Source organism: Lacinutrix venerupis (assembly GCF_001971745.1).
Classification (GTDB): domain Bacteria; phylum Bacteroidota; class Bacteroidia; order Flavobacteriales; family Flavobacteriaceae; genus Lacinutrix; species Lacinutrix venerupis.
The window spans coordinates 2,832,059-2,889,729 of record NZ_CP019352.1 but is presented as its reverse complement, the minus strand read 5'-3'; the positions used below and the strand labels follow the sequence as shown (position 1 = coordinate 2,889,729).

Here is a 57,671-nt window from a genome sequence, read left to right as displayed (position 1 = left end):
CTAATCCAAAATTTAGAAATCTGGTCTAAAGCAATATTAAATATTATAATTAAAATAATAAATAGCGTTCTGTTTTTTTTCATATTAAGAAGCGCTTTCTATTGTTGCAGAAGTAGTCTCTGCTGCTCGGTTTATTTTTTTAACTAAACCTTGTAAAACTTTTCCTGGTCCTACTTCTGTAAATAGAGTAGCTCCATCTTTAATCATTTGCTCTACAGATTGTGTCCAACGTACAGGAGCAGTTAATTGCGAAATTAAATTTGCTTTAATCTCTGCTTCATTAATTACAGCATTAGCTGTTACGTTTTGGTATATTGGGCAATTAGGTTTGCTAAAGGTTGTATTCTCTATTGCAGCAGCTAACTCCTCTCTAGCAGGCTCCATCATTGGAGAATGAAAAGCTCCTCCAACAGGTAGTACCAATGCGCGTCTTGCTCCAGCTTCTTTCATATTTTCACAAGCTTTGTTTATGGCATCAATTTCTCCAGAAATTACTAACTGTCCTGGGCAATTGTAATTTGCTGCAACAACAATACCTTCTGTATCTGCGCAAATTTTTTCAACTAAAGCATCTTCTAACCCTAAAACTGCAGCCATAGTGCTTGGTTGTATTTCGCAGGCTTTTTGCATAGCTATAGCACGTTGCGAAACTAAACGTAAACCGTCTTCAAAAGTTAAAGCTCCGTTAGCAACAAGTGCAGAAAATTCTCCAAGAGAATGACCAGCAACCATATCTGGTTTAAAATTTTCACCTAAAGTTTTTGCTAAGATTACAGAATGTAAAAATATGGCTGGTTGTGTAACTTTAGTTTCTTTTAAAGCTTCAGCAGTACCTTCAAACATTATGTCTGTAATATTGAAACCTAAAATTTCGTTAGCATCTTCAAATAAATGTTGTGCTTCTGGTGAGTTTTCGTATAAGTCTAAGCCCATTCCTGAGAATTGAGCGCCTTGACCTGGAAATATATATGCTTTCATTAGTTTAATTTTGTAATGCAAAAATAGGAATAAAATCTTTAAAAAATTTGTAGTTATTATTTTCAATAAAGAGATTAGGGTTAAATATTTATAAGCCTACCACAGCCGCTTCAGCGCAACGTTCGCCATCCATTGCTGCACTAATAATGCCTCCAGCATATCCGCCACCTTCTCCACATGGAAATAAATTGGAAATTTCAGGATGTTCTAAAGTTTCATTTCTTGGAATATTTACTGGTGATGAGGTTCTAGATTCTACTCCAATAATATTAGCTTCTTCGGTGTAGTAACCTTTCATTTTTCTGCCAAAAGCTTCAAAACCCTTTCGTAATCTACCTCCAATTATTTTTGGTAATAAAGAGTGTAAAGGTGCACTATTTAAACCTGGTTGATAAGATGTATTGTTTAATGAGTTTGATAAATTACCTTCAACAAAATCGGTTAATCGTTGTGCTGGTGCAACTTGCGTTCTCCCGCCAGAAGTAAAAGCAATACGTTCTAAGTTTTTTTGATATTCTAAGCCTTTTAACGCTCCAAATTTTTCGTATTTTGGAATGTCCTTATCTACATTAATTTCTACCACAATACCGGAATTTGCAAATTGATTATTACGTCTTGATGGCGACATACCATTTACAACTACTTCTCCATTGGCAGTAGCAGCAGGCACAATAAAGCCGCCTGGACACATACAAAAAGAGTACACACCACGATCTTTAACTTGTTGTACTAAACTGTAAGACGCTGCTGGTAATAACTCATGGCGCTCGCCAGAACAATGGTATTGAATAGAGTCGATTATATGCTGTGGATGCTCTACACGAACTCCCATAGCAAAAGATTTAGCTTGCAAAGCAACTTTTTTATTATTTAATAAGTAGAAAATATCTCTGGCCGAATGTCCTGTTGCTAAAATAACACGTTCTGTAGGTATTTCATTTCCATTTTTTAGGAGTATAGATTCTATTTTATTGTTTTTAATATTAAAATCTGTTACACGAGTTTCAAAATGAACTTCTCCACCAAAATTAATTATAGTCTCTCTTATATTTTGTACTACTTTAGGTAGTTTGTTTGTGCCAATATGTGGATGTGCATCTACCAGAATTTGATCTGTAGCACCATGAAAAACTAAATTTTCAAATATTTTTCTTACATCACCTCGTTTTAAACTTCTAGTGTATAATTTGCCATCACTATAGGTTCCTGCACCGCCTTCTCCAAAGCAATAATTGGAATCTTCGTTTACAAAATGATCTTGATTTATGGCTTTTAAATCGCGCCTACGATCTTGTACATTTTTACCTCGTTCTAAAACAATTGGTTTAAAGCCTAACTCAATACAGCGTAATGCAGCATACATTCCAGCAGGACCAAATCCAATAATATGTACTGGTTTAGCCTTTGAGACATCTTTATAGTTAAATTGATATTTTGATGTTTCTGGTAAGGCTTCTTTAATGTAAACCGATAATTTATAATTTAAAATAATCTTTGGTTTTCTTGCGTCTATAGATTTACGTAATATTTTTATTCCTGTAATATCATTTTTAGGAATATTTAAATATTGAGCCGCTTTTAAAACTAAAATATCGCTACGTTCTTCATCTTTTAAAGTTAAGCGAAGCTGAATGTCTTTTACCATGTTGCGAAATTAGGGAAAATTGATGGAACTAAAAGTTATTTTTAATTGGACTGTAATTAAAGTATAATGCTAATAGTTAATATTTTAAATAAATTATTGCTCTGTAATATTATTTTTAATTTTAGGATTTATACTTGTTAAATGTTTTGCAAACTCCATCTTATTTTTTGGTGATATTATAATTTCTTCAAATTTCTCATATTTTATTTCAATCCTATCGAAAGAAGCAGCTGGAGATGAAATAATATTATTAGACTTTGTTATTTCCTTTATAGTATAAATATCAATAGGTTTATAAGAAAAAAAGCCACATTTAATTTTTAAGTTATTCTCGTCAATTATGTATTCGGTTTTTAAAAACATATGAGTTATAAATCCAAAAATTATAATTATAAATATAGTTGTTAATATAATTTCTGTATTTATTTCATTTTTAATTATAATAAGAATTAATGGAGTAAAAAACGTTAGAAATACAAGAGTTAATAATCCGTAAGAAACTTTAGATACATATTTTTTTACCATTATATCCTGTTTATTAAACTATTTTCTTTCAAAAGTTATAAATGAAAAAGCATAGTCATGATTTTCATCTTGGGCGTGTATTTCATTAGCAGTTTCTTTCCAATTATTCATGTTAATTTCTGGAAAAAAAGTATCTGCATCAAAAGTAGAATGTACACGTGTTAATTCGATTTTTGAAGCAAAAGGCATGGCTTGTTTATAAATTTCGCCTCCACCAATTATAAAAGGTTGATTGTCGCTTTTTGAAGCGTCTATTGCATCTTCAATAGAATTTACTAATAAAACTCCGGCAGGAACTTGATAGTCTTTTTGTCTAGAAATAACAACATGAGTTCTGTTTGGTAATGGCTTAGGAAAACTTTCGAAAGTTTTACGGCCCATTATAATGTAGTGGCCAGAAGTGAGTGCCTTAAATCTTTTAAGGTCATCACGTAAATGCCAAATAAGGTCGTTGTTTTTTCCTATTTCGTTGTTTTCTCCAGCAGCAACAATCATAGTTAAATTTTTATGCGGTTTTACTGCATCTGGATTTTTTGTTGTTACTTTTTCAGGTTGAATAATTGTGCTTTTAAGTGCTTCAATTTTATCTTGTTGTTTGGCTACTAATTTTTCTATTTGTGCTTTTTCCCATTCTTTACCCATAAATTTATTTGTAATAAATACGTTAAAAGCATGATATAAAAAGAAAAATAACCATGCAGAAATTGCAATTACAAACCAGTCTAAATTAAAGATTTTAAAATCCTTACCTATATTTAAAACAGTATTGGCAAGAATTAAAAATACTGCACCAATTAGAAAAATAACAAAGTGAGCATATAAACCTTTTTTTTGTTTTATACGGCGTTGTGCATTCTCTATTAAAGCTAATTGCTCTTGGTCTATTTGTGGTTTTGATTTCTTTTTTCCGAACATGTAATTTTAATTTATAATGTAAAGTTAAAGTAATATTGTGAATTTTTATTTTTTATTTAAAACGAAATCGTTTTAGTTTGATAGTCAGTAATTTATGTTTTTATTTTAACTATAGCATTATTAAAAATAAGGTGTTTTTATTTTGCTATTCTAAATAAATGATATCGAATTTTACTAAAGTAATAATTCTTTATTAAATCTATATTAAAGAGTTTGTTACTATGTTATTGTTGTATAATTTTGAACTTTAAAATATTAATATTATGGCTATTACAAAACAATTTTTAAAATCTAAACCAGTATGTAAAGTAACCTTTACTGTACCTGCAGAAGGTGCAAATGAAGTTAAGGTTGTAGGAAATTTTAACGAATGGAATACAGAAGCTACTGCATTAAAGAAACTAAAGAACGGAACTTTTAAAGGTACTGTTAATTTAGAAAAAGATAAATCTTACGAGTTTAGATACTTGGTAGATGGACAGTGGAAAAATGAAGATCAAGCCGATGCTTTTGCGTGGAATGATTACGCTGCAGACGAGAATAGTGTTATAAATTTATAATTAAAAGAATAAAAAAAGAGCTTCTATTTAGAAGCTCTTTTTTTAAGTTTTATACTGCAACTGCTCCTTTTATATGAGGATGCGGATTATAATCTTCTAATGTGAAATCTTCGAATTTAAAATCGAAGATGTTTTTAATCTCAGGATTAAGTTTCATTTTAGGTAATGGTCTACACTCTCTAGACAATTGTAATTCTAATTGTTCTACATGATTGTTGTAAATATGTGCATCTCCAAATGTATGAATAAATTCTCCAGCTTCGTAACCACAAACTTGTGCCATCATCATGGTAAATAACGCGTAAGAGGCAATGTTAAAAGGAACGCCAAGAAAAATATCTGCACTACGTTGGTATAATTGGCAAGATAATTTTCCATTTGCTACATAAAACTGAAAAAAGGCATGGCAAGGAGGTAATGCTGCCTTTCCATTGGCTACATTTTCATCGAAAGATTTTGAAGTATCTGGTAAAACAGAAGGATTCCAAGCAGAAACAAGCATTCTTCTACTATTTGGGTTGTTTTTAAGTGTTTCAATAACTTCTGTAATTTGGTCTACTTCATCGCTATTCCAGTTTCTCCATTGGTGCCCATATACAGGACCTAAATCTCCATTTTTATCTGCCCAAGAATTCCATATTTTTACACCATTTTGAGTTAGATAATTAATATTGGTATCTCCTTTTAAAAACCAAAGTAACTCGTAAATAATAGATTTTAAATGTAGTTTCTTAGTAGTCACCATTGGAAAACCTTCGCTTAAATCGAAACGTAATTGGTAACCAAAAACACTTTTTGTTCCAGTTCCTGTTCTATCTCCTTTTTCGTTACCGTTATCTAAAACGTGCTTTACTAATTCGTGATATTGTTTCATGTATATTTACCTTGAGAATAGGAGTTTAATTTAATTAAACATTATTTTTTATGGTTTAAAAGTATAAAAAAAGCTTCAACTGTAAATAGAGAAGCTTTTATATATATTAAAAGTTATTAACTATAAATTAGTGAAATTCAAAACCAATTTGAGTAATTAAACTGTTATTAAAACCAATAATTATTGGTGTTTTTTCAATTTCAGGATTAGAAACACATAAACTAGGAACTATACATTTTAATTCTACAATTTTAATAGTATCTATTATAGACTTTTTTGATTCTTTATTTATAGATAAATCATCAATTTTAAATGTACCATTATATTCTTTTTCTGGAAATGATTCGTCTCCATCCCAATTAAAATTTATTCCAAAAAAAACAAGCTTATTATTAATTGTGTGGAAAGCAATACCTAAATTTTCATAATGATAATTAATTTTTCCGGATCGAAAGTTTTTATAAATTGTAGGTTCTCCCAATAATTCTTTAATATCTTGAAAAGAAGATTCTTTACTTAATTTTGTATTGTTAACAATAACTTCTTTGTCTTTTGTAAACTCAATTTCAGTATTTTTTTGAGCAACTGCTAAATTTACAGAAGCGAAAGCTAATAAGATAAAAAGTATGTTTTTCATATATAATAACGTTTTCTAGCCTATTATCATGCCTGCAATAGTTGCAGAAATTAATGATGCAATTGTTCCGCCGATTAAGGCTTTAATACCAAATTTAGATAATTGTTTACGCTGCCCAGGAGCTAAAGAACCAATACCTCCAATTTGGATACCAATAGAAGCAAAATTAGCAAATCCACAAAGCATATAAGTTGCCATAATTATAGATTTTTCGTAAGTTAAATGTGTTGCGTTTGCTACATTTTTTAATTCTGCTAATTGTATATATCCTATAAATTCACTTGCAGCTAATTTTATACCTAATAGCTGTCCCATTAAAGCCATATCTTCTTTTGCAACACCTAGTAACCACATTAATGGTGCAAAAATATAACCTAATATAAACTCTAAAGATAAGCTGTTGTAAGGTGTGTTTGCAGCAATAATTTCGTTTAAAGAAGTAAAATGCCAATCTATATTTAATGCAGCTATTGTAAAGCCATCAAAACTAGCAACACCTCCCAAAATACCATTTACCATTGCAATAAACGCAACAAAAACTAAAAGCATAGCACCAACATTTACAGCAAGTCTTAAACCTTCTGTAGTTCCGTTTGCTATGGCTTCAAGAATATTAGAACCTATTTTTTCTTGAGAAACTTTTACATCTGTGTTAACCTCTTCGGTTTGAGGAAATAATATTTTTGAAATTACTATTGCTCCAGGTGCCGCCATTACAGATGCAGCTAGTAAGTGTTTTGCATAAAAAAGCTGTAAGATTTCATCTTCACCTCCTAAAAAACCAATGTAAGCTGCCAATACAGCTCCTGCTACTGTTGCCATTCCTCCAATCATAACAAGTAGAATTTCAGACTTATTCATTTTTTCTAAATAAGCTTTAATTAAAAGAGGTGCTTCGGTTTGACCTAAGAAAATATTTCCTGCTACACTTAAGCTTTCAGCTCCAGAAATTCCAAGCACTTTGGTTAGTAATAAACCCATTAGTTTTACTACTTTTTGAATTATTCCTAAGTAAAATAGTACTGATGTTAATGCAGAAAAGAATATTATAGTTGGCAACACTTGGAAAGCGAAAATAAAACCAAAAGAATTGACATCTAGCATGCCACCAAATAGGAACTCGCTTCCTGCTTGTGTATAGCTTAATATTTCTATAAAGCCTTTTCCTATAAACTCGAAAGTAGTTTTTACAAATCCAACTTTTAATACTCCAATTGCAATTACAAGCTGAAAAAGTAGACCTAATCCAACGGTTTTCCAGTTTATGCCTTTTCTGTTACTACTAAATAAAAAGGCAACAAAAATAAGAGAAACCATACCTAAAACTCCTCTCCAAAGGCTACTTATAGAAAAACCTTGACTAGGTATAATTGTGCCTTTGCTTGGACTTGGCGTAGTGGCTTCGGCAACATTATTGTCTAAAACAGTAGGAGCAGACTTATATTTATATGTTACGTTTTTGTCCTTAAATACTAATGTAGAATCTGTAAGTTGAGAGATTTTGTAACGTTTAATAGAGCTTAAAGAATCATTAAAATAGCATACCAATAAATTATTTTGGTACATGTAGTCTCCTTTAATGTTTTGGTTGTTATCTTTACTAAAGGTAAACTCTCCTTTGTTAAATTCTATATTATCAAAATTATTTGTGATAGATTGAGAGATCCATTTTTTCTCTAAGTCTTGAGCAAAAGAAGTTGTTATACCCAAAAAAATAGCTATGAAAGCTAATAGTGAATTTTTAATCATAAAATTATCGTTTAGAAATCTCGTCTCTAATTTTTGCAGCAGTTTCGTAATCTTCATTTGCTACAGCCTCGGCAAGTAAGTTATGTAATTCTTCTAAAGAATTTGAATTGTAATCGTCGTTATCTAAAAACTCCAATTCTTCATTAATAATATCTTCAATTAAGACACTGTCTTCAGTATCTTCATCATCCTCTTTTTTAGGGTCTACTTTTAAATAAATTCCTGCTTTATCTAGAATGTTTTTATAAGTAAAAATAGGAGCTTGAAAACGAAGAGCTAGTGCTATAGCATCACTAGTTCTAGCATCTATTATTTCTTCAATTTTATCACGTTCGCAAATTAAACTTGAGTAAAATACACCATCAACTAGTTTATGTATAATTACTTGTTTTACAACAACATCAAATCTGTCTGCAAAGTTTTTAAATAAATCGTGCGTTAGTGGACGAGGAGGTCTTATTTCTTTTTCAAGCGCAATCGCAATAGATTGTGCTTCAAATGCACCAATAACAATTGGTAGTTTTCGTTCACCATCTACCTCGTTTAATATTAAAGCATACGCGCCATTCTGGGTTTGGCTGTATGATATTCCTTTTATTTTTAGTCTTACTAAACTCATAAATATATAAATGAAAAAAAAGCGGTTAAATGTAAAATGGAGTAGTACCAATTAGCATTAACCGCTTTTTTACGAGCACAATTTAAAAAAAATTATGCGTTTGCCGCTTTAAAAGCTTTTAATTTTTCTATAAGAGCAGGAATAACCTCAAAAGCATCACCTACAACTCCATAATCTGCAGCTTTAAAGAATGGTGCTTCTGGGTCTGTGTTTACAACAACTTTTACTTTAGAAGCATTGATTCCTGCTAAGTGTTGTATTGCTCCAGAAATACCTATTGCTATATATAAATTTGAAGCTACAGGTTTACCTGTTTGCCCAACGTGTTCACTGTGTGGTCTCCATCCTAAATCTGAAACTGGTTTAGAACAAGCAGTTGCTGCTCCAAGAACTTCTGCTAATTCTTCTACCATTCCCCAATTTTCTGGTCCTTTTAATCCACGTCCTGCAGATACAACTATTTCTGCATCTGCAATTGTAACTTTATCTGTTGCTTTATCTACAGATTGTACTGTAACTCCAGACTCTTCAACAGTTGGAGAAAAATCTTCGGTTGTTGCACTAGCTTCATTTTCAACTAAACCAAAAGCGTTATTTGATACACCAACAACTTTAACATCTGTATTTATTGCTGTAATATTAAATGCTTTGTTTGTAAATGCTGTACGTTTTATTGTAAATGGCGCTGTACTTGACGGCGCTTCTACTACGTTCGATGCGTAACCTGCATTTAAACCTACTGCTAAAACAGGTGCTAAATACTTACTATCTGCTGTTTGGCTAACAACAACTACTTTTGCTCCTTCTTTTTCTACTGCTTGTTTAATTACTGAAGCATAAGATTTTGCATTAAATTTATCTAATCCTGAGTTTGATACATTTAATACTTTATCTACACCATATTTTCCTAGCTCACTAGTATCGTTTGCGTTTACCGCTACAGCTGTTACCGTTGTACCTAATTGATCTGCAACGGCTTTAGCATAAGATGCTACTTCTAAAGCTGTTTTTTTAAATTTTCCGTTTTCTGATTCTGTATATACTAAAACTGACATAATTTTTTTCTTTTTTGTAATCCTGAAGTTATTTCAGGAACTCGTTAATCTTTACTTTAATTTCAAAAGATTCCGAAATACTTCGGAATGATTTAATGCATTATTAAATCACTTTTGCTTCGTTATGAAGTAAGTTTACTAACTCGTCTAGGTTATCTGCATCTACTAAAGTTACAGCGCCTTTTGGTACTGGCTTTTCAAATTTAACCGATGTTGTTTCAGTTTCTGCATTAGCTGCTTCTACAACATTTAAAGGTTTTTTTCTTGCCATCATGATTCCTCTCATGTTAGGAATACGTAAATCACTTTCTTCTACTAATCCTTTTTGTCCTGCAATTACTAATGGTAAAGATGTAGTTACTGTTTCTTTACCTCCGTCAATTTCTCTTGTAGCGGTAGCATTTGTTCCTTCTACTTCTAAACTAATACAGTTAGTAACAAAATTTGCTCCTGTTAATTCAGATAACATTCCTGGTACCATACCACCATTATAATCTATAGACTCACGACCTGCAATTACTAAATCGTAACCACCATCTTGTACTACTTTAGCTAATTCTTTAGCCACTTGAAAGCCATCTTTAGCTTCTGCATTTACTCTAATTGCATTATCTGCACCAATTGCTAATGCTTTACGCAAAGTTGGTTCTGTTTCTGCACCTCCTACATTTACAACATCTACACTTGCACCTTGTTTTTCTTTAAACCACATAGCACGAGTTAAACCAAACTCATCGTTTGGGTTAATAACAAACTGTACACCATTGGTGTCGAATTTAGAATCTCCGTCTGTAAAATTAATTTTTGATGTTGTGTCTGGCACGTGACTAATACACACTAAAACCTTCATATTTTTATAATTAATTAAGATTATTTATTATTAGAGATGCAAATTACTAAATCGTTTTCGTAAAGAGCATCATTTTTTCAGGTTACGAAGATAAAAATTTTATTTCTAAAAAATACTATGCGTGCATAATAAATTTTAAATAAATTCTGCTTTAATAGTTTAGAGTTATTGTTATTTTTGTGTTTCAATTTTATAAAGCAATATGAAAACAATTCAATTTAGAGAAGCTATATGTGAAGCAATGAGCGAGGAAATGCGCAGAGATGAAAGTATTTACTTAATGGGAGAAGAGGTAGCAGAATATAATGGTGCTTATAAAGCATCCAAAGGTATGTTAGACGAATTTGGTGCTAAACGTGTTATAGATACTCCAATTGCAGAACTTGGTTTTGCAGGGATTGCTATTGGCTCTACAATGACGGGAAACAGACCTATTGTAGAATACATGACTTTTAATTTCTCTTTGGTAGGAATTGATCAAATTATAAATAACGCAGCCAAAATTAGACAAATGTCTGGTGGGCAATTTAAATGTCCTATTGTATTTCGTGGTCCAACTGCTTCTGCAGGTCAATTAGCGGCAACACACTCTCAAGCTTTCGAGAGCTGGTTTGCTAATACTCCAGGATTAAAAGTTGTAGTGCCATCTAACCCATATGATGCAAAAGGTTTGTTAAAAGCAGCTATTCGTGATGATGATCCAGTTATTTTTATGGAAAGCGAGCAAATGTATGGAGATAAAGGTGAAGTGCCAGAAGGAGAATACACGATTCCTTTAGGAGTTGCCGATATTAAAAGAGAAGGAACAGATGTAACTATTGTTTCTTTTGGAAAGATTATTAAAGAGGCTTATAAGGCAGCAGACGAATTAGCAAAAGATGGTATCTCTTGTGAAATTATAGATTTAAGAACTGTACGTCCTTTAGATAAAAAAGCTGTTTTAGAGTCTGTAAAGAAAACAAATCGTTTAGTTGTTTTAGAAGAAGCTTGGCCATTTGGAAATGTTTCTACAGAGTTAACATATATTGTACAATCTGAAGCGTTTGATTATTTAGATGCACCAGTTGTAAAAATTAATACAGCAGATACACCTGCACCATACTCACCTGTACTTTTAGCAGAATGGTTACCAGATTATACCGAAGTAATTAAGGCGGTAAAAAAGGTAATGTATAAATAATATTTAAAAAATAATTAAAAATTAAACTTCATTAGCATAATTGTTGATGAAGTTTCTTTTTTATATTTGGTTTCTATGAAAAAGTACTTATTGTTGATTTTATGCTTAGTAAGCATTTCTATATTCGCACAAACTAAAGTTAGTGGTTATGTTTACGATGATGCTAATTTACCTGTGCCATACGTAAATATTTATTTCGAAGGTACAAGTATTGGTACAACTTCAGACGAAAATGGGCGATACTATTTAGAAGACGATGAAACGCATGAAAATATAGTGTATTCTTTTATAGGTTTCCAAAAACAAACAGTAACACTACCACAAAAAGTAAATTATAAATTCGATGTAACTTTACAAGAAGATGCGGCTACTTTGCAAGAAGTTGTTTTAGTAACAGGAAAACAACCTAAAAAAAATAATCCAGCAATAGATATTTTACGTAAAATTTGGGCTAATAAAAGAAGTAATGGCTTAAAACAATACAAGCAGTATAAATACGATAAATATGAAAAAGTTGAGTTCGATTTAAATACCATTGATAGTTCGACAATAAATAGTAAACTTTTTAGAGGAATGGAATTTGTTTTCGAGCAAGTAGATACCTCTAAAGTAACAGGAAAAACATATTTACCAATGTTTATTAATGAATCTTCTGCAGAGGTTTATGGTGATAATGTTATAAATGAAAAGAGAGAAATTTTAAAAGGAAATAAAAATTCAGGTTTTAGCAACAATCAAGTTATTATAGATTTTGTAGACGATTTATATAGCGATTATGATGTTTACGATAATTATTTAAAGTTTTTTGATAAGAGTTTTACTAGTCCAATTTCTAGAACAGGAATTCAAACATATAATTATGTTTTAGCAGATAGTGCTTATATAGATAATAAATGGTGTTACAATATTATTTATTACCCAAGACGTAAAAACGAATTAACCTTTAAAGGAGATTTTTGGGTTGCCGATACCACTTTTGCTATTAAAGATATTAATATGCAAGCCTCTAAAAGTGCAAATATTAACTGGGTTAAGGAAATATATATAGAACAAGAATTTGATGTTTTAAATGATTCTACCTTCTTAATTAAACGAGACTATTTCATGTCGGATTTTGCTTTTAATAAAAAAGAAAAATCACAAGGGATTTATGGGAAACGTACAACATTATACGATAACTATAAATTTAATGAGAAAAAAGAACCTAAATTTTATAAAGAGAAAATTTATAGTTTTAACGAGGATATTTATAACCAAGACGATGCTTTTTGGGAAGAAAATAGAATGGAGTCTTTAAGTAAGGATGAAAAAGGAGTCTACGTGATGTTAGACTCACTAAAGAAAACTAAAAAATTTAAACGTCTTTATAACTTAGGAAGCATTCTAGCTTCAGGATATATAGAATTTGATGAGTTAAATTTAGATTATGGTCCCATTTTTTCAACTTTTGGATATAATGAAGTAGAAGGAGTAAGATTGCGTGGAGGAGGAAGAACTTATTTTGGACAAAACGATTTATGGCGTATAGAAGGTTTTTTAGCTTATGGTTTTAGAGACGATAAATTTAAATATGGTATTTCTGGAAAATGGCTATTAGATAAAAAAAGCCGTTTAATTATTTCTGGAGGAAATAGACGAGATGTAGAGCAAATAGGCGCAAGTTTAACAAGTTCTACAGATGTTTTAGGAAGAAGTTTAGCATCATCTTCTGTAGTTGGAACAGGTACTAACGATAAATTAACTAATGTTAATTTAACAACAATGGCTATAGAAGCCGAGCCGTCTAGAAATTTTGTAACACGAATAAGCGGAACATATAAAACATTAGAATCTGCATCCTCAACATTTAGTTTAGACTATTTTACTGATGCATCTCAAACAGAAACTAAATCTGAAATTAAGCAATATGAAACGGCCTTATCGTTATCGTATTTTCCAAAAAGGGAAATGACAGGTTTTGGTGTAGAACGCCGAATAAAAAATGATGACTTTGCAAGATTATTTGCTCAAGTAACTGTAGGAGATCCAAATATGTTTAATAGTGATTTCGATTATAAAAAACTTCAATTTTCTTATTACCAACCATGGTCTTTAGGAGGTTTAGGTAGATTAACAACTAGTATTGAAGTTGGAAAAACTTATGGAGATATTCCGTTAGGTTTAATGAGTGTTGTTCCTGGTAACCAAAGTTACTTCTCAATTTACAATACATTTTCAAACTTAGATTTTTACGAATTTGTTACCGATGAGTATGCAACACTTCATGTAGAGCATAATTTTAACGGACGTTTATTTTCTAGAATTCCATTTCTAAAAAAATATAACCTTAGAGCTATTGTAGGTTTTAGAGGTGTTATGGGTGACGTATCACAAGATAATAGAAATATTAATGCTTCTGGGCTAACTTATGTGGCGCCAAATAAGGAGGCTTATTATGAATATAGTGTAGGTGTAGGGAATATTTTTAAAGTGTTTAGAATAGATTTTAACTTTAGAGGTAACTACTTAGATCCTATTTTAAATCCTGATGCTAGAAAATTTGGTGTTACAGGTAGTTTCGGTTTTTATTTTTAATTTTAAAACTAAAACTTATATTTTATCGTTAATAAAAAAAACTATTATTAAATAATAATTTACATATATGAAAAAGACATTTTACATTTTACTTTTAATTTTTATTGTAGCTTGTTCTAGTGATGATGACAGTGCTGCTAGTGGAAACAATAATACAGATAATCCAACATCACACCTTCAAGGAACAGGAACTTCTTCTAACGACTTGCTTTCAAGTATAACTTTTAAAAGTATGGTTGTTGAGTTAGTTTATGTAGAAGGTTTTGAGCCAACTCAAGCCAGTGTAGATAACTTTGTTTCTTTTCTTGAAGATAGAACATTTAAACCAAATGGTATTACAGTAGAGAAAAGAGCAATTGCTTCACCTGGTCTATCTCCTTATACTAATGATGAGATAAGAGCAATAGAAGATGCAAATAGAACAAAATTTAATACTGGAGATGAAATTGCTGTTTGGGCATTTTTTGCAGACGGAGCATCTGCTAGTAATACTGGATCCGGAGTTGTTTTGGGAACAGCTTATAGAAACACATCGTTTGTTATTTACCAAGAAACTATTGAGGATTTAAGTAATAGTGCAGTAGAACCAAACCGTACAGTTTTAGAAACTACTGTAATTACACATGAATTTGGTCATATTTTAGGATTAACTAATTTAGGAGCATCATTACAATCTGCTCACGAAGATAGTGATCATCCAAAACATTGTAATGTTGATACTTGTTTAATGTATTGGGCAGCAGAAACTGGTTCTGGAATAGATAACTTAATAGGTTTAAGTCAAGCGCCTCAATTAGATGCACAGTGTATTGCAGATTTACAAGCTAATGGAGGAAAATAAAATACTAATTAGTAATTTATAAACTAGAAAAGGCTTCCATAACGGAAGCCTTTTCTGTTATTAAACTATTATATTTTTTTAAAATGAAGTAGATAGGTTAAGTGTTAATCCTGTATTTTCAGGCACAAATCTACATACGCCACCTACACAAAGTAATCCACCGCGTTGTCTTCCGTAATTTAAAGCTACTCTTGTGGCTCCTTTGGTAAAACTACCACCAATGTTGTAATAATGATTTTGATCTTCTTCTATATCATTTCCGTAATTATATATGTCTGTAACATAAAAGGCTAGTTTTCTGCTTGCCACATACTCTAATGTTCCGCCAGCCCAATTTTTCTTGTCATCTTTGGTCCATAAGTGTTGAGCTTCTATTCTTATAGATTTTCCGTTACCTAATTTGTGTGTAACATCTGCAATAGCAACCTGAGATTTAATATCACCATCTGTTCCTAAATTACCACCTAATGCAACTCCTTTGTCAACAATAGTGTTAACATATGTAAATATAGAAGACCAATTTTTTGAAAACCTTTTTCTAACTTCAAAATTAATATCTCTGTTAAGTCGTTTTCCAAATTTTAAAAACTCAGCCTCGTAAGTAGATTCAGCTTGATCAAACTCAGCTTCTAATAAAGCCCAATAAGAAAAATTCATTGTAAATTTCGTTCCGTATTTTCCACCTAATAAAGAACCTTTTTTAAAGTTGTAAAAAACATCTAAAGTATTTCCTATCTCTCCTGCTTGACCTCCAAAGTTTTGTAAAAATAATCCTGGTTGAGTATTATATATATAAATGTTTGCTAACGAATAATCTTGTTGTTTGGTTAAAGTTGGTAGGTAGTTAACATTTTGCATATTAAACTGAAATTCTGTTGAAGAAATATTCTTAGCCTCTCTTTCTGCAGTGAAAATCATGTTTTCCATACGTCTAAACGTATTACTTACACCTAGACCTTTTTTACTATATCCTGCAGTAAATAAAAGTGCATTACCATCAAAATACTTTCCTTCAATAATACCAGTTCCTGGTAATGCAGGAGGAATATAAGAGACGTCTTCACCTTTTAAAGCGTACTCTGTTTTAAAGTAAACGTTGCCAAAGTCGACATCTAGTCTTGCGGAATAAGAGTTTATCATTTCTGGAAAATCGGTTGTGTCAAATTCATTAGTTGGATCAAACTCATCAACAGGAGGTGTAAAATCTTCTTTTTTGCCAACATAGCTTAATCCTAAATTTAATCTGCTAAAACCTTTAATTTCAAATGCTTTGGCAAAATCAAAATTTGTGTAGAAACCAAAAATATCACTTTCAGAAACATCAAAAGCAACACGTTGTTGCCCATATAGTGCAGTTACGTCTAAATACTCTGTGGGATTGTATTTTATACGTCCACCTCTAAGCGCAGTATTTAAACCAAGTTGTCTTTCTTCAAAAGCACGAAGTAATAATCCGCTTCCAAATTGTTCGTAAAAATATCCTGCGGTAACATCTAAAGTTTTGTTTCTGTAATTTGCGTAATATGTGGCAATTTGTGTGTCGTTATATTCTGGGTAATAGTTAATAAGTGGTAAAGGTTCGTAGCTTTCTACCTGTAAACCTACAGTAAAATTATCTAAAAAGCTATAGTCTAAACGTAAGTAGCTATTAACTCTAACATGCTCATCTCTTAATTCAAAATCTGGATTCGGATCTTCAAAGTCACCTAATACAGCATCGTTTGTATACCATTGTGCGTTAGATTCTAAATTACCCGATAAGTTGTTTAAAAACTCCTTAAAAATTGTATTATTTTCTTCTGTATCTATTTCTTGCGAAAAATTTAACATAGGTAGTAATAGCACAAGAAAGATTGCGATTTTTTTCATAATAAAAATGGTTGGTAGTTGTAAGGTTTAAGAATGTTTTTTTATTTCATCGAATAATACATCTTCGGCACCAGGAGTGTACCCAGAATGTCTATAAACAATTTTTCCATTCTTTATAATTAGTGTTAAGGGCACGGTAGAAGCTCCTAATTCTCTTTTTAAATCGTTGTTGGTATCAAGTAAAATATCAAAATCCCAAGCTTTTCCATTAACCAACGGCTTTACGCGGCTCACTGTTCTAGAGTCGTCTACAGAAATAGCATATAGTTTAACGTTTGTTTCGTCTTGCCAATCTACATACACATCATTAATTGCATCAAGTTCATTCTTGCAAGGCACGCACCATGTGGCCCATAAGGAAACTACAATAAGGTCGTTTTTTTTACTAATCTCTTGTAAAGTTGTTGTGTCTCCATTTAAAGATTTAATTTCTGCAGAAGGCAAATTTTCTTGCGCATAAAGATTGAAGCTTAATGTTAATAGGAATATGTGGAAAAATTTTTTCATTAGTAAAATAGGAATTGTTTAGTTTAAAATAATGTTATTTTTTTGATAAAATTAGTGTTTTTTTGTTAAAAAATTTAACAAAAAAATTATAAATTGCGAATATTACTTTTAATAACATAATATATACCATAATGAAATCTAAATTTTTTTTTAAAGAACTGTTTGTATTATCTTTTTTGATTTTTGCATTTTCGTGTAGTTCTGATGATAGTACAGATGAAGGACAAGTGCCTGCTAATGTTGCTTATATTACAGTAAGTGGAAAAGACTCTACAGCGTATGTTGATGCGCCATTAACTTTTGGTGTAGTAAACCAACTTGGCGAAGATGTAACAGCAAGTTCCGAATTTAAATTAGATGGTGTAACAATTACTAATCCTTATGCTTTTAATGCAGTTGGTAGTTTTGTTGTTACTGCAATTAATGGTGGTTTAACAAATACTACAACAATAACAGTTCAGCCTTTGCCAACAGATATAACCTTAACTGTAAATAATGATGCGTTTTGGTACGATAATGGAGAGGCTAAATTTACCGCTGTAGATAATTTGGGTAATAATATTACAGATATGGTTACTTATTCTGCAGAGTCTGGTTCATTAAGTAATCCGGCTACTTTTACTGTTTCTGGAGAGTACAATGCTGTAGCAACTTATACAATGCCAGATAATTCTGCATTAAACTCTAATTCTGTTACTATAACAGCAGCAGAATCTACACATACGACTAAAGTTATGATAGAGGATTATACAGGTGCTTGGTGTGGATATTGTCCAAGGCTTGCTACAGCTTTAGAGGATGCAATTACCGAAAATGCTAATGTAATTCCTGTTGCGATACATAATGGTGATCCTATGGCGTTTACTTACGATGCACAATTAAGAAGTTCTTTTGGAGTAACTGGTTGGCCTTCGGCTAGAATTAATAGAGTAAATAACTGGGCTAGTGAAAGTTTTATTCAAGTAGATCCTTATTTAAATGTTAGACAAAATATGGGTTTAGCTATAAACTCGTCTATTGCGGCTAATGTAATAAATGCTCAAGTTAAAGTGCATTATGATTTAAAAATAGGTTATGCTAATAGAATTGTAGTTTATTTATTAGAAAATGGTTTAGTGTATAACCAAGTAAATTATTATAATGGAGATGCTTCAAGTCCATGGTATCAAGCAGGAAACCCAATTGTTGGTTTCGTGCACGATCATACAGCACGAGCAGTTTTAACAGATGTAATGGGAGATGCTATTCCTGCTACAGAAACAGAAACAGGAAACACATATGTTGTAAATTATACTACAACGGTTCCTTCTAATGTTCAAAATACAAATAACTTAGAGTTAGTTGCATTTGTAGTTGGTCCTGATAATAAAGTGTTAAATGTGCAAAAAGCACAGTTAGGAGAAAATAAAGATTTCGATTAAAGGTTTTAATATAATTCAAAAAAAACGCAAGCTCAAAAGGCTTGCGTTTTTTTATTTATATTTATTTAAAAAATAAATTATCTATTCTCCTAAAAAAGGATATCTATAATCTGTTGGTGTAACAAATGTTTCTTTAATCATTCTTGGCGATACCCAACGTTGTAAGTTTAAAATACTTCCTGCTTTATCGTTAGTACCAGAACTTCTTGCGCCTCCAAATGGTTGTTGTCCTACAACGGCACCTGTTGGTTTGTCGTTAATATAAAAGTTACCTGCACAATTTTGTAATGCTTTAGTAGCTTCAACAATAGCATATCTGTCTTGTGCTAAAATAGCTCCAGTTAATGCGTATTCAGAAGTTTCATCAACAAGCTTTAATGTTTTAGAGTAATCTTTATCTTCAAAAACATAAATTGTAATAACAGGACCAAATAACTCATCACACATTGTAGTGTATTTTGGGTCTTCAGTTACAATAACTGTAGGTTCAATAAAATAACCTTTACTCTTGTCGTAGTTTCCTCCAACAATAATTTCGGCTTTTTTATCTTTTTTAGCTTGATCAATATATTTTGCTAACTTATCAAAAGAAGCTTCGTGAATTACTGCTGTAATAAAATTCTCCATATCTGCAGGAGAACCCATTTTAAAAGATTTTACATCTTCTATAACTTGAGCTTTTACCTCGCTCCAGATACTTTTAGAAATATAAGCACGAGAGGCAGCACTACATTTTTGACCTTGAAATTCAAAAGCACCACGTGAAATAGCAGTAGCAACTTGAATTGGGTTTGCAGTTTTATGGGCAACAATAAAATCTTTACCACCAGTTTCTCCTACAATTTTAGGGTAGGTTTTGTAGTTGTGTATATTGTTTCCTATTTGTTTCCAAAGTTCTTTAAAAATATATGTAGAACCTGTAAAGTGTAAACCAGAAAAATCTGGACTAGATAAAACAGTATCTGTAATCATTTTTGGATCTCCAAATACAACATTAATAACGCCTGCAGGAACGCCAGCTTCTTCAAATACATCCATAATTACTTTTGCAGAATATACTTGAGAGTCACTAGGTTTCCATACAACAACATTTCCCATTAATGCCATACAAGATGGTAAGTTTCCAGCAATAGCTGTAAAGTTAAATGGAGAAACAGCGTATGTAAAACCTTCAAGTGGTCTGTATTCTAAACGGTTCCATGCACCACTTGTGCTTTCTGGTTGTTCGTGGTACATATCTGTCATGTACTGCACGTTAAAACGTAAAAAATCTATTAACTCGCAAGCAGCATCAATTTCTGCTTGGTGTATAGTTTTAGATTGTGCCATCATAGTTGCTGCATTAATTCTAGCTCTATAAGGTCCGGCAATTAATTCTGCAGCTTTTAAAAATATTCCAGCTCTGTGTTCCCAAGGTGTGTTTGCCCATGACTCTCTTGCTTCTAATGCAGTAGAGATAGCTTCTTCAACATGAGATTTTTTTGCTAAATGGTAGTGCCCAACAACATGTTGGTGATCGTGTGGTGGAGACATTGGTTTTGTATCTCCTGTTTTAACATCTTTTCCATTAATGTACATTGGTACGTCTAAAACGCTGCTGTACATTTCTTGATAAGCTTTAGAAATAGCTTCACGATGTTCGCATCCTGGCTCGTAAGCTCTTACAGGTTCGTTAACTGCAATTGGCACATTAAAAAATCCTTTTCCCATTTTATTTTGTGTTTTTAGTTGTCTAAATTTTAAAGCATCAAAGTTAAGCAATTTTAAACTATTTCTTTCTCAGGCAAATGTCAAAGAATTCTTATTTTTTTGTAAGTTGCTAATTCAATTTAGGACTATACTATTTATGTGTACAGTAAGTATTTTTTATAAAGGTGATAATAATTTTGTGTTAACTTCTAATAGAGACGAAGCACCAAGTAGAGTTGCTTTATCTCCAGATTTTTATTCCATTAATAATACAGAATTATTAATGCCAAAAGACGAACAGTCTGGCGGAAGCTGGATAGGAGCAAGTGAAAAAAACAGAGTAGTATGTTTGCTTAATGGAGGTTTTAAATTACATAAAAGAAAACCAACGTATAGGCAAAGTAGAGGCGTTGTGGTTACCGATTTGTTAACCACAGATAATATTGAAGCAACCATAGCTTCGTATAATTTTAAAGACATTGAGCCTTTTACAATCGTGATTGCCGACTGGAATACTAATTTAAAATTTTATGAACTGGTTTGGGATGAAACCCAAAAACATTTTCAGCAATTACCATTGGCAACAAAAATATGGTCTTCAACTACACTATATACTGAAGACAAAAAACAAGCCAGACGCGATTGGTTTAATGTGTTTAAAGCTGAAAATAAATTAACAGCATCAACACTTTTAGAATTTCATAAAACAGCAGGAAAAGATAATAACGACTTTGGTGTGGTAATGGATCGTGGCTTTGTTAAAACAACAAGTATTACGCAGATTGAAAAAACAGAAAACTTTGTTGAAATGCGTTTTAATAACTTAAATACTAAAGAGCATACCATTAAAAATCTTAATTTTTCTGAAACTATAAATGGATAACATTAAAGAGAATACTGGTATTATTTTAACTTTAGCTTATCCAGACACTATTGTATCTCATGCTGAAGAATGGTACTCGCCCTATTTAAAATATTTAGGAATAGGAAGTAAAACAAGTGTTCGTGCAGGTCATGCGGCTCTAGTTTTAATTGATAAGGAAACTGGAATTTTAGAATATCATGACTTTGGAAGGTACATTACATCTGAACCTAACGGAAGAGTTCGAGGAAGACTTACAGATAACGAATTGTATTTTCCTTTTAAAGCAGAAATTAAAAACGAAAAGATTGAAAATCTTGAAGCTATTTTACAATTTTTAGCTACAAAACCAAAAATTACACATGGTGATGGAAGATTAATTGCTTCGGTTTGTAGCCAAATAAATTATAAAAAAGCAAGGCTTCATATAACCAAAATGCAAAATCGTGGTTTTATTTATTATGCAGCTTTTAAAAAAGATGCCTGTAATTGTGCTCGTTTTGTAACCGATAGTTTAATAGCTTCAGTTACAAACCTAAAAATTAAAAAAGCATTACAGCAATCAAAATGGTTTACACCAAGTACAGTTGGTAATGTGTTATTAGCAAGCACTGGAGACTATGTTTTTGAAGTTTCAGATGTAGGAGAAATTTCAGAGTATAAAGGCTCTCAAAAAAGTGAAAATCTAAAGAATTTTTTAGATAGATTAAAAGATTATACACCAAATCACGAAGGAACTTTAAAGCCTAGGAAAGTAGAAGGTCTTCATGAAAACGCACAATGGTTATCTGGTATTGCTGCTGGTGCATGGTATGAAATACATAAAACTGATATAGAAAATGAATACAGATATCGTCGTATTTCTCCTTACGGAAATGTAGATTGTGATGCTATTTTTTTAGCTGAAGATGCTCAATTTAATTACAAAGAGTCTTATCAAATTGTACATTATTCAAATTGTCATTTTTTTCATGTAGAACAAAACGGAAAGAAATTTAGGTTTAATAGAAAATCAAATACTTAATTAATTGCAAAAGGAGCGCTTAATTTAAAAGTAGGTATAGCAACATCAAACTTTTTAGTTGTTGTAAAGTTTACCATTTCATAATGGCCTTGCATTGCACCAAAAGGAGAAGTAAGTAAGCAACCAGATGTATAAGTATGAGATTCTCCTGGTTTTAATACAGGTTTTTTGCCTATAACGCCTTCTCCAGAAACCGTTTCCACGTTATTAAGGGCATCAAAAATTATCCAATGCCTTACGTTAAGTTGCACAGAGTCTTTACTCTGGTTTTCAATAGTAACTTTATATCCAAAGGCATAATGTATTTTATAATTTTTATAAAATGTGCCTTCAAAGTTCGTTTCTACAGAAATTTTTATGCCTTTTGTAACTTGTTGAACCATTTTTTGTTTTAAATATGCTAAGCTAAAATACTAATATTAGCTTAATTATCACAATAATAGCGTTTAATAAAGGTATAATTTAACTTTATATTTTTCTTTTAGTTTGTAATGTTGACAGAGTTGCCTTCTCCAACACCAATTATTCTATCGTATCTAGATCCTAAATCTCTATAATAAACTAATACTTTATAATTGTTTTCTGTTTGGTAAAAATTACCACTAATAGCATTTTCATCAAAGCTACCGTCTTTATTTTTTATTATGTATTTATAATTGTAAAATCCTTGTTTTAAAAGTAGTTTGCCTTCGTAAGTGCTTCCTTCATCATTGTATGTTAATTGAGTGCTTTCGTCTATGGCGTAGTTATTAAAATTACCATAAACATGTACGCTTTGTCCTTGTTTTACTTTGTTTAATTCTAATGTAAAATGTACTTGCGTATAATCTGCGCCAATAGCTGGGTCGTCCGTATCTAAAGCTGTAATTAAAAAGTTTCCGTTAATATCTGGGTTGTATGTATAGGCACGATTTGCACGTAATACATCTTTGTATAAATAGCTATTATAAAGATCCTTAAGTTGTATAAATTGAATAGCATTGTTAGCGCCTCTTAAATCTTTATTTTCAAAATAGAGGTATTCATTACCCGCATAAAAACTAGTTTCCTTAGTGTAACGGTATTGCAATTCATTTCCTAACACATATTGCGGTTTTACATTTTTTATGGCAGTTTTTAAATTATTATTTTGAATAATTACTGTTTTTACAGTTTGTAAAGGATTGTTAAATCTTAGACTTGAAGAGCTAATAGCTATGTCCACAGCGTGTTTTTCTTTTATTTCACTAACATCACGTGATCTTTTTATAGCTACTCCTACCGATGCAATGTCTTCGTAAACCATAAATTTTCTTGTAAATTCTATTTCATCATCTTCATTGTAAATTGTAATAAGATAGTTTCCAGATTTAGTTATAGCTCTTGTTTGTTCATTTGGAATTGTTAAAGTAAAATGCGAATAAATTTGATAGGTGTTAAAAGCGTTATCCCAAGTCCTAATTCGTTGTTCGTTAAAACCATCTAAATATTCCGATTGTACTAAAACTGAAGGAGTCCAGTCGTAATTGTAATGCTTTATTTCGTAATAATAATCATCTTCATTCCCATTTAGTACATCAAACTCTAAAATTAAAGATTCTCCAAGTTTTAAAATTGGAAGTTGGCTTTCTGGAGTATCTCCTTTAAAAGTAATAGTTTTTATTTCTTCTGTAGGATTTATTTCTTCGACCTGACTAAAAACAGAGGTTGAAACTAATAAAATAAATAAAAAATGTTTAATGTTAAATGCCATTATTAAAGGTTTTCGAGTGGTAAATATAATCAAAATCTATGCCTTATTGGAAATCGTTATTTAGAATAATTATAAATAGATTATCTGTATGCTATAATGGGAAGAATTTTTATTATTAATTTGTACTTTTGCAGCGATTTTTTACCATCATAAAATCATATAGCTAAACTATTAACAAATAGATTTATACGCATGTCAAAAGACATTAAGATTAAAAAAGGTCTAGATATAAAACTTAAAGGTGCTGCAGAAAAGGCTACAGAAAATGCCATTATAAGCAATACTTGTACAGTAAGACCAGAAGACTTTCACGGTGTAATTCCTAAATTATTGTTTAAAGTTGGAGAAAAAGTAAAAGCTGGACAAGCTTTGTTTTACGATAAATCCAATGAAAACGTAAAATTTGCTTCGCCAGTTTCTGGAGAAGTAATTGAAATTGCTCGTGGAGAAAAACGTAAAATACTTTCAATAAAAATTCAAGCCGATAAAGAGCAATCTTTTGAAGATTTTGGAACTTTAAATATAGATTCAGCAAAAGCTGAAGATATTAAAGCAAAGTTATTAGCTTCAGGTTGTTGGGCTTTTGTAAAGCAACGTCCTTATGATATTGTTGCAAAACCAGACGTAGCGCCAAAAGCAATTTTTATATCAGGTTATGCAAGTGCGCCTTTAGCAGCAGATTTAGATTATACTTTAGCAGGAAAAGAAGCAGAATTGCAAGCAGCAGTTTCAGCTTTAGCTAAATTAACAGAAGGTCAGGTGCATATAGGAGTTGGTAAAAGTAATAACTCTCCATTAGCAGGATTATCTAATGCTACCATTCACAAAGTGTCTGGGCCACATCCAGCAGGAAATGTAGGGACACTTATTAATAAAATAGACCCAGTAAATAAGGGAGAAACAGTTTGGACTGTTGCTGCTCAAGATTTAGTAATTATAGGTGAGTTACTATTAACAGGAAAGTTTAATGCAGAGCGTACAATTGCTTTAGCAGGATCATCTGTTAAAAAGCCACGTTATTTTAAAACCAAAATAGGAAGCGAAATTGCAACTATGGTTTATGATAATGGAGTAGATAAAGATGGTAACGATCGTATTATTTCAGGAAATGTGTTAACTGGAAAACAAGTTAAACCAGATGGTGCTTTAGATTATTACAGCAATGTAATTTCTGTAATACCAGAAGGAGATGATTATGAGTTTTTTGGATGGAATAAACCAATTTTTAATAAAGTATCGACTTCTAGAGCGTTAACATTTTCATGGTTGACACCTAAAAAAGAGTTCGATTTAAATACAAATACTAATGGTGAGCATAGAGCCTTTGTTTTAACAGGTTCTTATGAAGAAGTATTTCCTTTAGATATATTTCCACTTCAAATATTAAAAGCTTGTATGTATCAAGATTTAGATGAAATGGAAGCTCTAGGAATGTACGAAGTTGCACCAGAAGATTTTGCTTTAACAGAATTTATTTGTGTGTCTAAACAGCCACACCAAGACATTATTAGAAAAGGTCTTGATTTAATGTATAAAGAGATAGGATAATGGGTTTAAAAAGTAATTTACATAACTTAAAAGAAAAGTATAAAGGCACTAAAATGGCTCCTGCGTTTAACGCAATCCATACTTTTTTATACTTACCAAATGAGACCACACATAACGGAACTCATATTAAAGCTGCAGACGATTTAAAACGTACCATGAACATTGTTATTATGGCAATGGTACCATGTTTAATCTTTGGAATATTTAATGCAGGTTACCAACATTATTCTGCAATAGATGCCTTAGCAGGTGTAACAAGAGAAGTTTCCTTATTTGGAAATTTTTTAACATGGGATAATTTTGTTGTTGGAGCATGGAAAGTGCTACCTCTAGTAATAGTATCTTATGTTGTAGGTTTAATAGTTGAATTTATTTTTGCTGTAATAAAAGGACATGAAGTAGAAGAAGGTTACTTAGTTACAGGAATGTTAGTGCCATTAATTGTACCTATTGATATTCCATTATGGATGTTAGCAGTAGCTGTTATTTTTGGTGTAGTAATAGGAAAAGAAGTTTTTGGAGGAACAGGAATGAATATTCTTAATCCTGCTTTAACAATTCGTGCATTTTTATTCTTTGCATACCCAACATGGATGTCTGGAGATAAAGTTTGGGTTCATGGAGCAGATCCTAGAGTACAAGATTTAGCACCAGGAGCAACACCAGATGCATTGTCTGGAGAAACAATTTTAGGAAGCCTAGCACAAAATAATTCTAGCATGTTAGACTCTGCTGGAGATGTATGGAATGCATTTTATGGTTTTATTCCAGGTTCTATAGGTGAAACTTCAACATTGTTAATTCTTTTAGGAGGATTATTCTTGATTTTTTCTAAAGTAGGAAGTTGGAGAATAATGTTGTCTTCTGTATTAGGAGCCATTGTAATGGGATTAATTTTTAACGGAGTTGTTTCAGCAGAATGGATTACAGAATCAAGTAAGTTTTATGGCTTAATGAGTACAGATTTCTGGATGCATTTACTTATTGGAGGTTTTGCATTTGGTACAGTATATATGGCAACAGATCCTGTAACAGCATCACAAACAAACAAAGGAAAATGGATTTATGGATTTTTAATAGGTATGATTTCTATTATGATTCGTGTATTTAATCCAGCATATCCAGAAGGAGTAATGTTAGCCATTTTATTAATGAATGTCTTTGCTCCAACAATCGATCATTATGTGGTACAAGGAAATGTAAAACGAAGAATGAAACGTTTAAAAGTTAAAACAGCATAATTATGGCAGTTAATACAGAAAAAAATTCATATACAATACTCTTTGCTATTGCAATGGTTGTGGTAGTTGGTTCATTATTAGCGTTTACCGCGTCTTCTTTAAAACCAGCAATTACAAAAAATAAAGAGATTGAAAAGCAACAAAATATTTTATATGCTTTTGGTGTAAATGAAAATGAAGGTACAGGAGATATTACTTTTGTATCTAAAGAAAAAGTTTCAGATGCATTTAAAGCTAATATAAAAGAGCAAATTGTTCTTGAAGCAAAAGACGGTAAAATTTTAAAAGAAATGACTCGTGAAGAGTTCATGAATTCTAAAGACCAAGGAGCTGGAATAGAACCATATTTAATAGATATTAAAAAAGAGCAAACTAAAGCAAAAAATGGTGAATCTAGATTTTTACCATTATTTAAAGGAACTCAAGACGGTAAAACTATTTATGTTGTGCCAATTAGAGGAAAAGGTCTTTGGGATGCTATTTGGGGTTATGTAGGCTTAGATGAAAGCATGACAGTTCAAGGAACGTTTTTTGATCACGCAGGAGAAACACCTGGTTTAGGAGCAAATATTAAGCAACGTTACTTTATGGACGATTTTTATGGCGAAAAACTTTTAACAGATGCAGGTGTCTTTAAAGGAATTAATGTTGCTAAAGGAAATAACGATCCAGTAAATAAGATAAAAGACGATTTTGAAGTTGATGCTTTAGCTGGAGCAACAATTACAGGAGATGGTGTATCTGCAATGATTAAAAAAGATTTAAAATTGTATTTACCATACTTTAAAAACTTAAAAAATAATAATAACTAATATGGGACTACTTTCAAAAAAAGACGCAAAGTTAATTACAGATCCATTAGCAGATAATAACCCAATTACTATTCAGGTATTAGGTATTTGTTCTGCACTAGCAATTACTGCAGAGCTTAAAGCATCTTTAGTAATGGGAATTGCTGTATTATTTGTATTAGGTGTTGGTAATGTTGTTATCTCTTTAATGAGAAATATTATACCGTCAAAAATTAGAATTATTGTACAACTAATTGTAGTTGCTGCCTTAGTAATTATTGTAGATCAAGTATTAAAAGCATTTGCTTACGATTTAAGTAAAACGTTATCTGTATTTATTGGTTTAATTATTACCAACTGTATTATCATGGGACGTTTTGAAGCTTTTGCTTTAGCAAACAAACCATGGCAATCTTTTTTAGATGGAATTGGTAATGCTTTAGGTTATGCAGTAATTTTAGTTATTGTAGGTTTCTTTAGAGAGCTATTAGGTTCTGGAACATTATTTGGAATTCCTGTTTTAGGAGATCCAATCGAAATGACTGGAGTATATGCACTAGGTTACGAAAACAACGGATTTATGTTAATGCCTCCTATGGCATTAATAATTGTTGGATTAATTATCTGGGTACAACGTAGTAGAAATAAAGATTTAGTTGAAGATTAACACACAGTGTTATCCTAAATTTTAAAAAAATAAAAAAATGATAGAACATTTAGAATTATTTTTCAAGTCAATTTTTGTTGACAACATGGTATTCGCGGTTTTTTTAGGTATGTGTTCATACTTAGCCGTTTCTAAAAAAGTAGCAACAGCAGTTGGACTTGGAGCAGCAGTAATATTTGTATTAGCGATTACTGTACCATTAAACTGGTTATTAGATCAGTATTTATTACAACCAGGTGCATTAGCATGGATAGATGGAAGTACAAACGGAGAAGGTTTCTCTGGTATGGACTTAGGTTTTTTATCTTTCATCATGTTTATTGCTACTATCGCAACTATGGTTCAATTAGTAGAAATTGTTGTTGAAAAATTTTCACCTTCATTATATAATTCACTTGGTATTTTCTTACCACTAATTGCTGTAAACTGTGCTATATTAGGTGGTTCATTATTTATGCAATCTCGTGAAATAGAATCTTTTGGATTAGCACTTAATTATGGAATATCTTCTGGAATAGGATGGTTTTTAGCAATTTTAGCAATTGCAGCTATTCGTGAAAAAATTAGATATTCTAATGTACCGGCTCCATTAAGAGGTTTAGGAATCACATTTATTATTACAGGTTTAATGGGAATAGGATTTTTAAGTTTTGGTGGAATGTTAACAGGAGGAGATGAAGAAGGAGAACCAACTTCTACACCAACTTCTCAAGTTGAAGAATTAGAAACTGAACAAGCTAAAGAATTAGCAGAAAACACTAAAATAGTAGAGTAATATGATATTAGCAGTTGATTTCGGAATTATAATAACAACAGTAGTCGCGTTTTTATTAATAGCTTTAATATTAATAAGCTTACTATTATTTGTTAAACAAAAATTATCACCATCAGGACCTGTAAAAATCTTGATTAACGGTGAGCGTGAGATAGAAGTAGCTTCAGGAGGAACTTTACTTTCTACTTTAGGAAACAATAAAATATTTTTACCATCAGCTTGTGGTGGAGGTGGTACATGTATTCAATGCGAATGTCACGTTTTAGAAGGTGGAGGAGAAGCTTTACCAACCGAGACACCTCACTTTTCTAGAAAAGAATTAGCTCATGGTGCGCGTTTGTCTTGTCAAGTAAAGGTAAAACAAGACATGGAAATTACTATTCCAGAAGAAGTTTTTGGAATTAAAAAATGGGAAGCAACTGTAGTTTCTAACTATAACGTGGCAACCTTTATTAAAGAATTTGTAGTAGAAATTCCTGAGGATATGGACTACAAAGCTGGAGGATATATTCAAATTGAAATTCCAAAATGTGAAGTAAAATATTCAGATATGGATATTACTGCACACCCTGAAGATCATCCAGGAGAACCAAATAAATTTGAAGCAGATTGGGATAAGTTTGGATTAAGACCTTTAGTTATGAAAAATGACGAATTGGTTGAACGTGCTTACTCTATGGCTTCTTATCCTGCAGAAGGAAGAAAAATTATGCTTAATGTACGTGTAGCAACACCTCCTTTCGACCGCGCAAAAGGTGGATGGATGGATGTAAATCCAGGTGTAGCATCATCTTATATTTTTAATTTAAAAGTTGGAGATAAATGTACTATTTCTGGACCTTATGGAGAGTTCTTTATTAACGATTCTGAAGCAGAGATGCTTTATGTAGGTGGTGGAGCTGGTATGGCACCAATGCGTTCACACTTATACGAGTTATTTAGAACGCTTAAAACAAACAGAAAAGTAACATATTGGTATGGAGGACGTTCTAAGGCAGAATTATTTTACATCCATTACTTTAGAGCATTAGAAAAAGATTTCCCGAATTTCAAATTCTTTATAGCTCTTTCAGATCCTACTGAAGCAGATAACTGGAAATTAAAAGAAGACATTAACGACCCTAATGGAGATGGATTTACAGGATTTATACACCAAGTAGTAATCGATCAATACTTATCTAAACATGAGGCACCAGAAGATATAGAATTATATTTCTGTGGACCACCATTAATGAACCAGGCGGTTCAAAAAATGGGAGAAGATTTTGGAATCGACGATGAGAATATTAGATTCGATGACTTTGGAGGTTAATATCTAAGCCATATTTGGCATTATATAAAAAAAACCAGCACTTATTAGTGCTGGTTTTTTTTTATAGTATTTTTTAAGTTGTGTTAATTAGAGAGAATATTTATTTAAAGAACAGAATCTATTAAATACTTGGGTTTGTTGTTTTCAATCTCGAACAGTTTTGAATAATTCATAACATTTTCTATATTATCTAATTCACATAAAAATGCTATAACTTCAGTTAAACCATTAAATAATACCGTTTTATCTTTTGGGTTTTGTGGTTTTTTATTATTTCCGTCAAGCGGAAGAATATAACCACAACCTTTTAAAAATTTAGCTTCTATTTGTAGTAGCTCTAAAGGAGTGTAACCAAAAAAGCGTTTCCCAAAATTTTGATTTACCATTCCAACATAGTTTAATTTTACAGACCCATGTACGTCTGTTAAATGCGTCCAAAAATCAAGATTATTACAAATATTCCCAACTGCACATTTTGTACAATATTCAGGATTTAAAGTTCCATTATGGAAGGCATTATATAACTTTCTTAATGCATATTCTAATCTTTGAGGAAGTTTCATTACAAAAATTTTTATATAAGTTACAAAAAATAAATTCTGTTAAATAATAATTTTTTAAAATTAATGTTTTATAAGTTGAGCCTTAATAACTGTTTATTAATTACATATGAAAAAAAATCTCTTTCTGTTACTTTTTCTTATTGTGGTTGTTGCTCTATTATTTCACTTTAAACCTTTAAATAAAACAGTTAATTATATTGCTAAAGGAGTAGTTTCAAAACCAAGATTAATTAATAAAGATAGTTTAACAATTAGATCTAGAGTAAACTTACCAAAAGGTTTTAAAAGAGTAAATTATGCTAAAGGTTCATTTCAAAATTATTTACGTAATTATAAATTAAAACCATACGGTACTAAAATTATTAATTATGATAACAGTCAATATTATTGGCAAAAAGGACATATAGGAATTTTAGATATTACAGTCCCTAAAAACGGTTTACAGCAATGTGCAGATGCTTTAATTAGAATAAGAAGCGAATATCTTTGGGATAACAATAGAAAGGATGAGATTGGCTTTAATTTTACATCTGGGCATTATTGTTCTTGGAAGAAATTTGCAGAAGGATATAGACCTATAATTAATGGTAATAAAGTAACTTTTAAAAAAACAGCTTCTGTAGATTATACAAAATCCAATTTTTACAAATATCTTAATTTAATATACATGTATTCTGGTACATTGTCTCTATCTCAAGAATTGGAAGAAATTACAGAGGTTAAAGATTTAAAAATAGGAGATATGCTTATTTTAGGAGGAAGTCCAGGACATATTGTTATGCTTGGTGATGAAGCTATAAATAGTAAAGGAGAAAAATTGTTTTTGTTATTTCAAGGTAATACTCCTGCACAGAGTGTACATTTGGTGAAAAATCTTGAAAATATAAATATTTCTCCTTGGTATAATTTAAAAATGAATGCAGTAATTCCTGTATCTAATTTTACATTTTATAATTCAAAATTTGCAAGGTTTAAATAGCTTAATTACTGTTTTTTATAAGCCATTACCTTAATTTCTACCACCAAATCAGGATGCGGTAATTGGTGCACAGCAACTGTGGTTCTTGTTGGACCTGTTTCTTTGTCAAAAAACTCACCATATGCTTTGTTGTAATCTGCAAAATCGTTCATGTTTACCAAAAAAGAAGTAACATCTACTACGTCTTTTAAGCTTGCTCCAACTTTTTTAAGGTTGGTATCAATATTTTTTAAAACCTCTAGTGTTTGGGTGTAGGCGTTTAGTTTTTTGGTGCCCATTTCATCAATAATATCTACACCAGCAATGCTGTTGTCTGCTCTACGAGAACTAGTTCCTGATACGAAAATAAAATCGCCTACTTGTTTTACGTGTGGATATGCTCCTCTTGGAGTTACCTTAGTTCCTGCAGAAGCAGGAATCTCATTGTTTTTATTACTCATATTTTCTGTTTTATCTCTGTTCATTTTGCCTTGATGCAAAACGAACCAAAAAATCACGATCAAGCCATGGAATTTTCAGTTTTGCAAACTGAAAGCGATTTGAAAACTCCGCGTCGAACTGCGTTCTCCTTTTCTCGGAGCTTTTCTTCATCTATTCTTCGCCTTGATGTTTCAATTCTTTTGAATTGATTTGAGGACTTTATAATTTACTAAGTTTATTTTTAAGCCCTAAATTATTTTCATTTTTACTAATTTTAATTTATTTCAATCCAGCAATTTTATCTTCTTCTAAAATAGCTTCTGTTTCTAGTTGTACTTTTTTTAATATACTATTTAAATCATCGGTGGTTGTGATTTTTTTATCTACTAAAAGGTTTAAAATAGCTTTGTCTTGCGCTCTTCCTTTTGTCATTGCTGTATGGTAAGGAATGTCTTCTTTAAAAGTAACCATAGAATATTTAGAAAAATATTTGTTTGGAAATTCTTTTTCTAAAGCCATTTCTATTGCTCGTTTTTCTTTAAAAATAGGATTTGCAACGTGATCACGCATTTCGTAATAATTATCGATTGCCAAATCTGCTATAGCATCTGTATCTGCTTTTCTAGTTTTTTCGTAGACTTTAAAAATGGTTTCCCAATCGCCTTCGTGTTGTTCTAAAATAGCGTCGAAAACAGTAACATCTTCAAACGAAGCATTCATACCTTGTCCGTAAAAAGGAACGATTGCATGTGCAGCATCTCCTAAAATAACATTTTTGTTTTTATAATGCCAAGGCGAACATTTTACGGTTCCTAATGCGCCAGTTGGGTTGTTGGCAAATTCTTGAGCTATATTAGGAATTAGCGCTAATGCATCTGGAAATTTTGAATTGAAAAAGTTTTTTATAGCTTCTTCTGTTGTTAAATTATTAAAATTATATTCACCTTCATCATAGCTTAAAAATAGTGTTACTGTAAAGCTTCCGTCTAAATTAGGAAGCGCAATTAACATGTAATCGCCTCGAGGCCAAATGTGAAGATAATCTTGACTAATAAGGTGTTTTCCTTCCGCGGAAGCGGGAATTTCTAACTCTTTATAACCATGTGTAAGATAATTTTGCGAGTAGCTAAACAAAAATTTACGTTCTAAATAATAGCTTTTTCTAAGCGAAGAACCTGCGCCATCTGTACCAAAAATAACATCGCCTTTGGCTGTAAATTCTTCTTTAGTTTTATAATCGTAGAAGCTAGCTATATTATTTTCTATATCTACACCTGTACATTTTTTATTGAAATGAATAGTAAGATTGTCATACAAATCTGCTTCGGTTAGCAATAAACCATTTAAATCTCCTCTAGAAATAGAGTTAATATATTCGTTATCTCTTCCAGAATAATTGGAAGGAAAAGTATTTCCTTCAGTATCATGAACCAATCTTCCGTACATAGGAATACAAAGCGGTTTTACTTTGTTTTCTACACCTGCAAGTCGCATGGCTTTTAATCCTCTATCTGATAATGCAAGGTTAATAGATCTACCAGCAGAAATATCTGTAGCACGTAAATCGGGTCTGCTTTCGTAAACATTTACGGTGTAACCACGTTGTGCTAAACGTAAGGCTAATAGTGAGCCACAAAGTCCTGCTCCTATAATTAGTATGTTGTCTTTTTTACTCATTTAGGTTAGTACGCTTTTAATATATTGAATCTCTTCATAAGATAATCTGAGTTTTTGCAATGCTATTGTTTGTTCTATATTTTCTTTATTTGAAAACTTTAAAGTGTCATTTAAAGCATTGAAATTTAGTTTTTTAAAATCGGAATATTCTTGATTTATTATTATTTCTCCTTTTATTTCAATTATAATTCTGCGATTGGTAATAATAAAATAATCATGAGAATTATTAGTAAAAAAACTAAGAAGCCCTAAGATTTGATAATGCCAAAATGATATATCACTTTTCTTTTTAATTTTTAATAAAATTGTTTCTTCTTTAATTATTTTATTGATACTCTTCAAAATAATTAATCTAAGATCTCTTTCAATTTTTCTACCATTTTATATACATCTTCAAAGGAGTTGTATAAAGGCACAGGAGCACAACGTATTACATCTGGTTCTCGCCAATCTGTAATAATATTTGCTTCGGTTAATTGTTTGTGTAGGTTTTTGTCTGCATCTTTGACTTGAATAGATAATTGGCAACCACGTTCCTTTGGATTGGTAGGCGTTATTATTTTAATCTTATCGTTATTCAATTCGTTAATTAAATACTCGAAATAACCTGTTAGTTTTTCAGACTTTTCACGAAGTGCATCCATACCAACTTCATTAAATATATCTAAAGAAGCTTTAATTGCAGCCATAGATAAAATGGGCGGATTACTAAGTTGCCAACCTTCTGCTCCTGGAATAACGTCTAACGGTTGACGCATATTAAATCGTGTTTCTTTATTATGACTCCACCAACCAGCAAAGCGTTTTAAGTCTTTATTATGAGCATGTTTTTCGTGTACAAAAAGTCCGCCTAAACTACCAGGACCAGCATTTAAATATTTATACGTACACCAAGCAGCAAAATCTACTCCAGAGTTATGGAAGTCTGGTTTTATGTTTCCTGCGCCATGCGCTAAATCGATACCAACCATACAGTTTTTGGCATGACCTATTTCTGCTATTTTTTTTATGTCTAAATATTGTCCTGTGTAGTAATTTACACCTCCAATAAGTAATAATGCAATTTCATCACCTTGTTCTTCTAAAATAGTTTCTAGATCTTCTATGTTTAAAAGCTCTTCGCCTTCACGAGATTTCCATTCTATCACACCTTCATTAGCATCAAAACCATGAAACTCTAATTGTGTTTGTACTGCATACCTATCACTAGGAAAAGCATCACTTTCAATTACAATTTTATATTTTGTTTTTGTAGGTTGATAAAAGCTAACCATTAATAAGTGTAAATTGGTAGTTAAGGTGTTCATTATAACTACTTCAATAGGTTTTGCTCCTACAATTTTTGCCATGCTTTCGGTTAAAAATTCATGGTAAGGCATCCAAGGATTTTTAGCTTCAAAATGTCCTTCTACACCAAGGTTTGCCCAATCTTCTAACTCTTGATTTATGTACTCTTTTGTAGCTTTTGGTTGTAAACCAAGGGAGTTCCCAGTAAAGTACAACCAATCGTTTCCGTCTTTATCTTTAGGAATATGGAATTGATTTCTGTAATGTGAAATTTTATCTTCTTTATCTAATTGCTTAGCGTAATCGCTGCCTAATTTATAGTTTGACACTTGGTTGTTTTTTAATGTTATTCTGTAATTACTTTAATGTTGGTGAAGTTAAGGTTCCAGTTGCCTTCAGCCATTTTATGTTCTTGAGCTATTTTAATTCCATTAAAATTTTTATAGTTTTCAAAGGTATTTGTCATAGACGGCTCTGTAGCATTAGCTTCTCTAAAATTCCATTCTTTAATGGTATAGTTATCATCATAAAAAATATCGTAAGCATCTCCAGGAGTATAACCACCATCTGTAGGATAGGTTAAAGTGACTTTGTTAAGTTGTTTTTTGCTAATTGGAGCTTCGGTTATAGAAGGCTCACTTAGCGTAGCACTTTTGTCCCATATTAATTGAAATGGTAAGAGTGCCCAGTATTTGTCGTTTATAAAAGCACGATCTGCTTTTAAACTTTCTTGTTCAACTTTAAATGTATTGTAAGTAATTGTATCTTCTTTTGTAAGCATGGTAACCTCGTTTAGTTTAGGTTTCCATATCCAAGAACGTTCAAAATGAGAGCTGTCTTTATCAACATTAAATGTAAAATGAAATGCTTTAACTTTATCCCAGTTTGTAAATCCATGCGCATTAGCAATTTTTTCGGCTAGTGTATATTCTTTTTTTTGTTCTTTTTCTTTACAAGATGAAAAAAGAAGTAAGCAAATAATTAGTAATCTGTACATGGATTTTGGTTTTCTTTCAAAACTAAGAAATATTAATTAGTTTTGGTAAAATACCAACAAGATATGAGTACTAATTCTAAATATTTTAGCACAAATAAAGCTACTTGGAACGACAAGGTAAAAGTACATGCTAAAAGTGATATGTATGCTATGGATGATTTTAAGAAAGGAAAATCTTCTTTAATGCAATACGAGAGAGAGGCTTTAGGTAATGTAAATGAAAAAACGCTATTGCATTTGCAATGTCATTTTGGTCAAGATACTTTAAGTTGGAGTAGATTAGGTGCAAAATGTACAGGTATAGATTTAAGTGACGAAGGAATAAAACTTGCGCAGCAGTTAAATTTAGAATTAGAGTTAGATGCTAAATTTGTGTGTTGTAATGTACTTGACACAGCTAAGCACGTTGATGGTGAATTTGATATTGTTTTTACTAGTTATGGTGTTATAGGTTGGTTGCCAGATTTAAAACCTTGGGGACAAATGATAGCTCAAAAACTAAAAAAAGGAGGCACATTTTACATGGCAGAGTTTCACCCAATTGTTTGGATGTTTGACTATTTAGAAAATAAACCTATTATGAAATATGGTTACATGCAAGATGAAGTAATTTATGAAGAATACGAAGGAACTTATGCTAATCAAAACTCAAAAATGGTAAGTAAAGAATATGGTTGGAATCACGGTTTAAGTGAGGTTATAAATGCTTTAACTGAAGCTGGTTTGCATATTGAATATTTAAATGAATATAACGAAAGTCCTTACGATGTATTACCAGCATTAGAAAAAACATCATCAGGAATGTTTGTAACAAAAGATAAATTGTATCCTTTAATATTTGAAATTAAAGCAACTAAGCTTTAGGCTTATTTATAGAATATAAATTAATGAGAATATTGAAATAAATATCCAAAGTGACAGTGCTAAAAAAATAGGTTTAGTGCCAGTTAATTTTAAGTCTTTTATAGAGATTGTAGAGCCAACAAGAAATAATGTTACTATTAATAAACGTTTAGAAATTGTAACAATAGATTGAGTTATAGGCTCTGGTAAAATATGATAACTATTAATTATAATTGCTGCAATAAACAGAACAATAAAATAAGGAATCTTTATTTTTTCGCCTTTTGTTTTAAAAAGAAACATAGAGAAAATAGATAAAGGTATAATCCATAATGTTCTAGATAGTTTTACTGTTGTGGCTATACGTAGCGCTTCTTCTCCATAACCTAATGCAGCTCCAACTACAGAACTTGTATCATGTATAGCAATAGCACACCATAAACCAAATTGTTCTTGTGTTAAATTTAGCCAATGCCCAATAGCAGGAAATACAAATAATGCTATAGAATTTAATAAAAATACAATACCTAATGCAACGCTTATAGTTTTACTTTTAGCTTTTATAACTGGTGAAATTGCTGCTATAGCACTTCCTCCGCAAATAGCAGTGCCAGATGTTATAAGATGCCCTAATTTTAAGTTTATTTTAAAAACTTGAGTTAATATTAAACCTAAAGACACCGTTAAAATTATAGAGAATATGGTTAAACTTAGTCCTTCTTTACTCGTTTGTAAAGTTTCTTTTATAAACATACCAAAGCCTAATCCTACTACCGATATTTTTAAAAAATAGTGAATGGCTTTGTGGCTATATATTTTAAAAGGATTATTAAAAATAATAGTAAAAATAAAACCTAGAATTAAAGCTGTTGGACTGTTTATATAGCCTAATAAAGCAATAATAATTATAAGGAAGTAAATTGTTTTAGATAAATAAGCTTTCATACTGTTTAGTATTATTCAATACAAAAATAGTATGTAAGGATAACTTTTTAGCAACTTTAAAAGTTATTGTGGATAACTAAAAGTTATAATTGTAACGAATAAATGTTTTGAAGTTTTCGAAGGTTTGCGATAAATATCCGGTTCTATTTACAAAATAAAACCACCGCTCAATACTTAAATCTTTAATGTCTATTATTTTGAGTTTATTATTTATTAAATCATCTGAAATAGAATGAATTGAAAGCAATGCATAATGATCTGAATGATATAAATAATTTTTAATCGCTTCAGTACTATTAAAGAATACTACAGCATTAAGTTGTTTTACATTGTGTTTTGATAAAAAAGTATCTATAATTACTTTTGTTCCAGATCCTCTTTCGCGTTCTACTATTGGGATTTCTTTTAAGGTGTCTATATCAATACTTCCTTTTTGAAATGCATTATTATTTACATTGGTAACAAGAACTATTTCATCTTTAATAAATTTTTCGAATTGCAATTTTGGATTTGCAGTACTACCTTCTGTAATTGCAAAATCTATATCTTCATTTAAAATTGAATTCTCAATATTTTCAGAATTATTACTAACTATATTAAATTTTGTTTGTGGATATTGAGTTGTAAACTTAGCAATAACTTTGGGTATAATATAATTAGACAAAGTTGTGCTTACACCAAAATTGATAAAATTTGGAAACTCATCTTTTTTATGTAAAAATTTTTCATCCATTTGAGCATAGATTTCTAAAATTTTATTGGTGTAAATTAGAAAAGACTTTCCTTCTGTTGTTAATTCTATAGAGTTTCTTTTTCTTATAAATAAAGTTGTTTTGTATTCCTGTTCTAAATTTTTAATAGCTTTAGAAATAGCAGGTTGAGAAATGTGTAGTTGTTCTGCAGCTTTTGTAAAACTTAAGTGTTTTGCAACAATTTTGAAGATATGTAATTTAGTTTTCATTAGCCAATGTGCAATTTTATAACATTTTCAATTTATTTTAAATAAGAGCTTATTAAAATAAACCGAAAGTTAGTATTTTTTATAGACTTATATAAGTTACTTAAAAGCTATAATTAACTAATGAAATTGTGTTAATATTTTAAAAGAAACCACTGCTAATATTTAATTAACAGTGGTTTTTAGTTTTAATCAAAATCCAATCTTATACCTAAAGAAATATTATTTTGTTCTAAGGCATCGTTTTTAAAGGTTTTAGATATATCGTACTTAGCGTATAAGCTAATATCTCCAACACCTATATAAGCACCAACACCGTAAACTATTGGGTTTGTATTGTAATTTCGTTTAATCTTTTCTTTAACTCTATCACCATCTTGCTTATATTTTAGTTTTTGCATAGTTCCGGTTCTTAGTCCTGCAAAACCACCAACTCCAAATTTAAATTTACCATCGTTAACATATCTTACATAATCTGTTTTTTCAATTTTACGCATTTTACCAAATTCAAAATAAAAAGGAATAACAAGGTTTGTAATTCGTAACTCGGCTAGTTTTAAATTTTCACTAAAAGGTTCTAATGTTGTCGTGTTTCCGTTTTGAACAAATATTTTATTGTCTTCTAAAGAATATCTATTAGTTTGAAAAGTTAAACCGTATTTTATTCTTGGAGCATTTCCAGAAACTCCAAGTCTTGTTTTCCAGTTTAAGCCTATTTCCCAAAATTCAGAATCTTGTATGTCGTATGGAGAATCGTTTAAGCTTCCACCATCTACAATAGCATTGTTAAAACCTCCCGCATATGATAGTTCAAAAGTTGTGCGAGTATCGTATTTAATTTTTTTCTTCTCTGGATTAACAACTGTAACGCCTGTAAAACTATTAACACTGTTTAGGTCTTTAAAAAAAAGATCGTACTCTTTCCCTTTTAAATTACCATTTTCATCTATTGGTGTTGGCAGGTTATTTCTTTCGTAAAAAGCTAATTTGTTTTCAAGAATTAATATTCTATTTTCTATATTTAAAGCTCGTTTTTTTGCGGCTATTTCTTTTAGGTTTTCTGCTTGACCATAAGTAATTTTTTTTTCTGTTACTTGTTGGTTTATTGCTTCTACTTCAATTTTTAATGCCTCTTTTTCTTCATTTTTAATGTTTTCTTTTAATGTTTTAATGCTTTGTTCTTTAGATTTTGGAATACTGTCTTGAGCAGCAGCATTAGAAGCGAATATTGCTAATATAGCAATGATAATGTACTTTGTAATTGATGTCATAAATGTTCGTTTTTGGGTGCAGATAGTAGTACCAGCACATGTTGATAATTGATTTTTATTGATGATTTTTTTTGTGGTTATTCGTTACGTTCTGCAACCGATTCTTTTACCGTTTGGTAGCCTTTTCTTACTGTTTTTAGTATTTTATCTCTAAATCTCTCGTCTAGATCGTCTTCTACAGCAATTAGTAACTCGTTATGGTCAATAGGTGTATTTTTATTTATAGTTTTTTTACTTTTAATACTTTCTGTTGCTTGAGCAAGAAGCATATCTACTTCATCTCTCTCAATAGGTTGTTTTTTTATTTTGGGTATTTTTATTTCAGTTATAATAGTATTATTTTGAGATAAGTTATTTAAGGTTTCTTTATTTTTAATTGGAGTTTTTTTACTGTTATTATTTATGGCTAACTCATTAGAAACTTTAAGATTCTTACTATTTGTTTTTTTAATATTTCTTTTAACTTCAACAATTACTTCGTTTTTAGGAATTACTCTTTCTATTTCTTGTTTTTCTATTTTTTGAGTGTCTTGTGTTTTATTTTGGTTAACAATAATTGTGTTGTTATTATTTGTTTTAGAAGAAAAAAATAAATTTGTTACTAATAATATACCAACAATACTTGCAGCTATGCCAAGCCACCATAGTCCTTTTTTATTATGCTTTTTTTCCTCGTGATCTAAACGTTGAGATAGTGTCTCCCAAGCTTTAGCAGAAGGCTGAATAGTTCTTTTTTCGAGCCTCTTTTTCATATCTTCTTCATTTTTAATTGGTGCCATAACTCGATGTGTTTAATTTTTTTATTTCTGCTTGAAGCAATTTTCGTGCTTTAAATAATTGTGATTTTGAGGTGCCTTCATTAATGTTTAATAGATTGGCAATTTCACTGTGTTTATAGCCTTCTATGGCATACATTATAAAAACAATTTTATAACCTTCTGGTAGTTTGTCTATAATTTCTTGTATGTGTTCTACTTCAATTTCACTATTTATATGGTCTGAATAATCATTTTTTATATCTATATCTTCTACCGCAAATTCTATATTTTTTTGTTGTCTTAAAAAGGATATAGATTCACGAACCATAATGCGTCTTATCCAACCTTCAAAACTACCTTCGTTTTTAAAACTTTTTATGTTTGTAAAAACTTTAAAAAATCCATTTAACATTGCTTCTTCTGCATGTTGTAGATCTTTAATATAATATCTACAAACACTTAACATTTTTGGTGCATGCAACTCATACAATACGTGTTGTGCTTCACGATTGTTTTTTTGAGCTCTTTTTATAAGCTTCGTTTCATTTTTATAGAGTTGAATGACTTTCAAAAAACTTTTAGTTTAGTGGTTCTATTTATAAAGACGCAAAATTTAAATAAATGGTTGCCTAGATATTAAAAAATTCTACTATTTTTTTAATTTTTTAAAAAATAGTCTTGTTTTAAAATCTTAAAAAAAACACGTTTTATGCTTTTATTTCAAACAATTTCTCAATTCTCAATTTAATTAGCAGGAAAGTACGGTTTTTATTGAATTATTTTTATGTATTTTAGTGCTATTATTAATCAACAAAATTTTTAAGGGTATGAAAAAAATTACTTTACTATTACTATTATTATCTATAAATGTCACTTTTGCGCAAGTGTTATTTGAAGATGACTTTGATGGTTCTGGACCAGGACTAGCTGGTTGGACATTATACGACGAAGATGGCTTGACACCTAATGCTTCTGTAGCTCAATTTACATCTGCATGGATTGAAGCCGATGATTTTGATAATACAGGAGATGTAGTTGCCATGAGTACATCATGGTATGATCCAGCAGGTACGTCGGACGATTGGATGGTAACTCCTGCAATAACACTAACGGGTAATGCAGTATTAACTTGGGAGGAAGAAGCTCAAGATGCAGGTTATCCAGATGGATATGAAGTTCGTGTATCTACAACAGGTAATGCAGTTGCAGATTTTACAGATGTAGTATACTCAACTACTGCTGCTTCTGGTGCTGTTTGGTCTACTCAATCTGTAGATTTAACTGCCTATACAGGAAGTACTATTTATATAGCTTGGAGAAATAATTCTACAGATCAATTTGTTTTAATGATAAATAATGTTTCTGTAGAGGTGCCACCTGCTTTTGATGTGGCAATTACTAGTTCAGGAGAATTACAAAATCAATATACTCAAATTCCACTAGAGCAAATTTCTTCAATAGGAACAAATGCAACTATACAAAACATGCAAGCTGGAGCTGTAACTAATGCAATTGCTACTGTTACTGTAACAGATGCTACAAATGCAACTGTATATACAGAGTCTAGTGCACCATATTCTATTGCAGGAAACGCAACTCAAGATGTTACATTTACAGGATTTACACCAACTGCAGTAGGAACATATTCAACAACTTATACAGTAACAATTACTGAGGCAGATGGTGATGCTACTAACAATACTTTTACAACTATGGACACTGTAGTTACTACTAATACTTATGCAAGAGATGATAATACAGTTACAGGTACATTAGGTATTGGAGCAGGAACTAGCGGTCAACTTGGTCAACAATTTGATGTTTTAGTTACCGAAGATATTTCTTCTGTTACATTTCAATTAGAAGATACTAATGGAGAATTAGCTGGTACAACAACATATGTAACGGTTTGGGACATGGTTGGAGGTGTGCCTAATGCAATTATAGCACAAACAGATCCTGTTACTTTAGTAGCTGGTTCTAATGTGTATACAGCACCTATTGCTGTAGAGCCTTATACGCTTGCTCCAGGTCAATATCTTGTAGCTATAGAAGAAGGTGCTTTTAATATTACATTAGCAACAACTACTCAAATTTTTACTCCAGGTACAACTTGGGTTAACTGGCCAACAAACCCAAATGGAACATGGTCTAATAACGAAGATTTTAATTTTAATGTTTCGTATCTATTACGTCCTAATTTCCAAGATGAAAACTTAAGCGTTGATAATTTTTCAATTAATAATATAACTATAGGTTTATTTCCAAATCCAGCAAGTAATATGCTTACTATTAGTAATCCTAATCAAGAACAACTTGAGCAAGCTACTATAACAGATATTACTGGTCGTGTTGTAAAAACTTATAACTTAAATGGGACTGTAGAAAATAATACCACTATAGATGTTTCTTCTTTAAGTAGTGCAAGTTATTTTATGACTATAAAAAGCAACGCAGGAGCTGTAACTAAGCAATTAATAATCGATTAATTTCCTAGTAGAATAATTATTTAAAAAGCCAGTAGCTAAATTTAGTTACTGGCTTTTTTATTTTTTTTAATAAGAAAAGTATTTTATTTCTTCCTTTCTATTACGTAATTCACCATCAACTCTAATGAAGATTTATAATCGGAATCTGGAAACTGTTGTAGTATTTGTAATGCTTCGGATTGAAAAGCTTTCATTTTTTTAACAGCATATTCTAAACCACCATTATCTTTTACAAAAGCAATAACTTCGTTAACACGTTTTTTGTCTTTATTATGGTTTTTAATAGAGTTTATAAGCCATTTCTTTTCTTTATTACTTACTGTATTTAAAACATGAATAAGTGGTAAAGTCATTTTTTGTTCTTTAATATCTATACCAGTTGGTTTTCCAATACTTGTAGAACCATAATCGAAAAGATCGTCTTTTATTTGAAAAGCCATACCTATTAATTCTCCAAATTTTCGCATCGTTTCTACTTCTTGGCTATCTGGTTTAACAGAAGCTGCACCAAGACTACAACAAGCAGCAATTAATGTTGCAGTTTTTTGTCTAATTATTTCGTAATAAATTGTTTCTGTAATATCTAAGCGTCTGGCTTTTTCAATTTGAAGCAACTCACCTTCGCTCATCTCACGTACAGCAACAGATATAATTTTTAGTAAATCGAAATCATTATTGTCTATAGAAAGAAGTAAGCCTTTAGATAATAAATAATCACCAATAAGTACTGCTATTTTATTTTTCCATAATGCATTAATGCTAAAAAAACCACGACGTTTATTACTGTCGTCTACAACATCATCATGTACTAAAGTAGCGGTATGTATTAATTCTATAACAGATGCTCCTCTATAAGTTCTGTCTTTTACCTCTCCATTAGACACCATTTTTGCAACAAGAAATACAAACATTGGTCTCATTTGTTTGCCTTTTCGGTTTACAATGTAATGTGTGATTCTATTTAATAAAGCAACTTTAGAGGCCATTGCTAAACGGAACTTTTGTTCAAAAAGATCCATTTCGTAAGCAATAGGTTGTTTTATTTGTTCGGTTATTTTCAAAGGAAAAATTTCAGTGATACAAAGCTACTGATAAAAAGTGAATAGTTAAAAGTGAATATTAAAACTAAAAAACAAAATTTAATAGTTAAATAATTACCATTCATTTATTCTATTAGAATCTAATTTAACAAAAATAAATACAAGAATAGTAAATCCCCAAAGACCAGAACCTCCATAGCTAAATAAGGGTAGTGGAATCCCAATGGTTGGTATCAAGCCCATAACCATACCTATATTAATTAAAAAATGTATAAATAATATGGCTCCTACGGCGTAACCATAGACTCGACTAAATTGAGATTTTTGAAGTTCGGCTAGATGAAGTATTCTTAAAATTAAGAGCACAAAAATAAGTACTACTCCAAAACTGCCTATAAATCCCCATTCTTCACCTACGGTAGTAAAAATGTAATCTGTATGTTGTTCTGGTACAAATTTACCTGTAGTTCTTGTACCTTCCATAAAACCTTTGCCTTTAAAACCACCAGCGCTAATAGCTTTTTCGCTTTCTAAAAGATTGTAGGCAGCTTCTTTTTTCATTTTTTCTAATTTGTCGGCATCTTTTTCTAAGCTTAACCAAATAGTAATTCTATCTTTTTGATGAAAAGGTAAAAGCGAATCGTAAGTGTAACGCACAACAAAAGAGATAAGTAATGCAATAACTAAAGCTATTATAGGTTGAAAAAATGAAGGCTTTTTCTTTAAAGTAAAATAATACCCAAATACTACAATAGCTGCAACAAGCATAGTTATAATTACTCCAAATTTTAAAGCACAAATAGCCAATACTATAAGTACAGAACCTAAAATAAGATAAATTTTAGGAAGTCCTTCTCTATATAAAACAAAGAAAAATGCACCATACACTAATGTACTTCCAGCATCTTTTTGTAATAAAATTAAAAAAGCAGGAATTACAATAATTGCAAAAATTCTAATTTGATGTTTAAACTGTTTAATGTCGGTTTGCAAATCGCTAATATATTTAGCAACAGCTAATGCTGTAGCTGCTTTTGCAAATTCACTAGGTTGCAATGTCATGCCTCCTAAATCGTACCATGAAGTAGCGCCGTTAATATTTTTTCCAAAAATAAATAGACCTATTAAGGAGAGGAGTGAAGCAAAGTAAATAATACTTGAAAACCTTTCGTAAAACTTAGCGTCTATAGATAGAATAAGAATGATTAATACTATTGAAAGTATAATAAATACAAGTTGTTTACCGTAAAACTCTGTAAAACTAAAATAGTCAACTATTTCACCAGAATGTGAGGCCGATAAGATGTTTAACCAACCAAAGCCTGCTAAAATAAAGAACAGTAAAATAGTAATCCAATCGAATTTAAAATGTCTATCGGTTTGTCTCATTTAAACGTTACTTATGGATTAGAGTTATCTGGCAACCCAATAACTTCTTCCATAGGAATTATTTGGTATTGTGTTTCTCTATTTATTTTAAATGGTTCTCCAGAATAAGGTTTAGCATATTCATTTTCTAAACTGTGTGTTAATAACCAGTTTTCTAAATCTTTACGAGTAATTTTTTTATTAACGTATTTTTCTATCATTAAACTCGCAATTTTACCAGCAAACCTACTTCCAAAATAACCGTTTTCTACAAATACAGCTAATGCTATTTTTGGGTTATCTTTAGGTGCAAAAGCTACAAAAATAGAATGATCTGTTAATTGTGTTTTTACACTATCTATTATTGCAAAATTTTCTACGGTACCTGTTTTTCCACAAATTTCAAGCCCTTTAACCTGTAGGCTACTTGCTGTTCCTTTTTCATAAACTTTAAGCATACCTTCAATAACAGGCTCAAAATGTTTTTTGTCTATTGTTGTATATTTAGGAGTAGTAAATTTATCTGGTAAAGTTTCTCCTTCAATAGCTTTAACAATATGTGGTGTATAGTAGTAACCTCTATTTGCAATTGCTGCAGTCATATTTGCAAGTTGTATAGGTGTTGTAGCAACTTCTCCTTGACCAATAGCATTAGAGATAGTATAGGTTGAATAAAAACGTTCTGGATATGCTCTTTTATAATAAGCTTTATCTGGAATTCGACCTTTTTGACCAACGGCTAAATCATTATTTAAAAAATTACCTAAGCCAAAACTTTTGGCATGTTTACTCCACATCTCGACACCATCTCTGGCATTTCCTGGTTTGTCTAAAATTCTTCGATATGTAGTAGCAAAGTATGCGTTACAAGATTCTTGAATACCTCTAACAACGTCGTTTCTTGCACCATAGTGGCAGTGGCATTTCATAAATCTATTACCATATTTATAACCGGAGTAGCATGTTATTTTTTCATCAGTAGAAATTACATTTTCTTGGAGTCCTATTAAAGCATTCATTAATTTAAAAGGCGACCCAGGTTCGTAAACACCTTGTAAACTTCTATTAAATAAAGGTTTTGCTATAGAATCGTTATATAGTTTTGTGTAATTTTTAGATCGTTTTCTACCCACCAAATCGTTTGGGTTATATGTTGGTGCTGCTATCATGGCTAAAATTTCTCCAGAACTTGGTTCTAAAGCAATAATACCACCACGTTTATTTTGCATAAGCCATTCGCCATAGGCCTGAAGTTCAGAATCAATTGTAATTTTTATGTCTTTACCTTGTTGAGGTAATGTATCATACTTACCATCTTTATAAGGTCCAATATTTCTATTAAATCTGTCTTTTTGTATAAATTTAATACCTTTTCGACCTCGTAAAATAGAATCGTAAGATTTCTCTACGCCTTGTTTACCCATTAAATCACCTATTTTGTAATAAGGGTCATTTGCAATATCTCTATTATTAACTTCGCCAATATCTCCTAAAACATTTGCTCCAATAGTAGTTTCATATTGACGTAAAGAACGTTTTTGAATATGAAAACCAGTATATTTTCTCATTTTTTCTTGAAGTACAGCGTAATCTTCTTTAGATAAATGAGATACAAATGGTGAAGGTAATCTCCATGAATAATTTTTGGCTTTTTTTAGTTGGCTATCAAAACGTGCTTTATCTATTTTTAATAATTTACAAAACTCTAAAGTATCTAATGGTTCTATTTCACGAGGAATAACCATAACATCGTAAGATGGTTGGTTTGCAACTAAAAGTTTACCGTTTCTATCGTAAACAAAACCTCTTTTTGGGTAATCGTAAACTTTTCTAATAGCATTATCATCGAAAATACTATTAGAACTAGAATTATAGATTTGTAAGTAAAATAATCTTGCAGTAAATATTATACCAACAAGAATAACAGTAAGAAATAATAAAAGTTGTCTCATTTTTTATTGGTACCACTAAAAATTATAGTTATTAATATACTTAATAGTATAGTAAATATACTTGAGAATAACGTGTTTTGTAGTACTAAAATTATCTTAGAAAAGTTAAATATTTCAAGAGAGAATAAAATAAAATGATGTATAAGTGTTAAAATTGAAATGTATATAAAGCGCTGTCCAAAATCAACTTGGTTAAACTTTATAGCTTGATGGTCATAAAGTGCTCCAAAACTAAATTTTAAAGCTGCTGGTCTTATAAAAGCTATGGTTACAGATGCTGCAGCATGAATACCTCCAGAGTCTAAAAACATATCTATAAACAACCCTAAAAGAAAACTTAATAAAATAAATAACATTCTATTATTTTTTATTGGGAATAATAAAATGAATAAAATATATGGATATGGGTTTATGTAACCCATAAAATTAACATGACTTAATAACAGTACTTGTAATAATAATAAAATTACAAAACGGATGGTATGTATAGATAAAAAATTAGTCATTGTTTTCTAATAGGTTTTCTATCTGTTCTGCATCTCTATTTTCAATTATATAAACATGTTCAATATTTGTCATGTCGTTAAAAAGAGTAACCTCAATTTCATAATAATTTTCTGCAGTATCTAAATTAAAACTAGATACAATACCAATAGGAATGTTTTTTGGAAAAATAGCAGAGCGACCAGAGGTAACAATAGTATCTCCAGTTGCTACAGGTGCAATTTTTGGAATTTCACTAAGTTGTATTTTGTTTGGTAACAAACCATCCCATTTAATAGATCCAAAATGGTTGGTTTTTTTAAGTTTTGCACTAATGCTACTAGTTGTATTTAAAATAGATAATACAGTTGCGTAATTGGCATTTGTTTTTTCTATAATACCAATTATTCCCTTACTGGAAATAACACCAAAATCTTGTTTAATACTATCTTTTTTACCTCTGTTTAATAATAAAATATTATTTGTAGAAGAGTAGCTGTTTCTAATAACTTGAGCAGGAGTAAAAATGTAATTTTTAGCAAAATTTAGACTATCTACATATGGTGAATTTAAATTGTTTTCTACATTAAATAGAATAGACTTTAATTGGTTATTCTCTTCTTGTAGTAGTTTGTTTTGTTCACGCAAACCAAAATAATCACTAATATTATTAGAAGCATTAAAAATGCCTCCACTTAAAAAATTTGCTGAATTTATAAAGCGGCTTCTATGGTAACTATGAGATTGTATAGTTAACATTACCGAAATAAATAACAATAGCAGGAACAGAAGAAACGTTTTGTTTCTTAGTATAAAGTTTACTATTTGTTGCATTTATTAGGGCTTTTTTATTTAATCAATACACTTTTGTATTTAGCTAAGTTTTTAAGCGTAATTCCTGTACCACGTACAACAGCACGTAATGGGTCTTCGGCAATATAAACAGGTAAATCTGTTTTTTGAGATAGACGTTTGTCTAATCCACGTAACATAGAGCCTCCACCAGCTAAATATATTCCGGTATTGTAAATATCTGCTGCTAATTCTGGAGGTGTTTGCGATAATGTTTCCATAACCGCATCCTCAATTCTAAGGATAGATTTATCTAAAGCTTTTGCAATTTCTCTATAAGAAATTTGAACTTGTTTAGGTTTACCTGTAAGTAAATCACGTCCTTGAACGCTCATGTCTTCTGGTGGTAAATCTAAATCTTCGGTAGCAGCACCAATTTGTATTTTTATTTTTTCGGCAGTACGTTCACCAACATATAAGTTATGTTGTGTGCGCATGTAGTATATAATATCATTTGTAAAAACATCACCGGCAATTTTAACAGACTTGTCGCAAACAATTCCACCAAGAGCAATTACAGCAATCTCGGTTGTACCACCACCTATATCTACAATCATGTTTCCTTTAGGTTGCATAATATCTACACCAATACCAATTGCTGCAGCCATAGGCTCATGTATTAAATATACTTCTTTTCCATTAACACGTTCTGCACTTTCTTTTACCGCTCGCATTTCTACTTCTGTAATTCCAGATGGAATACAAATTACCATACGTAACGATGGAGTAAATAATTTCTTTTTAAGCGCAGGAATATTTTTAATAAACATGCTAATCATTTGCTCAGACGCATCAAAATCTGCAATTACACCATCTTTAAGTGGTCTAATAGTTTTAATGTTTTCATGGGTTTTACCTTGCATCATGTTGGCTTCTTGACCAACTGCTATTATTTTTCCCGAAATTCGATCTCTTGCTACAATGGAAGGTGCATCTACAACAACCTTATCATTATGTATAATTAATGTGTTTGCAGTTCCTAAATCTATTGCGATTTCTTCTGTTAGGAAGTCAAAAAATCCCATGCGTTAAGTGTAATTATTGAAGTTATTATTGAGTTGCCGTAAAAGTAATAAAACTAAAGAAAAAAACAGCGATTATTATGTATAGTTCTAATATAAATTTTTAATACTGAAAGATTTAGATTTATCATTAAATATTAAATACGGTTTTATAATGTTTTTAGATGTTTTTATAGCAATTGTTTTCGCTTTCGCGGAATTGTTTTGAATTAGAATTTAAACAGTTAGGATTAGTAATTATGTGTGTAAATAATTTTATCTTCTAGACGCTATTATTTTAATGAAGCATCCTGAAATAAAAAAAACCTGATATGTATAGTAACACATCAGGTTTTTTAATAATCTTTAAAATGTTCCTTTTTTAAGGAATTTGTTAATGTTTAAAATGTCTAGTGCCTGTAAAAACCATAGCAACATCATTATCGTTACAATAATCGATACTTAATTGGTCTTTTATAGAACCACCTGGTTGAATTACGGCAGATATTCCTGCTTTATCTGCAATTTCTACACAGTCTGGAAATGGAAAAAAAGCATCACTAGCCATTACGCTTCCTTTTAAATCAAAATTAAAAGATTGTGCTTTGTGTATTGCTTGGTTTAAAGCATCTACACGGCTAGTTTGTCCTGTTCCACTAGCACATAATTGTTTGTCTTTTACTAAAACTATAGTGTTAGATTTTGTGTGCTTACAAATTTTTGAAGCAAATATTAAATCATCCAACTCAGCAGTTGTAGGTGCTTTTGTAGTTGCATTTTTTACGTCTTCTTTTTTGTCTGTTGCATTATTTCTGTCTTGAACTAACACACCATTTAAACATGTTCTAACAGTGGTTTGCGCAAGTTCGGCATCTTTTAAAACTAAAAGAATACGGTTTTTCTTTCCTTTTAATATTGTTTCAGCTTCAGTAGAAAAAGAAGGAGCAATTACAACTTCACAAAATAGTTTATGTATTTCTTCGGCAGTAGCTGTATCAATTTCGGTATTAGAAATTAATACACCACCAAAAGCAGAAACTGGATCTCCAGCTAAAGCATCTGTGTAAGCTTGATGTAAGGTTTCGCGTTGTGCCAAACCACATGCATTATTATGTTTTAAAATGGCAAATGTTGGTGCGTCGTTTTTAAACTCGTCCATTAAATTTACAGCTGCATCAACATCTAAAAGGTTGTTGTAGCTTAATTCTTTACCATGAAGTTGTGTAAATATATCGTCAAAATTTCCGAAGAAAAAACCACGTTGGTGTGGGTTTTCACCGTAGCGTAAAACTTTTCCGTTAGTTTCAGAAACTTTTAAAGCAGCTATTTTATGGTCTGCATTAAAGTAATTAAAGATAGCAGAATCGTAATGAGAAGATACATTAAAGGCTTTTGCAGCAAATGCTTTTCTATCATCTTCAGATAAATTACCTTTTTTGTCTGTAATTAGTTCTAAAAACTCAGCGTAATCATTAACTGAAGATACGCAAATAACATCGGCGTAATTTTTTGCAGCAGCACGAATTAAAGAGATGCCTCCAATATCGATTTTTTCAATTATATCTTGATTTGCAGCTCCAGAAGCTACTGTTTTTTCAAAAGGATATAAATCTACAATAACAACATCTATTTGTGGGATGTCAAAGTCTTGCATTTCTTTAACATCTCCATCGTGATTTTGTCTGTTTAAAATTCCACCAAATACTTTTGGGTGTAATGTTTTTACACGACCACCAAGAATTGATGGATACGATGTAACATCTTCTACAGGTACTACTTTTATACCTAAATCGTTAATAAATTTTTCTGTACCACCGGTAGAATAAATGGTAACACCTTGTTTGTCTAGTTCTCTAACAATAGGTTCTAAACCCTCTTTGCTAAATACCGAGATTAATGCAGATTTAATTGTTTTGTTATTGCTCATTAGTAGTTGTGTTAATAAGCATACAAATTTACGAAAAAAGGCATTTAATTTTAGCTAAAAATATGCAGTCTTTTTTAACTAAAAACAAGTAGTTGTTAACAACTAAATTATTTTAGCAACTTTAGCGCAAACAAACTCTAAAAATCTTTCGTCTTCTTCTGTAAAAGGATCTGGTGTATTAGAGTCTATATCTATTTGTCCAACATTTTCACCATTAACAAAAATAGGAATTACAATTTCGGCTTTAACGGTAATGCTACATGCAATATAATTATCTTGTGCAGCAACATCTGGTACAACAAAATTTTCGTTACTAACAGCAACTTGACCGCAAATACCTTTACCAAATGGAATAATTGTATGGTCTGTTGGTTCGCCAACGTATGGCCCAAGTTTTAATTCGTTTTTATCTCCGTTTTTAAAATAAAAACCTACCCAATTGTAATATTCTATATTGGCTTCAAGTAACTCGCAGATATTTAATAGTAGTTCGTCTTTAGATTTATTATTGTCTAAAAGAATAGTTTCTATTTCTGTTTTTAATTTTTCAAAAATCATAGTAAGATAAAAATTTTGGCAAAAGTATTTAAAAAGACGTAATTTCAGCGTTTTAAAAACTATAAAATTTTCTAAAATTTAATTGAAATCACTTTTTATAAAATATAAGTCTGTAATAAAATTTATCCTTACATTTTTGTTAGTTTATATAGGCATGTCTTTACTATATAAATTGTATTTAAATGCTTCGGTTGGGTCTCAATATTTTCCAGATTATATAACAAATTTGGTTGCATACCAGTGTCAAGCATTGTTAAATTTTATAAATTATAATACAGAACTTGTTAAACATTTAACGGAGCCTTCAATAAAATTAATAATTCGCGGACATTATTTAGCTCGAGTTGTAGAAGGTTGTAATGCTGTAAGTGTTATTATATTATTTATGGCTTTTGTTATTGCGTTTTCCGGAAAGTTAAAAACAACAATTATATTTTTACTTTCTGGAAGTGTTATTATTTATGTAGTTAATTTAATAAGAATTGTTTTAATATCTGTTGCGTTGTACCATTTTCCAAAGCAAAGTGAGGTTTTGCACTCAGTTGTTTTTCCCGGTATTATTTATGGTATGGTTTTTTTGTTATGGATGTTTTGGGTAAATAGATTTTCTAATATTGGCAAAAACAATGAATAAGTATAAAAAATATATTTGGTTGTTTTTTCTTTTTGGGTTTTTAATTTTAATTAGAGCTTTCGAAAATTTTTTGTTTTACGATCCTTACTTAAAGTTTTTTCATAACGATTATTTATATATAGATTCTCCAAGACGTGAGGTTTTAAAATTAACTTTATCTACAACAATGCGTTATGTAATTAATACCTTAATTTCTTTAGCTGTTTTATATGTTTTTTTTAAAGATTGGAGCATTATTAAATTTTCTGTTATAATCTATAGTATTAGCTATTTAATTTTAATTCTTCTATTTCTTTACTTTGTTATGAATCCGCGACAAGAAGATTATTATATATTTTTTAATATCAGACGTTTTTTAATTCAGCCATTACTATTGTTATTACTCTTACCAGCTTTTTATTATCAAAGAAAAGGACTGTAAAATATTGTTAAAACTAAATTTAAGTCACTATCTTAATAAGCAATTTTGTAAATTTGCATCGTGAAAACTAACTTTTTGCATAAAATATTATCTTTTACAATGGCATTTGTAGTGTTGTTTTCAACACTATCTTTTACTGTTGAATCGCATTATTGTGGAAGTAGTTTAGTAGATACGGCTATTTTTACAAAGGCAAAAGTTTGCGGAGAAGATATTACAAGTGATGCTCCGGCAATGAAAGGTTGTTGTAAAAATGAAATAGAAGTTGTTAAAGGTCAGGACAATTTAAAACTTAACGTTTTTGATGATTTAGATTTAAGCCAACAATTATTTATTACTTCATTTGTTTACGCTTATACAGCACTTTTTGAGAGCTTGCCTAAACAAATAATACCTCATAAAAATTACTCACCACCCAATCTCGTCTTCGATATACAACTGCTTGACGATGTGTTTTTAATTTGATTTTAATAATTCAAACCATTTCGCTTACGCGGAGTTTTTAACCGAATTATTAATTTAAATTATAAAAATGAAATTCAATACATGGCTTTTAGCCACATTATTTTTTCTTTCAATAGGAAAAATGTTAGCACAAGAAAAACATCATTCTCAAAGTAATTCTAATGCTAAAGAATACACATTAACAATTGCCAAAAAAGACATAAATATAACAGGTAAACCTGTAATGGGTATGACTGTAAATGGCACCATTCCTGGTCCAGTTTTAGAATTTACCGAAGGTGATGAAGCAATAATCCATGTAAAAAATACTATGGATGTAGAAACTTCTGTGCATTGGCATGGTATTCTGCTTCCAAATTTTTACGATGGTGTGCCATACTTAACAACACCGCCAATAAAACCAGGTACAACATTTACCTATAAATTTAAGCTTAAACAAGCAGGAACCTATTGGTATCATTCTCACACTATGCTACAAGAGCAAAGCGGTGTATATGGCTCTTTTGTTATTCATCCTAAAGAAGAAACATTACAATATGATAAAGAATTGGTTTTAATGCTTTCAGACTGGACCAACGAAAAACCAAAAGATGTACTAAGAACTTTAAAAAGAGGAACCGAATGGTATGGCATTAAGAAAGGAACTGCTACACCACTAAATCAAGTGATTTCAAGAGGTGCTTTTGGCGCTCAGTTAGATTTTTGGCGACAAAGAATGGAAGGCGCAGACATTGCAGATGTATATTATCCAGCCTTTTTAATTAATGGAAAACAGTCTATTAACTATTCAGATTTTAAAAGTGGAGAAAAAGTAAGGTTGCGTATAATTAACGGCGCAGCATCAACAGCATTCTGGATGACTTTTAGTGGCGATTCATCAACTTTAGTGGCAGCAGATGGTTTAGATGTTGTGCCTGTTAATAGAAACAAAACATTTATAGGTAATGCCGAAACATACGATTTTATTGTAACGATTCCAGAAGATAAAAAGTTAGAATTCAAAATTTCTGCTCAAGATGGTTCTGGTACAGCTTCAGCATATTTAGGTGAAGGTGAAATTTTAAAGGCTATGGAGGTTCCAAAACCTGATAAAATTGAAATGATGAAACAAATGGCCAAAATGGATATGAAAATGGGAGCACACGCTTTAAAATTTCAGCCAAATAAGGATGAACGTTTTAAAATAAAAGCTGAATATGGCATGCAGATGGATCATGGAAAAATGAATCATGATGATATGAAACACGATTCTATGCAAAAGGAGAAGATGAATCATGATAAAATGAAAATGGAGAATGATATGAACCATGCAGAACATAAAGAAATGGATATGAACGACATGGATGGTATGAAAATGAATGCCGAATACAATTACGATTATTTAAAATCTCCAGAGAAAACAGTATACGATGCTGACGCACCTGTAAACGAAATTCTCTTAAACTTAACAGGTAATATGAATCGTTATATATGGAGTTTTAATGGTGTAGTTTTATCCGAAACCGATAAAATAAAGATTAAAAGTAATGAGGTAACACGTATTACTTTTAATAATTTAACCATGATGCACCATCCTTTGCATTTACACGGTCACTTTTTTAGGGTATTAAACAAAAACGGAGATTATTCTCCTTTAAAACATACCGTAAATGTTCCACCAATGAAAGAAGTTACCATCGAGTTTTATGGCGATGAGTATGGCGACTGGTTTTTTCACTGTCATATTTTATACCATATGATGAGTGGCATGACACGAATTATTAGTTACGATACTCCAAGAGACGAAAGAATGAAAGCCTATCCAATCAATAATTTAATAAAAGAAAGCAATCTTTATTATTCTTGGGGAATGGTTGATGTAGCCTCTCATATGACAGAGTTAAACTTAGTAACTTCAAACTATAGAAGCCAATTTAACGTAATGGCAGAATACGGATGGAATAAAAATTTTGAAGCCGAAGCAACTTACGAGTATTATTTACACGATTACCTAAGAGTATTTGGTGGTGTAAATATTGAAAATGAATTGGAAGATAGTTTAGAAGAAGTAAATACAACTGCAATTGTTGGTTTACGATATTTAACACCTTATTTATTTAGTCTTGATGTTCGTTTAGATAATGAATTAAGACCTCAGTTAGGTTTAAGTCGTGAAATTATGGTGTTTCCAAGAACAGTTGTATTTGGAGAAATTGAATACCAAGCCGATTTAGGATTAGTAAATACACTACCACAAAATTCAAATTTTGAAAAAGAATTAGTTTGGAGTGCTGGTGCTGAATATTTACTCTCAAAAAACGCGTCGCTAATGGCGAGTTACGACAATCGATTTGGAGCAGGAGGCGGATTATCTTTAAGATTTTAAAAAAATAACAATCAGAAAAACCATTTTATTATGAAAAATCATGAAATGAAAAAAAACAATTACACGAAGTTTGTTTTAATGTTAGCAGCTTCATTTGTAGCTATGTATATAACTATGTATTTAAATACTTATACAATAGATCATGTGTACTTTAGTTTAACACGTTTTTACATGAGTTGTTTAGGTATTGCAACAATGGCTATAATTATGTTTGTAGCCATGCGAAATATGTATCAAAACAAGAAAAAAAACATTGCAATTGTTTTAGGAAGCATTATACTTTTTTTTGGAGCACTAACCTTAGTAAGAATACAAAAACCAATTGTTGGTGATATTTTATGGTTAAAAGCCATGATTCCTCATCATTCAATTGCAATATTAACAAGTAGCAGAGCAGACATCAAAGATCCGGAAGTTAAAAAATTAGCCGAAGATATTATTAAAGCTCAAGAAAGAGAAATTAAAGAAATGAAAGCAATGATTGAGCGCCTTCAAAGCACTAATAATTAATATTAAAAAAAATGAAACACACATATAAAGTTACAGGTATGACCTGTGGCAATTGTAAAGCTTCAGTTGAAAAAGCATTAAATAATATTGAACATGTTACTAGTGCTTCAGTCGACTTAGAAAAAGCTGAAGTTGAGGTTAAAATGTCTCAGCATATTTCAATAGAAAAATTACAAGAAGAATTACCAGAAAAATTTTCAATTTTAGAAATTGAAAAACAACAAAGAAATGTTTTCTCAACAGTAGCAAATAAAGAAGAAAAAACAGATTTACAAAAGCTAAAACCACTATTTATAATATTTGCTTACATAATTATAGCTTCAATTCTATTACATTACAAAAACTGGAATTGGAGTGATTTTATGCTCGATTTCATGGGCTTATTTTACATAGTATTTAGTTTCTTTAAAATTTTAGATTTAAAAGGATTTCCAGAGTCTTTTAAAATGTACGATCCTTTGGCTAAAG

At 30.8% G+C, this 57,671-nt stretch carries 57 protein-coding genes (2 of these 57 running past the window's edge); 22 read left to right on the top strand and 35 right to left on the bottom strand.

What is annotated here, in order from left to right; translation table 11 throughout:
- The 5 genes from lspA to BWR22_RS13030 all read right to left on the bottom strand — a co-directional run.
- Nucleotides 1-83 carry the start of a signal peptidase II gene (lspA, locus tag BWR22_RS13050; RefSeq protein ID WP_076734100.1) on the bottom strand. 403 nt of this gene lie to the left of the window's left edge, so only the first 83 of its 486 coding nucleotides appear in the window; its start codon is at nucleotides 81-83; the stop codon falls past the left edge of the window.
- A gap of 1 nt (nucleotide 84) precedes the next feature.
- Entirely contained in the window at nucleotides 85-978 is an 894-nt protein-coding gene (gene fabD, locus BWR22_RS13045) for an ACP S-malonyltransferase (protein WP_076734099.1), read from the bottom strand.
- An 88-nt stretch (nucleotides 979-1,066) separates the two neighbouring features.
- Nucleotides 1,067-2,623: an NAD(P)/FAD-dependent oxidoreductase gene (locus BWR22_RS13040; RefSeq protein WP_076734098.1), complete on the bottom strand. Its 1,557-nt coding sequence runs from the start codon at nucleotides 2,621-2,623 to the stop codon at nucleotides 1,067-1,069.
- A gap of 93 nt (nucleotides 2,624-2,716) precedes the next feature.
- A complete protein-coding gene (locus BWR22_RS13035) occupies nucleotides 2,717-3,148 on the bottom strand; it encodes a PH domain-containing protein (RefSeq protein WP_076734097.1) in 432 nt (143 codons plus the stop codon).
- Between the two features lie 18 nt (nucleotides 3,149-3,166).
- Nucleotides 3,167-4,063 carry a dihydrofolate reductase gene (locus BWR22_RS13030; RefSeq protein WP_076734096.1) on the bottom strand — a complete coding sequence of 299 codons (897 nt, stop codon included), beginning with the start codon at nucleotides 4,061-4,063 and terminating at the stop codon, nucleotides 3,167-3,169.
- Between the two features lie 263 nt (nucleotides 4,064-4,326).
- Between BWR22_RS13030 and BWR22_RS13025 the strand changes: the two genes are divergently transcribed.
- The gene (locus tag BWR22_RS13025) at nucleotides 4,327-4,623 is read left to right on the top strand and encodes an isoamylase early set domain-containing protein (RefSeq protein WP_076734095.1); all 297 of its coding nucleotides are present in this window, start codon (nucleotides 4,327-4,329) and stop codon (nucleotides 4,621-4,623) included.
- A 49-nt stretch (nucleotides 4,624-4,672) separates the two neighbouring features.
- Here the strand turns inward: BWR22_RS13025 and BWR22_RS13020 are convergent, their stop codons facing one another.
- The 6 genes from BWR22_RS13020 to BWR22_RS12995 form a co-directional block, all read right to left on the bottom strand.
- Complete coding sequence (locus BWR22_RS13020; protein WP_076734094.1) at nucleotides 4,673-5,497, bottom strand: thymidylate synthase; 825 nt, start codon at nucleotides 5,495-5,497, stop codon at nucleotides 4,673-4,675.
- Between the two features lie 127 nt (nucleotides 5,498-5,624).
- Nucleotides 5,625-6,134, bottom strand: coding sequence for a DUF7738 domain-containing protein (locus BWR22_RS13015; protein WP_076734093.1), 510 nt, complete (start codon nucleotides 6,132-6,134; stop codon nucleotides 5,625-5,627).
- 15 nt (nucleotides 6,135-6,149) lie between these two features.
- Entirely contained in the window at nucleotides 6,150-7,883 is a 1,734-nt protein-coding gene (locus BWR22_RS13010; protein ID WP_076734092.1) for a NupC/NupG family nucleoside CNT transporter, read from the bottom strand.
- 4 nt (nucleotides 7,884-7,887) lie between these two features.
- Nucleotides 7,888-8,502 carry a bifunctional nuclease family protein gene (locus BWR22_RS13005; protein ID WP_076734091.1) on the bottom strand — a complete coding sequence of 205 codons (615 nt, stop codon included), beginning with the start codon at nucleotides 8,500-8,502 and terminating at the stop codon, nucleotides 7,888-7,890.
- Between the two features lie 92 nt (nucleotides 8,503-8,594).
- Entirely contained in the window at nucleotides 8,595-9,557 is a 963-nt protein-coding gene (locus BWR22_RS13000) for an electron transfer flavoprotein subunit alpha/FixB family protein (RefSeq protein ID WP_076734090.1), read from the bottom strand.
- A 103-nt stretch (nucleotides 9,558-9,660) separates the two neighbouring features.
- Nucleotides 9,661-10,407, bottom strand: coding sequence for an electron transfer flavoprotein subunit beta/FixA family protein (locus BWR22_RS12995; protein ID WP_076734089.1), 747 nt, complete (start codon nucleotides 10,405-10,407; stop codon nucleotides 9,661-9,663).
- A gap of 202 nt (nucleotides 10,408-10,609) precedes the next feature.
- Here BWR22_RS12995 and BWR22_RS12990 point away from each other — a divergent pair, with 202 nt between their 5' ends.
- The 3 genes from BWR22_RS12990 to BWR22_RS12980 all read left to right on the top strand — a co-directional run bounded on the left by BWR22_RS12990 (nucleotide 10,610) and on the right by BWR22_RS12980 (nucleotide 15,002).
- Nucleotides 10,610-11,587, top strand: coding sequence for a pyruvate dehydrogenase complex E1 component subunit beta (locus BWR22_RS12990; protein ID WP_076734088.1), 978 nt, complete (start codon nucleotides 10,610-10,612; stop codon nucleotides 11,585-11,587).
- A gap of 75 nt (nucleotides 11,588-11,662) precedes the next feature.
- Nucleotides 11,663-14,161, top strand: a complete 2,499-nt coding sequence (locus BWR22_RS12985) for a DUF5686 and carboxypeptidase-like regulatory domain-containing protein (RefSeq protein ID WP_076734087.1) — start codon at nucleotides 11,663-11,665, stop codon at nucleotides 14,159-14,161.
- Nucleotides 14,162-14,228: 67 nt separating this feature from the next.
- Nucleotides 14,229-15,002 carry a membrane metalloprotease gene (locus BWR22_RS12980; protein WP_076734086.1) on the top strand — a complete coding sequence of 258 codons (774 nt, stop codon included), beginning with the start codon at nucleotides 14,229-14,231 and terminating at the stop codon, nucleotides 15,000-15,002.
- A 78-nt stretch (nucleotides 15,003-15,080) separates the two neighbouring features.
- Here the strand turns inward: BWR22_RS12980 and BWR22_RS12975 are convergent, their stop codons facing one another.
- Both BWR22_RS12975 and BWR22_RS12970 read right to left on the bottom strand, forming a co-directional pair.
- A complete protein-coding gene (locus BWR22_RS12975) occupies nucleotides 15,081-16,871 on the bottom strand; it encodes a DUF6029 family protein (RefSeq protein ID WP_076734085.1) in 1,791 nt (596 codons plus the stop codon).
- A gap of 27 nt (nucleotides 16,872-16,898) precedes the next feature.
- On the bottom strand, nucleotides 16,899-17,378 hold the full coding sequence (locus tag BWR22_RS12970) for a TlpA family protein disulfide reductase (RefSeq protein ID WP_076734084.1): 480 nt from the start codon (nucleotides 17,376-17,378) through the stop codon (nucleotides 16,899-16,901).
- A gap of 131 nt (nucleotides 17,379-17,509) precedes the next feature.
- Here BWR22_RS12970 and BWR22_RS12965 point away from each other — a divergent pair, with 131 nt between their 5' ends.
- Nucleotides 17,510-18,799 carry an Omp28-related outer membrane protein gene (locus BWR22_RS12965; RefSeq protein WP_076734083.1) on the top strand — a complete coding sequence of 430 codons (1,290 nt, stop codon included), beginning with the start codon at nucleotides 17,510-17,512 and terminating at the stop codon, nucleotides 18,797-18,799.
- An 81-nt stretch (nucleotides 18,800-18,880) separates the two neighbouring features.
- Here the strand turns inward: BWR22_RS12965 and pruA are convergent, their stop codons facing one another.
- The gene (gene pruA / locus BWR22_RS12960) at nucleotides 18,881-20,509 is read right to left on the bottom strand and encodes an L-glutamate gamma-semialdehyde dehydrogenase (RefSeq protein WP_076734438.1); all 1,629 of its coding nucleotides are present in this window, start codon (nucleotides 20,507-20,509) and stop codon (nucleotides 18,881-18,883) included.
- Between the two features lie 136 nt (nucleotides 20,510-20,645).
- Between pruA and BWR22_RS12955 the strand changes: the two genes are divergently transcribed.
- Together BWR22_RS12955 and BWR22_RS12950 are read left to right on the top strand one after the other, a co-directional pair.
- Nucleotides 20,646-21,371, top strand: a complete 726-nt coding sequence (locus BWR22_RS12955) for an NRDE family protein (RefSeq protein WP_076734082.1) — start codon at nucleotides 20,646-20,648, stop codon at nucleotides 21,369-21,371.
- Nucleotides 21,364-22,374: a DUF6695 family protein gene (locus BWR22_RS12950; RefSeq protein WP_076734081.1), complete on the top strand. Its 1,011-nt coding sequence runs from the start codon at nucleotides 21,364-21,366 to the stop codon at nucleotides 22,372-22,374. The genes BWR22_RS12955 and BWR22_RS12950 overlap by 8 nt, the downstream gene beginning before the upstream one ends.
- Here the strand turns inward: BWR22_RS12950 and apaG are convergent.
- Both apaG and BWR22_RS12940 read right to left on the bottom strand, forming a co-directional pair.
- Complete coding sequence (gene apaG, locus BWR22_RS12945) at nucleotides 22,371-22,757, bottom strand: Co2+/Mg2+ efflux protein ApaG (RefSeq protein WP_076734080.1); 387 nt, start codon at nucleotides 22,755-22,757, stop codon at nucleotides 22,371-22,373. The two genes, BWR22_RS12950 and apaG, sit on opposite strands and share 4 nt — an antisense overlap.
- Nucleotides 22,758-22,855: 98 nt before the next feature.
- Nucleotides 22,856-24,106 (bottom strand): type IX secretion system plug protein, encoded by a 1,251-nt coding sequence (locus tag BWR22_RS12940; protein WP_076734079.1) that lies wholly within the window; start codon nucleotides 24,104-24,106, stop codon nucleotides 22,856-22,858.
- A 192-nt stretch (nucleotides 24,107-24,298) separates the two neighbouring features.
- On the opposite strand from BWR22_RS12940, the gene BWR22_RS12935 reads away from it, so the two are divergent.
- From BWR22_RS12935 to nqrF, 6 genes are read left to right on the top strand one after another with little or no spacing between them, the layout of a single operon-like run.
- Nucleotides 24,299-25,654, top strand: a complete 1,356-nt coding sequence (locus tag BWR22_RS12935) for a Na(+)-translocating NADH-quinone reductase subunit A (RefSeq protein ID WP_076734078.1) — start codon at nucleotides 24,299-24,301, stop codon at nucleotides 25,652-25,654.
- Nucleotides 25,654-26,895, top strand: coding sequence for an NADH:ubiquinone reductase (Na(+)-transporting) subunit B (locus BWR22_RS12930; RefSeq protein WP_076734077.1), 1,242 nt, complete (start codon nucleotides 25,654-25,656; stop codon nucleotides 26,893-26,895). Before BWR22_RS12935 ends, BWR22_RS12930 begins: the two co-directional genes overlap by 1 nt.
- Before the next feature lie 2 nt (nucleotides 26,896-26,897).
- Complete coding sequence (locus tag BWR22_RS12925) at nucleotides 26,898-27,707, top strand: Na(+)-translocating NADH-quinone reductase subunit C (protein ID WP_076734076.1); 810 nt, start codon at nucleotides 26,898-26,900, stop codon at nucleotides 27,705-27,707.
- 1 nt (nucleotide 27,708) lies between these two features.
- Nucleotides 27,709-28,353 carry an NADH:ubiquinone reductase (Na(+)-transporting) subunit D gene (locus BWR22_RS12920; protein ID WP_076734075.1) on the top strand — a complete coding sequence of 215 codons (645 nt, stop codon included), beginning with the start codon at nucleotides 27,709-27,711 and terminating at the stop codon, nucleotides 28,351-28,353.
- 37 nt (nucleotides 28,354-28,390) lie between these two features.
- Nucleotides 28,391-29,128, top strand: coding sequence for an NADH:ubiquinone reductase (Na(+)-transporting) subunit E (gene nqrE, locus BWR22_RS12915; protein ID WP_076734074.1), 738 nt, complete (start codon nucleotides 28,391-28,393; stop codon nucleotides 29,126-29,128).
- A 1-nt stretch (nucleotide 29,129) separates the two neighbouring features.
- Entirely contained in the window at nucleotides 29,130-30,440 is a 1,311-nt protein-coding gene (gene nqrF, locus BWR22_RS12910; protein ID WP_076734073.1) for an NADH:ubiquinone reductase (Na(+)-transporting) subunit F, read from the top strand.
- Nucleotides 30,441-30,544: 104 nt separating this feature from the next.
- On the opposite strand, the gene BWR22_RS12905 is transcribed toward nqrF, so the two are convergent.
- Nucleotides 30,545-31,003 carry a Na(+)-translocating NADH-quinone reductase subunit F gene (locus tag BWR22_RS12905; RefSeq protein ID WP_076734072.1) on the bottom strand — a complete coding sequence of 153 codons (459 nt, stop codon included), beginning with the start codon at nucleotides 31,001-31,003 and terminating at the stop codon, nucleotides 30,545-30,547.
- Nucleotides 31,004-31,109: 106 nt separating this feature from the next.
- Between BWR22_RS12905 and BWR22_RS12900 the strand changes: the two genes are divergently transcribed.
- On the top strand, nucleotides 31,110-31,982 hold the full coding sequence (locus tag BWR22_RS12900; protein ID WP_076734071.1) for a DUF4846 domain-containing protein: 873 nt from the start codon (nucleotides 31,110-31,112) through the stop codon (nucleotides 31,980-31,982).
- Between the two features lie 5 nt (nucleotides 31,983-31,987).
- Here BWR22_RS12900 and BWR22_RS12895 read toward each other — a convergent pair whose 3' ends face one another.
- The 5 genes from BWR22_RS12895 to BWR22_RS12875 all read right to left on the bottom strand — a co-directional run bounded on the left by BWR22_RS12895 (nucleotide 31,988) and on the right by BWR22_RS12875 (nucleotide 36,363).
- Entirely contained in the window at nucleotides 31,988-32,422 is a 435-nt protein-coding gene (locus BWR22_RS12895) for a RidA family protein (RefSeq protein WP_076734437.1), read from the bottom strand.
- A gap of 259 nt (nucleotides 32,423-32,681) precedes the next feature.
- The gene (locus tag BWR22_RS12890; protein ID WP_076734070.1) at nucleotides 32,682-34,079 is read right to left on the bottom strand and encodes an FAD-dependent oxidoreductase; all 1,398 of its coding nucleotides are present in this window, start codon (nucleotides 34,077-34,079) and stop codon (nucleotides 32,682-32,684) included.
- On the bottom strand, nucleotides 34,080-34,421 hold the full coding sequence (locus BWR22_RS12885; protein ID WP_076734069.1) for a hypothetical protein: 342 nt from the start codon (nucleotides 34,419-34,421) through the stop codon (nucleotides 34,080-34,082). It lies immediately after the preceding gene.
- 5 nt (nucleotides 34,422-34,426) lie between these two features.
- Entirely contained in the window at nucleotides 34,427-35,695 is a 1,269-nt protein-coding gene (gene kynU / locus BWR22_RS12880) for a kynureninase (RefSeq protein WP_076734068.1), read from the bottom strand.
- Nucleotides 35,696-35,712: 17 nt separating this feature from the next.
- The gene (locus tag BWR22_RS12875; RefSeq protein ID WP_076734067.1) at nucleotides 35,713-36,363 is read right to left on the bottom strand and encodes a hypothetical protein; all 651 of its coding nucleotides are present in this window, start codon (nucleotides 36,361-36,363) and stop codon (nucleotides 35,713-35,715) included.
- Nucleotides 36,364-36,426: 63 nt separating this feature from the next.
- Between BWR22_RS12875 and BWR22_RS12870 the strand changes: the two genes are divergently transcribed.
- Nucleotides 36,427-37,227, top strand: a complete 801-nt coding sequence (locus BWR22_RS12870) for a class I SAM-dependent methyltransferase (protein ID WP_076734436.1) — start codon at nucleotides 36,427-36,429, stop codon at nucleotides 37,225-37,227.
- Nucleotides 37,228-37,233: 6 nt separating this feature from the next.
- Here BWR22_RS12870 and BWR22_RS12865 read toward each other — a convergent pair whose 3' ends face one another.
- The 5 genes from BWR22_RS12865 to BWR22_RS12845 all read right to left on the bottom strand — a co-directional run bounded on the left by BWR22_RS12865 (nucleotide 37,234) and on the right by BWR22_RS12845 (nucleotide 41,709).
- The gene (locus BWR22_RS12865; RefSeq protein ID WP_076734066.1) at nucleotides 37,234-38,151 is read right to left on the bottom strand and encodes a YeiH family protein; all 918 of its coding nucleotides are present in this window, start codon (nucleotides 38,149-38,151) and stop codon (nucleotides 37,234-37,236) included.
- Nucleotides 38,152-38,227: 76 nt separating this feature from the next.
- Nucleotides 38,228-39,112 (bottom strand): LysR substrate-binding domain-containing protein, encoded by an 885-nt coding sequence (locus BWR22_RS12860; protein ID WP_076734065.1) that lies wholly within the window; start codon nucleotides 39,110-39,112, stop codon nucleotides 38,228-38,230.
- Between the two features lie 185 nt (nucleotides 39,113-39,297).
- Entirely contained in the window at nucleotides 39,298-40,380 is a 1,083-nt protein-coding gene (locus BWR22_RS12855) for a hypothetical protein (protein ID WP_076734064.1), read from the bottom strand.
- A gap of 77 nt (nucleotides 40,381-40,457) precedes the next feature.
- On the bottom strand, nucleotides 40,458-41,159 hold the full coding sequence (locus tag BWR22_RS12850) for a hypothetical protein (protein ID WP_076734063.1): 702 nt from the start codon (nucleotides 41,157-41,159) through the stop codon (nucleotides 40,458-40,460).
- Nucleotides 41,146-41,709: an RNA polymerase sigma factor gene (locus BWR22_RS12845; protein ID WP_076734062.1), complete on the bottom strand. Its 564-nt coding sequence runs from the start codon at nucleotides 41,707-41,709 to the stop codon at nucleotides 41,146-41,148. The genes BWR22_RS12850 and BWR22_RS12845 overlap by 14 nt, the downstream gene beginning before the upstream one ends.
- A 256-nt stretch (nucleotides 41,710-41,965) precedes the next feature.
- Between BWR22_RS12845 and BWR22_RS12840 the strand changes: the two genes are divergently transcribed.
- Nucleotides 41,966-43,627 (top strand): T9SS-dependent choice-of-anchor J family protein, encoded by a 1,662-nt coding sequence (locus BWR22_RS12840; protein WP_076734061.1) that lies wholly within the window; start codon nucleotides 41,966-41,968, stop codon nucleotides 43,625-43,627.
- Nucleotides 43,628-43,710: 83 nt separating this feature from the next.
- On the opposite strand, the gene BWR22_RS12835 is transcribed toward BWR22_RS12840, so the two are convergent.
- The 8 genes from BWR22_RS12835 to BWR22_RS12800 form a co-directional block, all read right to left on the bottom strand.
- Nucleotides 43,711-44,688, bottom strand: a complete 978-nt coding sequence (locus tag BWR22_RS12835) for a polyprenyl synthetase family protein (protein WP_076734060.1) — start codon at nucleotides 44,686-44,688, stop codon at nucleotides 43,711-43,713.
- Nucleotides 44,689-44,781: 93 nt separating this feature from the next.
- Complete coding sequence (gene rodA / locus BWR22_RS12830) at nucleotides 44,782-46,056, bottom strand: rod shape-determining protein RodA (RefSeq protein ID WP_076734059.1); 1,275 nt, start codon at nucleotides 46,054-46,056, stop codon at nucleotides 44,782-44,784.
- Nucleotides 46,057-46,067: 11 nt separating this feature from the next.
- A complete protein-coding gene (gene mrdA / locus BWR22_RS12825; protein WP_076734058.1) occupies nucleotides 46,068-47,987 on the bottom strand; it encodes a penicillin-binding protein 2 in 1,920 nt (639 codons plus the stop codon).
- Entirely contained in the window at nucleotides 47,984-48,493 is a 510-nt protein-coding gene (locus BWR22_RS12820; protein ID WP_076734057.1) for a rod shape-determining protein MreD, read from the bottom strand. Before BWR22_RS12820 ends, mrdA begins: the two co-directional genes overlap by 4 nt.
- A complete protein-coding gene (mreC, locus tag BWR22_RS12815; RefSeq protein WP_076734056.1) occupies nucleotides 48,486-49,304 on the bottom strand; it encodes a rod shape-determining protein MreC in 819 nt (272 codons plus the stop codon). The genes BWR22_RS12820 and mreC overlap by 8 nt, the downstream gene beginning before the upstream one ends.
- A gap of 14 nt (nucleotides 49,305-49,318) precedes the next feature.
- Nucleotides 49,319-50,347 (bottom strand): rod shape-determining protein, encoded by a 1,029-nt coding sequence (locus BWR22_RS12810; protein ID WP_076734055.1) that lies wholly within the window; start codon nucleotides 50,345-50,347, stop codon nucleotides 49,319-49,321.
- A gap of 370 nt (nucleotides 50,348-50,717) precedes the next feature.
- Entirely contained in the window at nucleotides 50,718-52,250 is a 1,533-nt protein-coding gene (gene purH, locus BWR22_RS12805; RefSeq protein ID WP_076734054.1) for a bifunctional phosphoribosylaminoimidazolecarboxamide formyltransferase/IMP cyclohydrolase, read from the bottom strand.
- A gap of 102 nt (nucleotides 52,251-52,352) precedes the next feature.
- On the bottom strand, nucleotides 52,353-52,808 hold the full coding sequence (locus tag BWR22_RS12800) for a GAF domain-containing protein (protein ID WP_076734053.1): 456 nt from the start codon (nucleotides 52,806-52,808) through the stop codon (nucleotides 52,353-52,355).
- Nucleotides 52,809-52,890: 82 nt separating this feature from the next.
- On the opposite strand from BWR22_RS12800, the gene xrtF reads away from it, so the two are divergent.
- The 6 genes from xrtF to BWR22_RS12770 all read left to right on the top strand — a co-directional run.
- Entirely contained in the window at nucleotides 52,891-53,442 is a 552-nt protein-coding gene (gene xrtF / locus BWR22_RS12795) for an exosortase family protein XrtF (protein ID WP_076734052.1), read from the top strand.
- Nucleotides 53,435-53,863, top strand: coding sequence for an exosortase F system-associated membrane protein (locus BWR22_RS12790; RefSeq protein ID WP_076734051.1), 429 nt, complete (start codon nucleotides 53,435-53,437; stop codon nucleotides 53,861-53,863). Before xrtF ends, BWR22_RS12790 begins: the two co-directional genes overlap by 8 nt.
- A 99-nt stretch (nucleotides 53,864-53,962) precedes the next feature.
- Complete coding sequence (locus BWR22_RS12785) at nucleotides 53,963-54,328, top strand: HYC_CC_PP family protein (protein WP_076734050.1); 366 nt, start codon at nucleotides 53,963-53,965, stop codon at nucleotides 54,326-54,328.
- Between the two features lie 67 nt (nucleotides 54,329-54,395).
- Nucleotides 54,396-56,693: a multicopper oxidase domain-containing protein gene (locus BWR22_RS12780; RefSeq protein ID WP_076734049.1), complete on the top strand. Its 2,298-nt coding sequence runs from the start codon at nucleotides 54,396-54,398 to the stop codon at nucleotides 56,691-56,693.
- 45 nt (nucleotides 56,694-56,738) lie between these two features.
- Nucleotides 56,739-57,203, top strand: a complete 465-nt coding sequence (locus BWR22_RS12775; RefSeq protein ID WP_241828208.1) for a DUF305 domain-containing protein — start codon at nucleotides 56,739-56,741, stop codon at nucleotides 57,201-57,203.
- Between the two features lie 11 nt (nucleotides 57,204-57,214).
- Nucleotides 57,215-57,671, top strand: the 5' portion of a protein-coding gene (locus tag BWR22_RS12770) for a heavy-metal-associated domain-containing protein (protein ID WP_076734047.1). It continues 275 nt past the right edge of the window; only the first 457 of its 732 coding nucleotides appear in the window; the start codon lies at nucleotides 57,215-57,217; its stop codon lies off the right edge, out of view.

What these genes read in the sequence shown, in the direction of transcription:
- fabD (WP_076734099.1), bottom strand. Translation starts at nt 978, where the DNA reads ATGAAAGCATATATATTTCCAGGTCAAGGCGCTCAATTCTCAGGAATG.
- BWR22_RS13040 (WP_076734098.1), bottom strand. Translation starts at nt 2,623, where the DNA reads ATGGTAAAAGACATTCAGCTTCGCTTAACTTTAAAAGATGAAGAACGT.
- BWR22_RS13035 (WP_076734097.1), bottom strand. Translation starts at nt 3,148, where the DNA reads ATGGTAAAAAAATATGTATCTAAAGTTTCTTACGGATTATTAACTCTT.
- BWR22_RS13030 (WP_076734096.1), bottom strand. Translation starts at nt 4,063, where the DNA reads ATGTTCGGAAAAAAGAAATCAAAACCACAAATAGACCAAGAGCAATTA.
- BWR22_RS13025 (WP_076734095.1), top strand. Translation starts at nt 4,327, where the DNA reads ATGGCTATTACAAAACAATTTTTAAAATCTAAACCAGTATGTAAAGTA.
- BWR22_RS13020 (WP_076734094.1), bottom strand. Translation starts at nt 5,497, where the DNA reads ATGAAACAATATCACGAATTAGTAAAGCACGTTTTAGATAACGGTAAC.
- BWR22_RS13015 (WP_076734093.1), bottom strand. Translation starts at nt 6,134, where the DNA reads ATGAAAAACATACTTTTTATCTTATTAGCTTTCGCTTCTGTAAATTTA.
- BWR22_RS13010 (WP_076734092.1), bottom strand. Translation starts at nt 7,883, where the DNA reads ATGATTAAAAATTCACTATTAGCTTTCATAGCTATTTTTTTGGGTATA.
- BWR22_RS13005 (WP_076734091.1), bottom strand. Translation starts at nt 8,502, where the DNA reads ATGAGTTTAGTAAGACTAAAAATAAAAGGAATATCATACAGCCAAACC.
- BWR22_RS13000 (WP_076734090.1), bottom strand. Translation starts at nt 9,557, where the DNA reads ATGTCAGTTTTAGTATATACAGAATCAGAAAACGGAAAATTTAAAAAA.
- BWR22_RS12995 (WP_076734089.1), bottom strand. Translation starts at nt 10,407, where the DNA reads ATGAAGGTTTTAGTGTGTATTAGTCACGTGCCAGACACAACATCAAAA.
- BWR22_RS12990 (WP_076734088.1), top strand. Translation starts at nt 10,610, where the DNA reads ATGAAAACAATTCAATTTAGAGAAGCTATATGTGAAGCAATGAGCGAG.
- BWR22_RS12985 (WP_076734087.1), top strand. Translation starts at nt 11,663, where the DNA reads ATGAAAAAGTACTTATTGTTGATTTTATGCTTAGTAAGCATTTCTATA.
- BWR22_RS12980 (WP_076734086.1), top strand. Translation starts at nt 14,229, where the DNA reads ATGAAAAAGACATTTTACATTTTACTTTTAATTTTTATTGTAGCTTGT.
- BWR22_RS12975 (WP_076734085.1), bottom strand. Translation starts at nt 16,871, where the DNA reads ATGAAAAAAATCGCAATCTTTCTTGTGCTATTACTACCTATGTTAAAT.
- BWR22_RS12970 (WP_076734084.1), bottom strand. Translation starts at nt 17,378, where the DNA reads ATGAAAAAATTTTTCCACATATTCCTATTAACATTAAGCTTCAATCTT.
- BWR22_RS12965 (WP_076734083.1), top strand. Translation starts at nt 17,510, where the DNA reads ATGAAATCTAAATTTTTTTTTAAAGAACTGTTTGTATTATCTTTTTTG.
- pruA (WP_076734438.1), bottom strand. Translation starts at nt 20,509, where the DNA reads ATGGGAAAAGGATTTTTTAATGTGCCAATTGCAGTTAACGAACCTGTA.
- BWR22_RS12955 (WP_076734082.1), top strand. Translation starts at nt 20,646, where the DNA reads ATGTGTACAGTAAGTATTTTTTATAAAGGTGATAATAATTTTGTGTTA.
- BWR22_RS12950 (WP_076734081.1), top strand. Translation starts at nt 21,364, where the DNA reads ATGGATAACATTAAAGAGAATACTGGTATTATTTTAACTTTAGCTTAT.
- apaG (WP_076734080.1), bottom strand. Translation starts at nt 22,757, where the DNA reads ATGGTTCAACAAGTTACAAAAGGCATAAAAATTTCTGTAGAAACGAAC.
- BWR22_RS12940 (WP_076734079.1), bottom strand. Translation starts at nt 24,106, where the DNA reads ATGGCATTTAACATTAAACATTTTTTATTTATTTTATTAGTTTCAACC.
- BWR22_RS12935 (WP_076734078.1), top strand. Translation starts at nt 24,299, where the DNA reads ATGTCAAAAGACATTAAGATTAAAAAAGGTCTAGATATAAAACTTAAA.
- BWR22_RS12930 (WP_076734077.1), top strand. Translation starts at nt 25,654, where the DNA reads ATGGGTTTAAAAAGTAATTTACATAACTTAAAAGAAAAGTATAAAGGC.
- BWR22_RS12925 (WP_076734076.1), top strand. Translation starts at nt 26,898, where the DNA reads ATGGCAGTTAATACAGAAAAAAATTCATATACAATACTCTTTGCTATT.
- BWR22_RS12920 (WP_076734075.1), top strand. Translation starts at nt 27,709, where the DNA reads ATGGGACTACTTTCAAAAAAAGACGCAAAGTTAATTACAGATCCATTA.
- nqrE (WP_076734074.1), top strand. Translation starts at nt 28,391, where the DNA reads ATGATAGAACATTTAGAATTATTTTTCAAGTCAATTTTTGTTGACAAC.
- nqrF (WP_076734073.1), top strand. Translation starts at nt 29,130, where the DNA reads ATGATATTAGCAGTTGATTTCGGAATTATAATAACAACAGTAGTCGCG.
- BWR22_RS12905 (WP_076734072.1), bottom strand. Translation starts at nt 31,003, where the DNA reads ATGAAACTTCCTCAAAGATTAGAATATGCATTAAGAAAGTTATATAAT.
- BWR22_RS12900 (WP_076734071.1), top strand. Translation starts at nt 31,110, where the DNA reads ATGAAAAAAAATCTCTTTCTGTTACTTTTTCTTATTGTGGTTGTTGCT.
- BWR22_RS12895 (WP_076734437.1), bottom strand. Translation starts at nt 32,422, where the DNA reads ATGAGTAATAAAAACAATGAGATTCCTGCTTCTGCAGGAACTAAGGTA.
- BWR22_RS12890 (WP_076734070.1), bottom strand. Translation starts at nt 34,079, where the DNA reads ATGAGTAAAAAAGACAACATACTAATTATAGGAGCAGGACTTTGTGGC.
- BWR22_RS12875 (WP_076734067.1), bottom strand. Translation starts at nt 36,363, where the DNA reads ATGTACAGATTACTAATTATTTGCTTACTTCTTTTTTCATCTTGTAAA.
- BWR22_RS12870 (WP_076734436.1), top strand. Translation starts at nt 36,427, where the DNA reads ATGAGTACTAATTCTAAATATTTTAGCACAAATAAAGCTACTTGGAAC.
- BWR22_RS12865 (WP_076734066.1), bottom strand. Translation starts at nt 38,151, where the DNA reads ATGAAAGCTTATTTATCTAAAACAATTTACTTCCTTATAATTATTATT.
- BWR22_RS12860 (WP_076734065.1), bottom strand. Translation starts at nt 39,112, where the DNA reads ATGAAAACTAAATTACATATCTTCAAAATTGTTGCAAAACACTTAAGT.
- BWR22_RS12855 (WP_076734064.1), bottom strand. Translation starts at nt 40,380, where the DNA reads ATGACATCAATTACAAAGTACATTATCATTGCTATATTAGCAATATTC.
- BWR22_RS12850 (WP_076734063.1), bottom strand. Translation starts at nt 41,159, where the DNA reads ATGGCACCAATTAAAAATGAAGAAGATATGAAAAAGAGGCTCGAAAAA.
- BWR22_RS12840 (WP_076734061.1), top strand. Translation starts at nt 41,966, where the DNA reads ATGAAAAAAATTACTTTACTATTACTATTATTATCTATAAATGTCACT.
- rodA (WP_076734059.1), bottom strand. Translation starts at nt 46,056, where the DNA reads ATGAGACAAACCGATAGACATTTTAAATTCGATTGGATTACTATTTTA.
- mrdA (WP_076734058.1), bottom strand. Translation starts at nt 47,987, where the DNA reads ATGAGACAACTTTTATTATTTCTTACTGTTATTCTTGTTGGTATAATA.
- BWR22_RS12820 (WP_076734057.1), bottom strand. Translation starts at nt 48,493, where the DNA reads ATGACTAATTTTTTATCTATACATACCATCCGTTTTGTAATTTTATTA.
- mreC (WP_076734056.1), bottom strand. Translation starts at nt 49,304, where the DNA reads ATGCAACAAATAGTAAACTTTATACTAAGAAACAAAACGTTTCTTCTG.
- BWR22_RS12810 (WP_076734055.1), bottom strand. Translation starts at nt 50,347, where the DNA reads ATGGGATTTTTTGACTTCCTAACAGAAGAAATCGCAATAGATTTAGGA.
- purH (WP_076734054.1), bottom strand. Translation starts at nt 52,250, where the DNA reads ATGAGCAATAACAAAACAATTAAATCTGCATTAATCTCGGTATTTAGC.
- BWR22_RS12800 (WP_076734053.1), bottom strand. Translation starts at nt 52,808, where the DNA reads ATGATTTTTGAAAAATTAAAAACAGAAATAGAAACTATTCTTTTAGAC.
- BWR22_RS12790 (WP_076734051.1), top strand. Translation starts at nt 53,435, where the DNA reads ATGAATAAGTATAAAAAATATATTTGGTTGTTTTTTCTTTTTGGGTTT.
- BWR22_RS12785 (WP_076734050.1), top strand. Translation starts at nt 53,963, where the DNA reads ATGGCATTTGTAGTGTTGTTTTCAACACTATCTTTTACTGTTGAATCG.
- BWR22_RS12780 (WP_076734049.1), top strand. Translation starts at nt 54,396, where the DNA reads ATGAAATTCAATACATGGCTTTTAGCCACATTATTTTTTCTTTCAATA.
- BWR22_RS12775 (WP_241828208.1), top strand. Translation starts at nt 56,739, where the DNA reads ATGAAAAAAAACAATTACACGAAGTTTGTTTTAATGTTAGCAGCTTCA.